The sequence below is a fragment of the Treponema denticola genome, from assembly GCF_024181605.1.
GTDB classification, from domain to species: Bacteria; Spirochaetota; Spirochaetia; order Treponematales; family Treponemataceae; genus Treponema_B; species Treponema_B denticola_B.
Map to the genome: position 1 here is coordinate 2,710,558 of NZ_CP054477.1, position 49,213 is coordinate 2,759,770.

Annotated in this window: 41 protein-coding genes, 1 tRNA gene and 1 pseudogene (1 of these 43 cut by a window edge); 22 read left to right on the forward strand and 21 right to left on the reverse strand. The window is 38.8% G+C overall.

Annotated features, from left to right (window positions below; translation table 11 throughout):
- The 3 genes from E4N80_RS12685 to E4N80_RS12695 form a co-directional block, all read right to left on the reverse strand.
- Window positions 1-1,487, reverse strand: partial view of a tetratricopeptide repeat protein gene (locus E4N80_RS12685; RefSeq protein ID WP_253699524.1) — the 5' portion only. 397 nt of this gene lie to the left of the window's left edge; only the first 1,487 of its 1,884 coding nucleotides appear in the window; its start codon is at window positions 1,485-1,487; its stop codon lies beyond the left edge, outside the window.
- Window positions 1,488-1,491: 4 nt separating this feature from the next.
- Entirely contained in the window at window positions 1,492-2,499 is a 1,008-nt protein-coding gene (gene pta / locus E4N80_RS12690; protein WP_253699525.1) for a phosphate acetyltransferase, read from the reverse strand.
- A 121-nt stretch (window positions 2,500-2,620) separates the two neighbouring features.
- The gene (locus E4N80_RS12695; RefSeq protein WP_253699526.1) at window positions 2,621-3,700 is read right to left on the reverse strand and encodes a biotin--[acetyl-CoA-carboxylase] ligase; all 1,080 of its coding nucleotides are present in this window, start codon (window positions 3,698-3,700) and stop codon (window positions 2,621-2,623) included.
- A gap of 177 nt (window positions 3,701-3,877) precedes the next feature.
- Between E4N80_RS12695 and E4N80_RS12700 the strand changes: the two genes are divergently transcribed.
- Both E4N80_RS12700 and fabF read left to right on the forward strand, forming a co-directional pair.
- Window positions 3,878-5,530 carry an AMP-binding protein gene (locus tag E4N80_RS12700; protein WP_253699527.1) on the forward strand — a complete coding sequence of 551 codons (1,653 nt, stop codon included), beginning with the start codon at window positions 3,878-3,880 and terminating at the stop codon, window positions 5,528-5,530.
- 164 nt (window positions 5,531-5,694) lie between these two features.
- Window positions 5,695-6,930: a beta-ketoacyl-ACP synthase II gene (gene fabF, locus E4N80_RS12705; protein WP_253699528.1), complete on the forward strand. Its 1,236-nt coding sequence runs from the start codon at window positions 5,695-5,697 to the stop codon at window positions 6,928-6,930.
- A 114-nt stretch (window positions 6,931-7,044) separates the two neighbouring features.
- On the opposite strand, the gene E4N80_RS12710 is transcribed toward fabF, so the two are convergent.
- Window positions 7,045-7,272, reverse strand: a complete 228-nt coding sequence (locus tag E4N80_RS12710) for a hypothetical protein (RefSeq protein ID WP_253699529.1) — start codon at window positions 7,270-7,272, stop codon at window positions 7,045-7,047.
- 271 nt (window positions 7,273-7,543) lie between these two features.
- On the opposite strand from E4N80_RS12710, the gene E4N80_RS12715 reads away from it, so the two are divergent.
- From E4N80_RS12715 to E4N80_RS12740, 6 genes are all read left to right on the forward strand, one after another.
- On the forward strand, window positions 7,544-7,969 hold the full coding sequence (locus E4N80_RS12715) for an HIT family protein (RefSeq protein ID WP_002666879.1): 426 nt from the start codon (window positions 7,544-7,546) through the stop codon (window positions 7,967-7,969).
- Window positions 7,970-8,035: 66 nt separating this feature from the next.
- Window positions 8,036-8,872: a PD-(D/E)XK nuclease family protein gene (locus E4N80_RS12720; protein WP_002676311.1), complete on the forward strand. Its 837-nt coding sequence runs from the start codon at window positions 8,036-8,038 to the stop codon at window positions 8,870-8,872.
- Window positions 8,873-8,972: 100 nt separating this feature from the next.
- A complete protein-coding gene (locus E4N80_RS12725; RefSeq protein ID WP_253699530.1) occupies window positions 8,973-9,707 on the forward strand; it encodes a hypothetical protein in 735 nt (244 codons plus the stop codon).
- Window positions 9,708-9,723: 16 nt separating this feature from the next.
- Window positions 9,724-10,443 (forward strand): response regulator transcription factor AtcR, encoded by a 720-nt coding sequence (gene atcR, locus E4N80_RS12730; RefSeq protein ID WP_253699531.1) that lies wholly within the window; start codon window positions 9,724-9,726, stop codon window positions 10,441-10,443.
- On the forward strand, window positions 10,443-11,183 hold the full coding sequence (gene atcS / locus E4N80_RS12735; protein ID WP_253699532.1) for a histidine kinase AtcS: 741 nt from the start codon (window positions 10,443-10,445) through the stop codon (window positions 11,181-11,183). The genes atcR and atcS overlap by 1 nt, the downstream gene beginning before the upstream one ends.
- A gap of 173 nt (window positions 11,184-11,356) precedes the next feature.
- Window positions 11,357-11,632: a hypothetical protein gene (locus E4N80_RS12740; protein WP_253699533.1), complete on the forward strand. Its 276-nt coding sequence runs from the start codon at window positions 11,357-11,359 to the stop codon at window positions 11,630-11,632.
- 4 nt (window positions 11,633-11,636) lie between these two features.
- Here E4N80_RS12740 and E4N80_RS12745 read toward each other — a convergent pair whose 3' ends face one another.
- Together E4N80_RS12745 and E4N80_RS12750 are read right to left on the reverse strand one after the other, a co-directional pair.
- Window positions 11,637-12,401 carry an Rpn family recombination-promoting nuclease/putative transposase gene (locus E4N80_RS12745; protein ID WP_253699534.1) on the reverse strand — a complete coding sequence of 255 codons (765 nt, stop codon included), beginning with the start codon at window positions 12,399-12,401 and terminating at the stop codon, window positions 11,637-11,639.
- Between the two features lie 256 nt (window positions 12,402-12,657).
- The gene (locus tag E4N80_RS12750) at window positions 12,658-12,834 is read right to left on the reverse strand and encodes a hypothetical protein (RefSeq protein ID WP_253699535.1); all 177 of its coding nucleotides are present in this window, start codon (window positions 12,832-12,834) and stop codon (window positions 12,658-12,660) included.
- A gap of 55 nt (window positions 12,835-12,889) precedes the next feature.
- Here E4N80_RS12750 and E4N80_RS12755 point away from each other — a divergent pair, with 55 nt between their 5' ends.
- The 4 genes from E4N80_RS12755 to E4N80_RS12770 all read left to right on the forward strand — a co-directional run bounded on the left by E4N80_RS12755 (window position 12,890) and on the right by E4N80_RS12770 (window position 18,786).
- Window positions 12,890-14,668 (forward strand): ABC transporter ATP-binding protein, encoded by a 1,779-nt coding sequence (locus tag E4N80_RS12755; protein ID WP_253699536.1) that lies wholly within the window; start codon window positions 12,890-12,892, stop codon window positions 14,666-14,668.
- Between the two features lie 13 nt (window positions 14,669-14,681).
- Entirely contained in the window at window positions 14,682-16,556 is a 1,875-nt protein-coding gene (locus tag E4N80_RS12760) for an ABC transporter ATP-binding protein (protein ID WP_253699537.1), read from the forward strand.
- Between the two features lie 69 nt (window positions 16,557-16,625).
- Window positions 16,626-17,609, forward strand: a complete 984-nt coding sequence (locus E4N80_RS12765; RefSeq protein WP_253699538.1) for a DHH family phosphoesterase — start codon at window positions 16,626-16,628, stop codon at window positions 17,607-17,609.
- Window positions 17,596-18,786, forward strand: a complete 1,191-nt coding sequence (locus E4N80_RS12770; protein WP_253699539.1) for a TraB/GumN family protein — start codon at window positions 17,596-17,598, stop codon at window positions 18,784-18,786. Before E4N80_RS12765 ends, E4N80_RS12770 begins: the two co-directional genes overlap by 14 nt.
- A 98-nt stretch (window positions 18,787-18,884) precedes the next feature.
- Here E4N80_RS12770 and E4N80_RS12775 read toward each other — a convergent pair.
- Window positions 18,885-18,956 (reverse strand) — tRNA-Cys (locus E4N80_RS12775).
- Between the two features lie 83 nt (window positions 18,957-19,039).
- Between E4N80_RS12775 and E4N80_RS12780 the strand changes: the two genes are divergently transcribed.
- The 3 genes from E4N80_RS12780 to E4N80_RS12790 are packed head-to-tail and all read left to right on the forward strand — an operon-like array spanning window position 19,040 to window position 22,072.
- A complete protein-coding gene (locus tag E4N80_RS12780) occupies window positions 19,040-19,498 on the forward strand; it encodes a hypothetical protein (protein WP_253699540.1) in 459 nt (152 codons plus the stop codon).
- A gap of 7 nt (window positions 19,499-19,505) precedes the next feature.
- Window positions 19,506-21,176: a glycoside hydrolase family 3 protein gene (locus tag E4N80_RS12785; RefSeq protein WP_253699541.1), complete on the forward strand. Its 1,671-nt coding sequence runs from the start codon at window positions 19,506-19,508 to the stop codon at window positions 21,174-21,176.
- On the forward strand, window positions 21,176-22,072 hold the full coding sequence (locus tag E4N80_RS12790) for a GNAT family N-acetyltransferase (protein ID WP_253699542.1): 897 nt from the start codon (window positions 21,176-21,178) through the stop codon (window positions 22,070-22,072). Before E4N80_RS12785 ends, E4N80_RS12790 begins: the two co-directional genes overlap by 1 nt.
- Window positions 22,073-22,103: 31 nt before the next feature.
- Here the strand turns inward: E4N80_RS12790 and E4N80_RS12795 are convergent, their stop codons facing one another.
- From E4N80_RS12795 to E4N80_RS12805, 3 genes are read right to left on the reverse strand one after another with little or no spacing between them, the layout of a single operon-like run.
- Window positions 22,104-22,673: a hypothetical protein gene (locus E4N80_RS12795; protein ID WP_253699543.1), complete on the reverse strand. Its 570-nt coding sequence runs from the start codon at window positions 22,671-22,673 to the stop codon at window positions 22,104-22,106.
- A 55-nt stretch (window positions 22,674-22,728) separates the two neighbouring features.
- A complete protein-coding gene (locus E4N80_RS12800) occupies window positions 22,729-23,730 on the reverse strand; it encodes a CDP-alcohol phosphatidyltransferase family protein (protein WP_253699544.1) in 1,002 nt (333 codons plus the stop codon).
- A gap of 12 nt (window positions 23,731-23,742) precedes the next feature.
- Window positions 23,743-25,098 (reverse strand): glycine--tRNA ligase, encoded by a 1,356-nt coding sequence (locus tag E4N80_RS12805; RefSeq protein ID WP_253699545.1) that lies wholly within the window; start codon window positions 25,096-25,098, stop codon window positions 23,743-23,745.
- A gap of 166 nt (window positions 25,099-25,264) precedes the next feature.
- Here E4N80_RS12805 and E4N80_RS12810 point away from each other — a divergent pair, with 166 nt between their 5' ends.
- The 3 genes from E4N80_RS12810 to E4N80_RS12820 all read left to right on the forward strand — a co-directional run bounded on the left by E4N80_RS12810 (window position 25,265) and on the right by E4N80_RS12820 (window position 28,644).
- Window positions 25,265-26,929 (forward strand): formate--tetrahydrofolate ligase, encoded by a 1,665-nt coding sequence (locus E4N80_RS12810; RefSeq protein ID WP_253699546.1) that lies wholly within the window; start codon window positions 25,265-25,267, stop codon window positions 26,927-26,929.
- A gap of 113 nt (window positions 26,930-27,042) precedes the next feature.
- Entirely contained in the window at window positions 27,043-27,531 is a 489-nt protein-coding gene (locus E4N80_RS12815; protein WP_253699547.1) for a LysM peptidoglycan-binding domain-containing protein, read from the forward strand.
- Window positions 27,532-27,615: 84 nt separating this feature from the next.
- Window positions 27,616-28,644, forward strand: a complete 1,029-nt coding sequence (locus E4N80_RS12820; RefSeq protein WP_253699548.1) for a M42 family metallopeptidase — start codon at window positions 27,616-27,618, stop codon at window positions 28,642-28,644.
- A gap of 81 nt (window positions 28,645-28,725) precedes the next feature.
- On the opposite strand, the pseudogene E4N80_RS12825 reads toward E4N80_RS12820, so the two are convergent.
- From E4N80_RS12825 to E4N80_RS12835, 3 genes and pseudogenes are all read right to left on the reverse strand, one after another.
- Window positions 28,726-30,048, reverse strand: a pseudogene (locus E4N80_RS12825) (AAA family ATPase); the annotation flags it as partial.
- Window positions 30,041-31,069, reverse strand: coding sequence for a hypothetical protein (locus tag E4N80_RS12830; RefSeq protein WP_253699549.1), 1,029 nt, complete (start codon window positions 31,067-31,069; stop codon window positions 30,041-30,043). The gene E4N80_RS12830 and the pseudogene E4N80_RS12825, both read right to left, overlap by 8 nt.
- A 17-nt stretch (window positions 31,070-31,086) precedes the next feature.
- On the reverse strand, window positions 31,087-31,704 hold the full coding sequence (locus E4N80_RS12835) for a TP0733 family outer membrane beta-barrel protein (protein WP_253699550.1): 618 nt from the start codon (window positions 31,702-31,704) through the stop codon (window positions 31,087-31,089).
- Window positions 31,705-31,906: 202 nt separating this feature from the next.
- On the opposite strand from E4N80_RS12835, the gene folD reads away from it, so the two are divergent.
- Window positions 31,907-32,788 (forward strand): bifunctional methylenetetrahydrofolate dehydrogenase/methenyltetrahydrofolate cyclohydrolase FolD, encoded by an 882-nt coding sequence (gene folD / locus E4N80_RS12840; protein WP_253699551.1) that lies wholly within the window; start codon window positions 31,907-31,909, stop codon window positions 32,786-32,788.
- 95 nt (window positions 32,789-32,883) lie between these two features.
- On the opposite strand, the gene E4N80_RS12845 is transcribed toward folD, so the two are convergent.
- From E4N80_RS12845 to E4N80_RS12855, 3 genes are all read right to left on the reverse strand, one after another.
- Window positions 32,884-34,338, reverse strand: coding sequence for a carbon starvation CstA family protein (locus tag E4N80_RS12845; RefSeq protein WP_253699552.1), 1,455 nt, complete (start codon window positions 34,336-34,338; stop codon window positions 32,884-32,886).
- Window positions 34,339-34,455: 117 nt separating this feature from the next.
- Complete coding sequence (locus E4N80_RS12850) at window positions 34,456-35,103, reverse strand: peroxiredoxin (RefSeq protein WP_253683264.1); 648 nt, start codon at window positions 35,101-35,103, stop codon at window positions 34,456-34,458.
- A gap of 261 nt (window positions 35,104-35,364) precedes the next feature.
- Window positions 35,365-35,931, reverse strand: coding sequence for an NUDIX hydrolase (locus E4N80_RS12855; protein ID WP_253699553.1), 567 nt, complete (start codon window positions 35,929-35,931; stop codon window positions 35,365-35,367).
- Window positions 35,932-36,016: 85 nt separating this feature from the next.
- Here E4N80_RS12855 and E4N80_RS12860 point away from each other — a divergent pair, with 85 nt between their 5' ends.
- A complete protein-coding gene (locus E4N80_RS12860) occupies window positions 36,017-36,838 on the forward strand; it encodes a cytidylate kinase family protein (RefSeq protein ID WP_253699554.1) in 822 nt (273 codons plus the stop codon).
- 60 nt (window positions 36,839-36,898) lie between these two features.
- On the opposite strand, the gene E4N80_RS12865 is transcribed toward E4N80_RS12860, so the two are convergent.
- Together E4N80_RS12865 and E4N80_RS12870 are read right to left on the reverse strand one after the other, a co-directional pair.
- A complete protein-coding gene (locus E4N80_RS12865; protein ID WP_253699555.1) occupies window positions 36,899-39,529 on the reverse strand; it encodes a heavy metal translocating P-type ATPase in 2,631 nt (876 codons plus the stop codon).
- A gap of 131 nt (window positions 39,530-39,660) precedes the next feature.
- Window positions 39,661-40,563 (reverse strand): Rpn family recombination-promoting nuclease/putative transposase, encoded by a 903-nt coding sequence (locus E4N80_RS12870; RefSeq protein ID WP_253699556.1) that lies wholly within the window; start codon window positions 40,561-40,563, stop codon window positions 39,661-39,663.
- A 298-nt stretch (window positions 40,564-40,861) separates the two neighbouring features.
- On the opposite strand from E4N80_RS12870, the gene E4N80_RS12875 reads away from it, so the two are divergent.
- Entirely contained in the window at window positions 40,862-44,446 is a 3,585-nt protein-coding gene (locus E4N80_RS12875) for a DEAD/DEAH box helicase (RefSeq protein ID WP_253699557.1), read from the forward strand.
- 57 nt (window positions 44,447-44,503) lie between these two features.
- Window positions 44,504-45,553 carry a threonine aldolase family protein gene (locus E4N80_RS12880; protein ID WP_253699558.1) on the forward strand — a complete coding sequence of 350 codons (1,050 nt, stop codon included), beginning with the start codon at window positions 44,504-44,506 and terminating at the stop codon, window positions 45,551-45,553.
- A gap of 24 nt (window positions 45,554-45,577) precedes the next feature.
- On the opposite strand, the gene E4N80_RS12885 is transcribed toward E4N80_RS12880, so the two are convergent.
- The 3 genes from E4N80_RS12885 to gyrB all read right to left on the reverse strand — a co-directional run bounded on the left by E4N80_RS12885 (window position 45,578) and on the right by gyrB (window position 49,105).
- A complete protein-coding gene (locus E4N80_RS12885) occupies window positions 45,578-46,252 on the reverse strand; it encodes a hypothetical protein (protein WP_253699559.1) in 675 nt (224 codons plus the stop codon).
- Window positions 46,253-46,292: 40 nt separating this feature from the next.
- Entirely contained in the window at window positions 46,293-47,012 is a 720-nt protein-coding gene (locus E4N80_RS12890; RefSeq protein WP_253699560.1) for a DUF5058 family protein, read from the reverse strand.
- Between the two features lie 176 nt (window positions 47,013-47,188).
- Window positions 47,189-49,105, reverse strand: a complete 1,917-nt coding sequence (gene gyrB, locus E4N80_RS12895; RefSeq protein ID WP_253699561.1) for a DNA topoisomerase (ATP-hydrolyzing) subunit B — start codon at window positions 49,103-49,105, stop codon at window positions 47,189-47,191.
- Window positions 49,106-49,213: the final 108 nt, after the last annotated feature.

Below are 49,213 nucleotides of genomic sequence, written 5' to 3' on the forward strand. Positions count from 1 at the left end.
CAACGCTCGCATTTTTCCAAAAATAGCACATAGTCCCGCCTTATGTAGATATTCTTTCCCCATTCATTTAGATATGAGTTATATGCTTCATCAGCTTCCTTATGTAACTGTAAATTTTCGTAAGAGGCGATAATTCCTATTTTAGCTTCTTCATCTTTTTCGTTGATGCTCAAAGCTCTTTCATACCAGTTTAGGGCAAGGTCGGGCATGTTCAGTTTTATGTAGCAGCAGCCCATCGCATTAAAAATAGCCGAATCGGCTCTTCCGTTTTGAATAAGAGCTTGAAGATGAGGCAATACCTCTTCGGGCGGATTATCGATATGAGCAGCGGTAATTATTTTATAATAATAAATATCGTCCGTATCGCAGACGCCGCTTGCTTCGGCCCGCAGGATTGCGGCACTAAGTTCCTCCCATCGGTATGCTTCTTGAAGGGCGAGCATTATGCCGTAATGCGGATAAGGATTTTCGGGCTCGTGCTCAAGAGCGCACTTATAATGACCCAAGGCTGTGTTGGTATTGCCCATAGAACGCTGAGCTTCGGCTGCGAGGAGGCGTATTTCGGCATCGCTTCCAAAGGTTTTAATAAAGATGCGGGCAGCAACGGCGGCTCTTGAGTAATCGCCCCGCTCCATATGTTTTTTGATAACGCCCATTGCAAAAAAGCGATCCGAAACTCCGTCATCGGGAATCTCAATACCAAGCTTTGCAAAATCTTCGGCCGCTCCGGCAGCATCGCCCAGCTGCATCTTAATCATTGCAGGATACCACTTTAGGGCGGGATCATCGGGCTCGAATTCGCAAGCCACTTCGTATTGGCCTAGAGCCTCCGGAAGATAGCCCTCCATTTTTAGGGCATGAGCAAGATAGAGGCGCGGAGCAACTCCGTCTATGCCGTTTTTTATTGCAAAGCTGAACATTTGGCGAGCCATATCTGCGTTGCCGTTTCTTAATTCATAAACTCCTTCAACAAAAAGAGAATTTAAATATCCGGCATTCAGCTTTGTATCCGAAGGAGCAAACTTTAGGGCTTCTTCAAAGGTTTCTCTGGCAAGACGCGGCTTTTTCCATTTTAGATAAGCCGAGCCGAGCATTGCCCTTGTTTCAAGAGGATGGGGATTGAGTTTTAAGCTTTTTTCAAGACAATAAACGGCCCTGTCATACTGCCCTGCCGCCAAATAGGAACGGCCCAAAAAAAAGAAGCCCATAGGTAAGTCCGAATTAGCGGAGGCCGAATCCGATGAGCATCTTTTAACATAGGCCTTACCATAGGCTATGGCTCTGCCGTAATTGTTTACGGCAGCCCAAGCCCTTGAAAGGTATAAATATATTTCGGGATTTCCCTTTTTTTCGCCGTAAAAGGGAGAAGATACTTCGGCTAAGCCCTCTGCGGCTAAGTTTTCTAAAATTAAAATTGAAGTCTTATAGTCGCGTTTTTTCCCGGCTTCAATAGCTTCATTTATAAGCGCATTTACAGACTTAGCCATAGGGTTATTTTCTTCCGGCTTGAACCAAGGTTACAGCCGAGGTGGTGATTATGTCGTCTACCGAGCAGCCTCTGGAAAGGTCGGATATGGGCTTTGCAAAGCCCTGGAGGAAGGGGCCGAGGGCTTCTGCACCGGCAATTCTCTGTACCAGCTTATATCCTATGTTTCCGGCTCCGAGGTCGGGGAAAATCAGGGTATTGGCCTGTCCTTTTACGGGAGAATCGGCAGCCTTTTTTTGCATAACTGAAGGAACTATGGCGCAGTCCAACTGGATTTCTCCGTCAAAGACAAAATCGGGTTTTCTTTCCTGTAAGATTTTTACGGCTTCGCGGACGCGTAAAATATTTTCATCCTTGTCCCCGCCCGAACCCTTGGTAGAAAAGGATAGCATTGCAACAATGGGCTCCGTACCGGCAAAGGTTCGGCAGCTCATAGCTGCAGAGCAGGCAATGTCGGCTAACTGTTCAGAGCTGGGAGTCGGAATTACGGCACAGTCCGAAAAGATAAAGACTCCGTTTGCTCCGAGTTTGGGATTTTTTGTGTCCATCAAAAAGCAAGAAGAAGCGGTTTTCATTCCCGGAAGGGTTCCGATAACTTTTAAGCCTGCACGGAGTACATCGGCTGTTGTGTTTAAGGCTCCTGCAACCATTGCATCTGCCTTATCTTGAACCAACATCATCGCTGCAAAGCCCAGCTCTGCACTCATTTCTATTTTAGCCTGTTCAAGGGTCATACCCTTGGCCTTTCTTTTTTCGTAATAGCTTTCGGCAAAGGAATCGAGCCATTCCGATTTTTTCGGATCGATTATCTTGATACCGTCAAGTTTTACCGCTGCCTTAGAAGCCGCTGCAGAAACAGCATCATCGGAACCGATTAAAAAAAGCTCCGATACCAATTTTTCGTCTACGATAGATCGGGCTGCTTTGAGAGTCCTTTCTTCAGTACCTTCAGGCAAAACAAGGCGGTTAGCATACATCTTTGCCTTTCTTTTCATTTCATCTACAAAACTCATAATTTTCTCTCCTTAATCTTTTCCGTATGTTTAAATTAGACTAACAATTTTTATTTGCATCGTATTTTAGCACTTTTCAATATTTATGTCTAGCAAAGCATCTGTTCAAAGATGAGCTTTTTTAAGGTTCAAGCTCCAAACTAACCTCGCCCGAAATTAACTCATCTTTTTTGCCGTCATCGGTTTCTATGATAAGATGCCCTAAATCGCTGATTCCCAAAACCAAGGCTTGATATGGAGAACCGGCAAAGGGCAGAACTCTTACCTTTTTTCCCGTAAGGAGGGAGAGGTTTTTATATTCTTCCATTAAGTTTTCTTGAGAATGTATACCGTAAAGGGCTTCAATCAAGCTCGATATAATAGAAGAAGCTAAAACATTCCGGTTGAGGGAAGGAGCTTCGGCTTCACTAAAAAATGAGCCGATTTCGGTAAAAAGTTTGTCGGCTTCGGCAAAGAGCGAGCCGGCCTTGTTTTTAAGTTCGGGAGGAAAATTAGACTCTTTTACATTGAGGCCTATACCTATAATTACAGCCTGCACTGAGGAAGTTTCCATATCGATAATTCCCTCACTTAAAATGCCGCAGATTTTTTTTCCGTTAAGATAAATATCGTTTACCCACTTTATTTGCGGAGCAAAGCCCAGAGCCTTTAAGCAGCGGCAGATAACCGTTGCCGAAATTGCCGTGTAAAGAGCGGAAGAGGGCACTTCCTTTTCTGCTCTTGTCGGAATTGAGGGGCAAAAAATCATACTAAAATATAAGCCCGCTCCTCTCGGCGAATAAAAACTGCGTGAAAAGCGGCCTCTCCCGGCGCTTTGATGCTCGGCAAAAAGAACCGTTCCGTGAAGGGACTCGGCTCTGCTTGAAGAAGTTAAACGCCTTTTTGCCTCAGTATTAGTGGAATCTATTGTCTTAAAAACTTCAATCTTCCTCTGACAGACAGATTGAGCAAAGGCAGATAAGTTCTTTTCAATTGAAAAAGCGTTCAGCACATCGGAAGATGACTTTAGAATATAGCCCTTGTTCTTTCCGCCTTCAATTTCATAACCTTCATCCCTTAGCTTTTGCACGGCCTTCCATACGGAAACCCTTGAAAGTCCTAAGCGCAAAGCCGCTTCTTCGCCCGAAAGAGGGCTTCCGTTTTGTTCTATAAGCATATCCAAAAGGATATCGCTCGTTGTCCTTGATATAAGTTCTTCCATATAATAACGCGAGTTTGCTTTATGCAAACTCGACAGCGTTTTTCAGCCGCGCTATTTTAGCGGCTGAAAATAAGCCCCCCTTTAAATTCATCAAATGGAATTCTAGCATATTTTTCATTTTTTTTCTATTGCAACCTTTTCGGAAAAGCCTTGTCTATAGTCTTATAAGGTGAAACTATGTTTTATAAAGAATATATAAACTATATTGAAAGCGATGATTGGGAAACCGTACATAATTCTTTTTCAGTCAAAGCTCCCGAGAATTTTAATTTTGCTTATGACATAATAGATAGAATAGCGAAGGAATACCCCGAAAAGGAGGCTCTCGTCTGGTGCGATGAAACCGAAGAAAGGATTTTTTCGTTCGGAGAATTGACAAAGCAGATAAATAAAACAGCCAATTTCTTTAAGGCGATGGGAATAGGAAGAGGCGACACGGTTTTGCTTTTTTTGCGAAGAAGATACGAGTTTTGGTTTGTTCTTCCCGCCCTGCATAAAATAGGCGCTATAGCCGTTCCTGCAACTGTCCAGCTCGCAGCCCATGACATTGAATACCGTATTCAATCCGCCAATATAAAAATGATAATGGCCGTACAAGAAAAGAATTTGCAAGAAGAAATTCAAAAAGCTGCCGAATCCGCTTATAATAAGCCCCTCCTCGTCTGGGTGCATGACGAAATGGAGGGGTGGATTTCCTTTGATAAACTCGTAAAAAATATGAGTGAAGATTTTACACGGCCCCAAGGAGAAGCCTACCCTTGCGGAAAGGACACCGCTCTTTTGTACTTTACCTCAGGCACTTCGGGTAATCCCAAAATGGTGGAGCATAATTTTTTATATCCTCTAGGGCACATTGCAACCGCAAAATTTTGGCAAAACGTCAAGGAAGGCGGAAGGCACTTAAGCGTTGCCGAAACAGGCTGGGCAAAGGCCATGTGGGGAAAGATTTACGGTCAATGGCTTTGCGGCTGTGCCGTCTTTGTATACGACATGAAAATGTTTATCCCTAAAAACATGCTCGAAAAATTATCAAAATACAGGGTAACTTCCTTTTGTGCACCTCCTACCGTTTACAGGTACTTAATCCGCGAAAAAATAGAAGATTACGATTTATCCTCATTGGAAGAATGTACAACGGCAGGTGAAGCCCTTAGCATGGACATCTTCAATACCTTTAAAGAAAAGACCGGAATAGAACTGCGGGAAGGCTACGGGCAAACAGAGCTTACCCTCACAACAGGATCCTTCCCCGGAATGAAAATCAAACCCGGTTCAATGGGAAAGCCCGCCCCCGGCTATGAGATAGATATTATCCGCCCCGACGGATCTTCTTGCAAGGCAGGAGAATCGGGAGAAATCATCTTGCGTTTGGATAAAAAGGTTCCCTTTGGAATGTTCGGCGGTTATCATAAAAATGAAGAAAAAACGGCCGAGGTTTTTAAGGACGGAGTTTACCACACGGGAGACGCCGCCTATAGGGATGAAGACGGTTATTTTTGGTTTGAAAGCCGAACCGATGACCTTATAAAAAGCTCCGGTTTCCGTATAAGCCCCTTTGAGGTGGAGTCGGTTCTTTTACAACATCCGGCAGTCTTTGAATGTGCGGTAACAGGCGTACCCGACCCGAAAAGAGGCCAGGCGGTAAAGGCCTTTGTTGTTTTAAATAAAACCTATCAGCCAAGCCAAGCCTTAGAAAAAGAGCTTATGTTCTTTGCAAAGAAAAATGCGGCCCTCTACAAGGCCCCGCGTTCTCTCGAATTTGTAGAAACTTTGCCTAAAACCCACAATGGCAAGATAAGCCGGGCTGAAATAAGAAGCCGAAAGGCCTGATAAAAAGGCTTACAGATAAAAACCGGCCTTGACAGAGAAGCCGTAAGCAAGTAGACTTTGTTCAGTAAAAGCTGTTATGTAGACAGTCTGACATAAAAAACGTTCTTTAATAAAGAACAATAAAGAGTACAAAAATGCGGAAATTTACGCAAAAAGGAGTTTATATGAGAAGAGTTGTAATTACAGGCCTCGGTGCCGTAACCCCCATAGGAAACACCCTGGATGAAACATGGGAAGGAATCAAAGCCGGTAAATGCGGAATCGGAAACATTACCCAATTTGATTGTTCCGATTTTAAGATTCAGATAGCGGCAGAGGTAAAAAACTTTGACGCTTCACAATTTATGGATAAAAAAGATGCCCGTAAAATGGCGCGGTTCACTCAATTTGCCGTAGCCGCAGCTTCACAGGCAATGAAGGATGCAGGCCTTTCAAAAGAAACCATCGATGCAAACCGCACAGGTATAATACTCGGAAACGGTATAGGCGGTTTTGAAATCTACCAAGAAGCTTTTAAAAAATACTTTCAAGTTGCTCCGGATCGTATTCCGCCGATGACTGTTCCCCTTCTTATTCCGAATGAGGCAGCCGGAAACATAAGTATGCAGTTCGGTATAAAGGGGCCGTCTTGGACCTTGGCCACAGCCTGTGCTTCAGGTACCGATGCTCTCGGAAACGCTTTAGACCTTGTCCGCTCAGGAAGGCTTGATGTATGCGTATCGGGCGGTACGGAATCTACAATTACCGGTTTCGGTATAAGCGGTTTTACGATTTTGCAAACCCTCGCCTCAGGCGATCCTGCCAAGGCTTGCTGTCCCTTCGATAAAAAGCGTTCAGGCTTTGTAATGGGCGAAGGCTCAGGCATTCTCATTCTTGAAGAATATGAACATGCAAAAAAGAGGGGAGCTAAAATATATGCGGAATTTGCAGGCTATGGAGCTTCCTCCGATGCCTACCACTTAACCAGCCCCGACCCCTCAGGTGACGGAGGCGCTTTGGCCATCACCAACGCCCTCGCCGATGCAGGCGTAAAACCTGAAGAAGTTCAATACTATAATGCTCACGGAACCTCGACACCAATCAACGACCCTGCAGAAACGGCCATGATTAAAAAGGCTTTCGGCGACCATGCGTATAAAATGAAGGTTTCTTCAACCAAGTCGATGATAGGCCACTGCTTAGGTGCCGCAGGAGCTCTTGAAGCTATCTTCTGTATAAAGGCAATGGAAGATGGATTTTATCCCCCGACCATCAACCTAACCGAACCCGACCTTGAAGCCGGCTGTGATTTGGACTATGTTCCGAACAAGGGCGTCAAAGGCGAAATAAACTGTGCCGCCTCAGGCTCTCTCGGCTTCGGAGGCCATAACGGCGTTGCCATCTTTAAAAAGATAAAGTAAGGGCTTTTTAAAAAGCAGTAAACGGATGAGCTAAAACCGTTCAGAATGTATGGACTTCCAACATTTTGAACGGTTTTTTGTTGGTTGAAAAAGACATGGCCTTGGAAATATTTTTTAATCATCAGTATCGTGTATATTAGTTTTCATAATAGCTATTGTCTCTTCTAATGTGGATAATCTTATTTTATTGTCTTTTTCTAGTGCGTATTGCGGATAACCTACACAAGCCCCCTCTTGTGCTTTTAGCCATACTAAATATACTTTATAGCCTTTCCAATCGGGCTTGGCTCTATATTTGTCGAAATCTGTGTTATGAGTTTTAATAAAATCTTGAATTGTCATTTGACCTCTCCCATTATTTGTCCTCTTAAAGATTAGTTTAGTCCGATTCAGTATAATCATTGTTCAGCTATCATTTTATCATTTATCTGCCATACTGCATAGCCATGCTGAGTTAGATCTTTGCTATGGCTTTTACTCTGTAACTATGGGTACATTCTCTGGCTTGTAGACACAAATGCTTTTTTCTTACTTGAAAAAAATAAGGTATTGATGTAGGATTAAGGATGAAGAAGTTTTGTTAAGAATATAATCTAAATAGGAGACAGCAAAAATGGATAATTGTATATTTTGTAAAATTATTAAAGGCGAAATACCCGCAAGTAAGATTTATGAAGATGATGATTGCTTAGCATTTTTGGATATTCAGCCTGTAAACGCAGGCCATGTATTAATAATTCCCAAAATACACGAACAATACATATATAAAATCGATGACAAGATAACATCTAAAATGTTTATGGTAACAAATAAAATTAACAAAGCAATACGTCAGTCTAAAATAAAATGTGAGGGTATTAACTATTTTTTAGCAGATGGAGAAGCTGCCTTTCAAGAAGTGAGCCATGCTCATATACACTGTTTCCCAAGATATAAAGATGACGGATTTAAACTACAGTTTTCTGGAAGGTACTATAATCACAAGCCGAATAGAGAAGAATTAGAAAGAGTAGCTAAGGAAATACGAGAAAATTTGTAAAGTAAAACAGTATACCTTTATAATTTTTTGTGTGTGCTATAGCAATACTTTAAACATGGAGAAAAAATGGAAAAAATAAAATCATTGTTTGATTTATACAATCGTAAAGAAACCGGCTTATCAAGAACTTTGGCTTGCTTATTTTATTCTGACTATAGGGTAATTCGAGAAATTATAAAAGGCGAAAACTTTAAATTTAAAAAGGAAGATGTTAAGACACTAGAAGTTTATTATGAGCCCAGTTTTGGTTCTGCACGTTTTGATATCCTTTGTTTAAGCAAGAATTATGCAATAGTTATAGAAACTAAAATAGGGCTAAGCACTGTTGGACAAGATCAAATGAATAGGTATTTAAAAATTCTTGAAAATTACAGTCAGCCGAAAAAGATTCTTATATTGCTAACACAGTATAATAATCAAATTGAATTTTCAGCAAACACTAATGTAAAGATTCTGTATAAAGAATGGAAAGAAATATATGAAGTAATCAAAAAATACAACATAACTATAAATATCGCAGATGAATTTGATAGTTATCTTACAGGGAGTCAAAATATGAAAATATCGGATATAGACATATGGGCGGTTGTCATCAATAAAGATGCTGAGATCAAAAGAATAGAGGAAGACCTTGTTTATAGAAATGACAATTATCACCAGCCAATATTTATCGGGATTCGTGAATGGGATACAGATGCAAAAAAAGTATTGATAAAAAAATTATATCCCGTAAAAGAAATTATACCGCCTAAAACCCCTCGTTCTCGTATTTATAATTCTGATGATGATAAAGCATACATCTATGTTTTGGATAATCCGCTAATATTGGAAAAACCAATATATAAAAAATTCAATCAAAATTCAGCTATAAGCGTAAGTTTTTCTGATCTAGAATTTGCATAATATACACTTCCCGATAATAATTTATTATTTTATCGTCATCTTGTACTTCTTGCTCAAAAGATATACAATAATGTTAATATAATAACACAGGAGTTATAAAATGAAAAAAATATCGTTTGAATTAATCAAAAAAATTGATTTTGTATTAATTTTTATTTTCTTGATTTTGGGAATTATTACATGGGCTATTGTTATGATAGATGCATTTGGTCCATTTAGCCGCCATACCGTATCAAATGAAGTAGCAATTGTTGAAGACGATACAAAAGAGGAGATACGGGAATATATAGAATTCAATGAAAAGCTAAAAGATGTTTTTATTTTTAATCTTAAAAGTTCAAAAATAAAAGCCGATGGATTGTATGATGATATATCTGCATCCTGCTTTAAATCGGATTCAAGTTTTTTAGGAAAATCATATAACGAAGGAATTACCAACTTTATCTTTATAAAAGATACAAGTTATGAAGAGTATAAATTATTTGACTCAAATATTTTTATATATAAATATAGATTTGCTGAAGAAAAAACCAGAAATGATATTTATTGCGATAAAAATATTTATGCTGTTGTAAATGAAGATACAAATGATGATAAGACTCTAAATTCGGAAGATAATATAGCCTTATATATTTCCGACTATGACGGTAAAAATTTAATTAAAATTTCAAACTCAGTATATAAAGCTAGAATTACAGACAATAACCAACTTTTATTTACTCAATATGATGGAAACCTTTTGACATTCTTTTTGTATGATCTTAATTTAAATAAAAAAACTAAATTAAAGTCAGCCGAACAAGAAGCTCCGGAGAAATATATTTCTTTCTATTGATAAGATTAGCAAAACCATGCTTAAAATAGCCGTCATCGAAGATAATGAAGTTCAATCCCGCCTCTTAAAAGACTATGCAAACGAATGGGCAAATAAAAATACTCTTTTGCCGGAAATTAAACTTTTTTCTTCAGGCGAACAGTTTTGGTTTGAATTTGAAGAGCTTTCCGATATAGATATAATCTTATTGGATATACAGATGTCTAGGATAAGCGGCATAGAGCTTGCCAAAAAAATAAGAAAAACAAAAAGCAATGCAGTTATCATCTTTATAACAGGTATACCCGACTATATGCAGGAAGGGTATGATGTTGAAGCTTTACACTATCTTTTAAAACCTGTAAAAAAAGAAAAGCTCTTTGATTGCTTGGATAGAGCCTTAAAAAAACAGGATAAAGTTAAAGAAGAAAATTTTGTATTTTCCTGCGAAGGCCGTCTTACAACATTAAAGCAATCTGAAATTGTTTTTATAGAATCTATTTCGCATAATCTAAAAATAAAAACTTTAAAAACCGAATACATAACAAGGATGAATTTATCGGAGGCGGAAGAAAAGTTAAATTCCAAACTATTTGTAAAAACTCACAGAGCCTTTATCGCAAACCTGATGCACATAAGGCAGCTTCAAAAAGACAAGGCCGTCCTTGCAGATAATACTTTAATTCCTATAAGCCGCAGGGAATATAAAAATGTCAACACCCTCTTTATCAGCTTTTTTACCCAAGGAGAAAACTGATGTTCATTTTTATACTTGTTTTAAGCTCAATCCTCTTGCTGTTTATACTTCTGTACTTTTTAATTAAAAGAGCCGTCAATAAGCGTTTTGATGATTTTGAAAATGGCCTTATCAATAAATACTACGAAGATGTAGATTCCATCTATAAAAAAATGCGCGGCTGGCGGCACGACTTTCATAATCATATTCAGGTTATGAAGGCTTATCTTGAATTTAAAAACTATGATGAACTTGAAAGCTATTTAAACAATCTAACCGAAGACTTGATTAAGGTAGACAGTGTAATCAAAACCGGAAACCTGATGAGCGATGCAATCTTAAATACGAAGGCAGCTATAGCTCTTTCCCATGATATAAAACTAAACATAAAAGCCTCCATTCCTGAAAACATAGCCTTAAGCGACCTTGAACTTTGCGTAATAATAGGAAATCTTTTTGATAATGCCATTGAGGGTGCTTTAAGTCTAAAAGAAAAAGAGAAAAGATTTATAAGGGTGTACATAAGAAAATTAAACGACAACCTCTATATCTCGTTTACAAATTCTTGCGAGGGCCGCCGCAAAAAGACTCAAGGAAAATTTCTTACAACAAAAGAAGGTAAAGATCACGGCTTCGGCTCAGGCCGCATCGATGCAATAGTAAAAAAATATTCCGCCTTTATAAACCGCCAAAGCGAAGAAGGCGCCTTCGCCGTAGAACTCATGTTTCCGCTTGTTTTGAGCAGCAACCCGCAGTTTTGAAAATAGGCGGAGCAGAGTCAAGGAGTCAGGCAAAAAAGTACCACAGGCACGACCAAGAATTAGTTTCTCTGGAACTAACAGATTATAAAAAAGAAACTTGGCTTTTAAATAATAATATTCATTACCTGTGCTTTGAGACCCCAAAAGAGGTAGTAATCCTAAGAAAAAGGGCAATGTTACATTTTGCAAAACAGTGCATAATAGCGGATTATGGAAGCGGACGGGATTTTTTTGCGACATCTACGCATTTAAAATATAATACGAAATTAAAAGATTTGTCAATTCAGAATTTAAAGCATTTTAGGCCTATGTTTGTACCGGAACAGTATAAAAGCCTTATTAAAGAGTATGTGGAGTGTCATTGTTCTAAAAAACAAGGCTGCATCGCTAGTGTTAAAATCAGCTTTTTAAAAATATGCGATTTAATCGAATTCTACCAATTAAAATAGAGAATTACAGCTTTTTAATTTCGGATTCGGGAAGGCCTGTGATCTTTTTAATTAAAGATATATCCAGCTTTTCCAGTTTCATAAGTTTTGCTGTTTCTATGCTTTTGTCATAAGCCCCTTTCTCCCTAGCGTCCATTTCAAAAGTAGACATTAACCTGTATTCCTGCCTTGCCTGTTCATTTTGTTTTATTGCTTGTATCATAGTTTCTATCTCCCTTGTAAATTCATTTGTCGCTTTCCCTGTTTTAAGGTATTCTAAAAATTCTTTTAATTCTTTGTCTTCGACATTTTCAAAAGCTTCTGCATTTATTATAACCTTTCGTGTGCCGTCTTGTAAAGGGGTGTTTTTGTCTTCTATACAAAGATTTTCAAAAGTATAAATAGGCCTATTTTTACCTATTGCATCAAAGGTACAGATAAAAATTATAAAACTGTCGTTTAAGCTATTATAGGAATTCCCCTTATCCAAAAAAGAAATATCTATTGCAGCTTGATAAAACCGCATTCGTTTCGGGATATTGCGTTCATTACTTACCTGCATTTCCACATCGTATAATTTACCGTTTTCTGCCTGTACAAAAACATCAAATCTTACGGATTTTGCCTGTTCATAGGTGTTAATATTATGCTGTATCGAAATATATGTAATTTTACCTATTTTATCGGACAATATCATTTCGATAAGTTTTTTACATAAGTCAGGATTTTGCATAGCTTTACAAAACATAAAGTCATCTGTAAATGTTAAATCTTCAAATCTTTTTACCATTTGTGTTCTCCTATTATTTTTTAATTTTTGCCCTCCCCATTATATTTATAGTTATTATTTGAAAAAAATAGTATATTTTAAAGAAAATTAAAAAAAATCCTTTGCGCTCTTAGCATCTTTGCGGTTATATAGTATGAGCCTTTTTGAAAATAGGCGAGGTAAGTACAAGGAGTTTAACAAAAGCGAAGCGGAGGCGTACTTACTGTACGTTGAGCATTCGCTTTTGTGTAACGACGCAGTAATTGCCCGCATATTTTCAAAAACCGTTTGCGTCAAATCTGATACCTTCTACGCCATTCTCTCCCAAAACCTTAGTTTTTATTGTATAATAAGGCTCATTAAAACAAAGAAGGTAAATATCACGAGCTCTGGAATGCCCAAGCTCAATATTATAAGGAAGAAGAAATTGAAAAGCTGTTAAAATAAATAACATCTTTTAAAAGCTCATAAGGATTTTTAACTATATAAAATATTCGGAGGAATTTAAAATGAAAAAACGAGGTGTTTTACGGAATTGGGGCTATCTACTAAAAAACATGGCCGAAACCGACAAGCTATTATTTTTACTTATATTTGCCTGTGTACCGATTGCAATACTTATGCCTTACCTGCAAGCTTTTTTACCGAGGGCTGTAATTGAGGGTTTACAAAATAAAACGGAGCTTCAATCCTATCTGCTAAAAATTCTTTTAATAGCAATGGCTCTTGCCGTTACAGTGCTTTTAGAACAAACCGTAAAATGGCTGCTCGAAATGAAGGGGCAAGACCAAAGAGGAAGGTTCTCAAAAGAACTCCGTAAACACGCAATAAAGGTTGACTATGAAAAAATGGCAGCAGTTTCCTTTGCTCAAAGCTTCGACCTTTCAATCGGAGCAATTGCCGGAGATATAGCTATTACAGGACAGTCTGCAAATATAACAGCAAATTTTTTAACAAGTCTTTTGGGTATAATTGCATTTGCCCCATTAATCATCAATATCCAACCTATTTTAATTTTAATCATCTTTATTTCATTTTTGACAAATTATTTTTATGGAATTTTTCTAACAAATTATGATGAAAAGATAACCGAACAAAATAAGGGCGTAAACCGTAAGCTGCACTACATTGCTTATAAGAGTATTAATTATAAATATGCAAAAGATATAAGACTATATAAAATGTCCGATTGGTTTTTTAAAAGCTATCAAACCTACAACAACGAAAGAAGAAGATGGGAGCGGAAATTAAGCGGCAAGCGTTTTCTAGGCGATTTAATCGCAGGACTTTTTGTATTTGTCAGAGACGGTCTTGCATACTTTTATCTTATTACTCAAATATTTACAGGAAAAATCGGAATAGCTCAATTTGTCTTCTTGTTCCCTATTATTACAAGTTTTTCGGATTGGCTTATTTCCCTTTCTAGTCAAATAACCGAATTGCGTACAGGCAGTTTAAAACTGGATTATCTTCGCAATTTTTTTGACACATGTAATGATAACCGTAAAAGCAAGGGCGCCCCACTGCCGGTTTCTTTTAATATAGAATTAAAAAATGTTTCTTATAGATATCCCGAATCGGATAAGCTTATTTTAAAAGATATTAACTTGAATATTAAACAAAATGAGAAAATTGCCATAGTCGGAGTAAACGGAGCCGGAAAAACAACCCTCATCAATTTAATTATGAATTTATTTTTCCCGACTCAAGGAGATGTTTTTATAGGAGGAAAAAACACAAAGGACTATTCCCAAGATGAACTCCTTCCGATTTTTGGAGCGGTGTTTCAAGAAACATTTATACCCCCTGAAACAATTAAGAATATCATATGTGCGTCTTCCGATTCGTACGATGAAACGAAGCTTCAAAAAGCAGTAAAAGACTCCGGTTTTGAAAAAACTATTTTAGAACTTCCTCAAAAAGAAAATACTTATTTGGTAAAAAGCACAAGAAAAGAAGCCGTCGATTTATCGGGGGGACAAAACCAGCAGTTAATGCTTGCAAGAGTTTTATATAGAGATGCCCCAATCCTTATTTTGGATGAGCCTACTGCAGCCCTAGACCCGATAGCCGAAAGTGAAATATACGAGCATTACAATAAAATGACTCAAAACAAAACTTCAATCTTTATTTCGCACAGACTGGCTTCCACAAGATTTTGTGATAGGATTATTTTAATAGAAGACGGAAAGATTATTGAAGAGGGAACCCATGAGAGCCTTATGGCTAAGGACGGCAAGTATGCCGAAATGTTTAATATACAGTCAACATATTATACGGAAAAATAATAGGGAGGAAACAATGTTATTAGAAAAAAAAGGGCACACAACAAAAGAAATTATTTCTACATTTTTTAAGTCGATTAAGTTTTTAAATACTTTGGATAAGGGGCTTTGCTTTAATTATGGATTGATAGGTATTGTAACAGGCTTGCGTCCCTTTGTGAATATCTACATGCTTAAAAAGATTATAAACGCTCTCTCACAGGGTTTACCTAAAGAGCACTTATTTTTGCTTGCAGGGATAAGCATTGCAATAAATTTATTATTATTTTTATGCGAAAAATTTATAGGGCACAATTCCTATTTTAGAATGGAAAATTTAACGCAGCTTCGAAATATGGAAATAGCAAAAAAGAATACCACAATGGATTATGAATTTATCGAAGATGCCGAACTCCAAATCGAAATGGAAAAAATGTATAATATGGATTATAACGGAGGCTTCGGCTTATTTTCACAGCTTATGAATATTCATAATCTTAGCCAAAATATTGTGTTGTTTATCATCGGCTTAATTCTTTCAATTCCAATGTATACATCTTATGCTCCGGTTTTAGGAATACCTTTATGGATTCAAAACAGTATTTTCACTTTCTTTATTATTTTGATATCCGTTTTAAGTATAAGAATAAATAAAAGAGCTTTGGAAAAAAGAGATGCATTTATGAAAAACAATCTCTTTGAAGAAATGAGACCTTACAGCTATGCCGTAAGTCTTGCTCCGGAATATAAAATAGGAAAAGATATACGGCTGTACAACAAAAAATTATATAATGAATATTTTACAGGCTCAAGCGATTTTAAAATAAAAATAGTAAACGCATTTTTAAGATTCAGTCTTTTTCCGCAGCTCGCTCAAATCTTTTTTAACATGTTTAGCTTAGGTTTAATCTATATCTTTGTGGGAATAAAGGCCTATTACGGAGCCATTCAGATAGGAGATATAATTCAATATTCGGGAGCCGTTACTCAATTTGTTTTTGCGGTTGCAGGTCTTACAAGAGCTTATAATCAAATTGCAGCAAACTGTGATTTCTTCGATCTTTGTTTAGGCTATATCAACTTAAAAGAAACAAAATACAAGGGAAGTCTTCCTATCGAAAAAAGAGATGACAACGAATACGATTTTGAATTTAAAAATGTAAGTTTTAAATATCCTCAAAGCGAAAAATATGCATTAAAAAATGTCAATCTAAAATTCAAGATAGGAAAAAAGCTTGCCATAGTCGGCATGAACGGAAGCGGTAAAACAACTCTGGTAAAATTATTAACCCGCCTCTATGATCCGAGCGAGGGCGAGATTTTACTTAACGGTATCGATATTAAAAAATTCGATTACGATGAGTATCTGGATATTTTTTCGGTTGTCTTCCAAGATTTTAACCTTTTTGCTTTAAACATTGCCCAAAATGTAGCCTCTTCAACAGACTACGATAAAGCAAAAGTAGAAGAAGCCTTAAACCTTTCAGGCTTTTCCGATTCGCTTAAAAAAATGCCTAAGGGCATCGAAACATACCTCTACAATGATTTTGAAAATGGAGGCGTTGAAATATCGGGCGGCGAAGCTCAAAAGATTGCGATGGCAAGGGCTATTTACAAGGACTCTTCTTTTATAATACTCGATGAGCCTACCGCAGCCCTTGACCCTATTTCCGAATTTGAAATTTATTCAAAGTTTGATACAATTATAGGGAATAAAACAGCCGTTTACATTTCGCACCGGCTTTCTTCATGTAAATTCTGCGATGAGATTGCCGTCTTTGATGAGGGCAAGTTAGTACAGCACGGTTCCCACGATGCTCTTCTTCAAAACAAAGAAGGTAAATACCATGAACTCTGGAATGCACAAGCTCAATATTATAAGGAAGAAGAAATTGAAAAGCTTTTAAGATAAAAATACCGGCCGATTGAAAAACACTTTTTTTTATGTTATATTATTCCTTAGTTTACTTTAGGATTAATTATGGAAGAAAAATTATCTACGCTTTGTTCGGTGTTAAGTAAAGACCAATCGGTACTTGTACAAACTCATGATTTTCCGGATCATGATGCCCTGGGTGCAGCTTATGCTCTTTTAAAACTTTTAGAAACTTACGGCTACAAAGTAGAGATTGCTTACGGCGGTCATATTCAAAGTCTATCTTTAATAGAATTTGTAGAATATTTAGGCTACCCGCTTTTAAAACTTGATGAAATCGATGATCTAAAAAAATACCAAGTTGTAATTGTAGACGGCTCTCCTTTTAAGGGAACCGTAAAAGATGTAGGCGGTATCTTAAAAGCCGTAATAGACCATCATCCGGCAAGGATGCAGTCTACGGCAGCTTATACGGATATAAGAGTTGGTACCGGAGCCTGTTCTTCCATTATTTGGTCTTATTGGAAAGAATCCGGAAAAGAATATGATGAAATAACTGCGACAGCAATGATTGCGGGTATACAGCTGGATACGGCTTTTTTATCCAGAAGTGTAAGTAAACTTGATCTGGATGCTTATTATGAACTCTACTTTAAATCGGATGTGCAGAAGACATATCAAATGATTAAAACGACCATAAACATCGACGACCTCGAAGAAATAGGACAGGCCTTTACAAACTATTTACGTATAGATAATTTCTTAATTGTAGAATTAAGTGAAGACTACTCAAGAGCCATTTTGTCGGTTGTAGCCGATTTTTTAATTTGGATAAAAGATATTTCTTTTGTTATTGTACTGGAAACAGACGGACCAGAATACAAACTCTCCGCACGAAGCCGTGATAAAAATCTTGATGCGGGCTGGCTCATTCAAGAAGCAGTAAAAGACATGGGTTCGGGAGGAGGCCATGCACACATGGCCGGAGGAGCAATAGATGCAGAAAGATACTGCGGCAAAACCGTATTTTTAAACTCTATCATTAAGTTAGCTAATTCTGAACAAGGAAACAACTATGGACGAAAATAACGAAAAAACTTTAAAGCGTATTCTTTTAAAAGACCGCGAAATTATTCTTTTAGGAACGGCTCACGTTTCTAAAGAAAGTATCAAGGATGTTGAATCTACAATTAGGGAAGAAAACCCCGATTGTGTATGTGTAGAATTGGACGAAGTAAGATATAAGTCCTTAACCTCAAAAGATACTTGGCAGCAAATCAATATTTCCCAAGTATTAAGGGAAGGAAAGGGATTTTTACTCCTTGCAAATTTGGTTCTTGCTTCTTTTCAAAAAAAACTGGGAAGCGACCTCGGCGTAAAACCCGGCGATGAGATGAAGGCCGCAATTGAAGTTTCTCAAGAGCTAAACATAAAAACCGAAATGGTTGACCGCCCGATTCATACGACCTTAAAACGAGCTTGGGCAAAAAACCGCGGCTGGGGAAGGTCAAAGCTTTTAGCGACCCTTTTAAGTGCCGCATTTTCAAACGAAAAACTTGAAGAAGCTGAAATCGAAAAATTAAAAAATCAAAGTGCAATGGATAACATGATGCAGGAAATGGCCGAGTACCTTCCAAACATAAAAGGTGTCTTAATAGACGAGCGGGACCGCTATCTTGCATCAAAAATTTGGGAAAGCAGCGGTAAAAAAATTGTAGCTGTCTTAGGTGCAGGCCATCTTCCGGGTACGGAACGCTTTATAAAAGAACTGGAAGCAGGTACAAAAACAACAGACGTATCCGACATTGAAGTAATTCCGCCGAAAAGCACAGTAAGCAAAATTGCTTCTTGGATATTTCCTATAATTATAATAGGTTTAATTGTTCTAGGCTTTTTTAAGGGAGGCGGCATAAAAACCGGCCAAATGCTCTTATCCTTTGTTCTCTGGAACGGAGGTCTTGCAGCGATAGGAAGCATTATTGCACTCGGCCATCCCCTCGCTATTCTGGCCTCATTTTTAGGAGCCCCTTTTACAACGATAAATCCGTTTTTGGGTATAGGAATGGTTTCGGGTCTTGTACAAGCTTGGGCAAAAAAACCTCAGGTAAGAGATATGGAAAACCTTACAAATGATGCAGGCACATTTTCAGGCTGGTATAAAAACAGAATAACAAAGGTTCTCCTCGTTTTTATTCTTTCTTCGCTTGGAAGCTCGATAGGAACATTTATGACAGTGCCGGCTCTTATTGCTAATCTGATTAAATAAAAAAAAGCCTGACAAAAAACTTCTGTAAGGGCTATAAAAAAGGAGGGGAACCTCTTTGAGGAGGTTCCCGTTATGAAAAAAAACTAAAAAATGGAAAAAGGCGCCGATCAGAATCGAACTGATGAATAAAGGTTTTGCAGACCTGTCCCTTACCACTTGGGTACGGCGCCAAAGTGCTGATAGTATATCAAAAAATACAAAGTTTGACAAGACCTTATAGCAATTTTAATCAAAAAATAGTATAATGTTAAATATGTTTGAAATGAAACCTGTAATTATAAAGAAGATATTTAAAAATCAGCCTCACTATATTCTTACATGGTCGCCTCTTAAGAAGGCTGATAAGTATCAGATTAACCGCGCTGTACCTGCTATGTCAGGTGTTTATGAACTTTATAAAATGGATAAAGAAAAACATCTCAATCTTTTATCGGTAACCCATGCATGGTACGGCGGTTTAAGAAGCAATATTCGGGAAGCTATAGATCCGGATACAAAAATAGATCCTGAAAGAAGAAAAATATTGGAAGACGACGATATAGAGCTTTATTACAGGTATTCATGCTCCGACTCTTTTGGTGACCTATTGGATGTTGTCTGGTTTTTACATTCAACATATTTTCCTGATGATATTCGTGTAGAATCATCAAACCGATATGAAAATTTTTTCCTTACAGAAAGAGCTCCCGATAAGGTTTACTGGCTGGAATAAATAACTTATGAAACCCGAATTCTCACTTACAAAAAAGAGCATATTTTTTTTATGTATTTTTTTATTAACGGTTAATTTACACTCTAATTATGACGCAAAAAAATTACCTAACTTTTACGATAATGTGCCGAATGAAAAACTGGCCGCCGAAATAGTCGAAAACATGACTGATGAAGAACTTTTAGCTCAAACCTTTATGTTTGGTTGGGCAGGCCAAGATCCGGGAGACTTACTTTTGTCATGGATTCAAGATTCCGGATTGGGCAGTATCAAAGTTTTCGGCTGGAATACCGGCGATTCTCGCAAACTTGCAAAATCCATTTCCATTTTACAAAAAAAATCTCTTGAAGGAAGATTCGGTATTCCGCTTTTTGTTGCAACCGATCAAGAAGGAGGCTGGGTTCGGCATGTAAAGGGGCTGACCTCTGAAACTCCCGGCAATCTTGCAATAGGAGCGTCAGGCATACCTCAAGATTCTTACTATTCAGGCTATTATATTTCAAGAGAAATAAGGGCTCTCGGCATAAATTTAAATTTTGCACCGACAGTAGACCTTTTAACGGACCATGATTCGTCAATAATAGGCCCCCGTTCTTTTGGAGATTCTCCTCATGCTGCAGGAATATTGGGAGCCGCTTTTGTACGGGGAAGCAGGGCAGCAGGCGTTCTTACAACAGCAAAGCATTTTCCGGGTCATGGAGATACCAGTATCGACAGTCACGGCCGTCTTCCTAAAATCGACATATCCGAGGAAACTTTCCGCAACAGGGAATTGATTCCTTTTAAATATCTGATAGATGCCGGTGTACCTGCAATTATGACAGGACACTTAAACTTTTCATCAATCTTACCTAATGGAGAACCTGCAACATTTTCCAAATATCTTTTAACGGATATATTGCGCGGAGAACTGGGCTTTAAAGGACTTATAATTACCGATGATATGATGATGCACGGGGCAATGAATTTTGCGGGCGGCATTGCAAAGGCTGTTAAAATGGCCTTAGAAGCCGGAAACGATATAATCGAATCCTCCACAACGCCTCGGCACTACCAAGCTTTTTGGAAAGAAAATATTAAGGCAATGAAGGAGGAACCTCAATTTAAAGAAAGAGTAAAGGAGGCGGCCTTTAGAATTTTACTTGAAAAATTGAAGTATTTTAAAAGTGATAACCATGTTCCCATTTTGCCCGATATGGAAAAATTGGACGAAAGAATTCCCGATAAGGAAGGCCAAAAATTCTTTTTAAGTTTGGCAGGCCGCTCGACTACGATAGTGCGTGATGCCGATATACCTTTTAAGCCTGAAGAAAATGAAGACATCCTCCTTGTATCTGCCTATAAAGATTTTTTTAAATACGGCTTAAAGCGTTTTCCCAAGGCAAAAATAATAGAAGTAGATTCAGCCTATTACCATGTACGCCGATTTGATACAATTATCTTTTGTCTTTCCGATAAATATTCTTTAAACATTTTACAAAAAATAATGTACTCCTATCCCAAGAAAAAATACATAGTTATCTCGGTTTTATCTCCTGCTTTTTTGGCAAAGGTTCCTAAAGCCGAAACGGCTATTGCCATTTACAGTTATTCTCCGGCTTCCTTTACTGCTGCCTTCGGCGCCCTTTGCGGCGACTTCACTCCCAACGGGAAACTTCCTATTTCAGGAATAGAGTAATGAAATGCTCGGTTTTTCATCTTACAAATAAAAATATAAATCTCTTTATAGATAATATTCTTCCTTACGAGTACCTCTGCATAAATCTAGCTGAATGTCTAAAAAAACAAAAAAGATTTTTTGATGCAGGTCAAGAGCTTTTTACCTTTATAAAGGCTGATGCTTTTTTTTCATTGGATAAAGAATTTATAGGTATTTTGTTTTTAGCAGCCCACGGTGTTTTACTCCATTGTTTTACTAAAGAAATTACTGACGATATTTCAGAATATATAAAAAGAGATTTTTTAAAACACACAAGCCCTCTTTCCGTGATGGGAGAAAAAAACACATCCATTTATTTGGAACAATTAATAAATGAAAGCCTATCGCTTGTTCCGGCTCGTTTTGAAAACTATAAACTTCTTACGCTCAAAACAAAACCTTCTGCACCAAACCTTTTTTGCAAAAGGGCATCCGATAATCTGAATGCCAGATTGGAATTTATAAAACCGCCGATTGAGGATGCAGAGCTTCTCTGCCCGATGGAAATAGAATACAATGAATCGGAAGTTTTGGCTCCCGGAGTAAAAGCCTCTCACGAATCCTGCCTAAGGCTTCTAAAAAAAAGAATAAACAATCATGCCCTATATGCAGTAAAAAAGGAAGGTAAGTATATTGCAAAGGCCGGAATAAACGGCTTAGGTTTTAGATGGAATCAAATAGGCGGAGTATTTACAATTCCTCAATATAGAAATAAAGGTGTGGGAGCGGCAAATATGATGATACTGATAAATGACTGTTTTCAATATAAAAAAAAGTGTGCCCTTTTTGTAAAAATTAAAAATCCGGCAGCGAGGCAAATGTATAAAAAAATAGGATTTACAGAATCCTGTGATTTTAGAATTTCATATTTTTAGATTTGTAATCTAATTTTTAAAAGAGTTTATCTTAAAAATTTGCTAAAAAGAACATTGCAAGCAAAGAAGCATATCTGGCCTTTTCTTCAGATATAATTTCAACCTTTGAAAGCCGAATAACATAATACCAAAAAAATCCGAAGTCTGGGTCAATGCGGAAGGCATACTCCACAAAAGAATCGGTCTTTACCAAATCCCCAAAAAGAAGGGACACAACATCGTGTAGAATTGCAAAACAATCTTCAAATGATTCCTTATATGCGGCAGAATGTTCCGAGTTTATCAGTTTTTCACATAAAGAATTTATCCTGTACAAAGTGTCTTCTTTACATTCTTCGTCATCTTTTTCAACCCAAGTTTTTTGTACAAGAAGCTGAATATTTTTCCTAAAACTTTCTATCAAGTTTTTTTCGGCATCTACATTAGTTTTATCCGTATAAATTTCAAAAGAGGCTCCTCGGCCGAATGTTTTTGATATTTTTAAAGCTGATGAGACCAGTTCGTCATCTGCAGCATCTATAAATTTAGGAATTTCAATAACTGCTATCTCTTTTGTTTCAGGGGATATCAAAAAATCATTACTAAATATCGGATCAACCATGGCTATACCTTGCTATTTTATCAAGATTTTGTCAATACCTTAAAAGCATTTTTATTTACTTTTTTGCAGGAATTGGATTTTTCCAGTACCAGCAATGTTTATATTTTTTAAAAAACATAAAAAATCTTATTATTATCCTTATTAAAAGATATAAACATTGGACTATTCCGATAATAATAAAATATTCGGAAAAAACAAAATAGAGTAAGCTGCTTAAAGGAACTAAAAAATCAGGTAAAGACTCCTTAAGTTTTTCCGCTGTAGCCGATAAAACCGATTGAATAAACAGAACATTATAGAATGTAATAATCAAAGTTTGCATAAATATCGGAGCTTGAACTTTCCAAACTAAAACTGCACCTATAAAGGCAGAAAAGAAAAGATGTAAAACTAAACGGATACTTATTTTTTTTGTTTTAAAAATGGCTATAAGACCTGTAAGCCAAGCCGCCCCAAAAGCAATAAACATAATTATATACGGAATACTAAACGTAAAAAAAACATTTTTTAAACTGATCTCTCTCATAAAGGAAAAAGAAGCAAGAGCTGCCATAATTGCAATGGCCATAGTTCCTTCACTTGTACTAAAGGTAGAAAAGTTCATGACCCCGTTTTTAAAGCGGCCCCAAAAAGTTCCTATCTGTCCGACATATAAAAACTGATATACACAAAAAAGCAAAATCGGATTTGTAACTCTAAAACAGAACATTAAAATGCCGGTAAGAAGGCCCGTAACAAAACCGTCCAGAAAATGATCAAAGTATTCGCCAAGCGGAGAACCGGTTTTTGTTCGTCTTGCCTGTATTCCATCCGAACAGTCCCCTATAATATAAATCCAGCAAAAAATAGGAATCAACCATAAAAATCTATAAGTGTCATAAATATAATTTAGATAAGCGGCAACGAATGAAAGCACTACAAAGCTATTGGAGAATATCGTTATTATATTTGCCGGAATTGATTCAGGTAAAATTCTTACAAGCGGAAACACAAAATACTTGTAAAGCATAGGAGTAAGCAATGACTTATCCTCTGCACTGTAGGAGTAATTTTCCATTTTCAGTTCTTTTTAGTGTACCCTTTTATAGTTTTTAATTTCGGTTTTTATTCGTGAAATTAACTCCGTTCTGGGAATTCGAACTTGCTCCATCGAATCCCTAAAACGCAAGGTAACCGTATTATCTTCTTTGGAGTCATAATCTACGGTTACGCAAAAAGGTGTTCCGACCTCATCTTGACGGCGGTATCTTTTTCCGATAGCACCGGATTGGTCATAATCGGTTTTAAATTCCTCTTTAAGCTCATTTCGAATTTCTTCGGCCAATTCTGCAAGCCCGTCTTTTTTCATCAAGGGAAGAACAGCAACGGTTATAGGAGCAATATTCGGATGGAAGCGTAATACGGTTCTCCAATCATCATCATTTCCCTTATCGGCAACCTTTTCTTCATCATAGGCATCGCAAATAAACATAAGAACATTTCGAGTTAAGCCGGCTGAGGTTTCAATTATGTACGGAATATATTTTTCGTTTCCGTTATCTTGATCGATGTATTGCATATCCTTGCCTGAATACTCGGTATGACGTGTAAGGTCATAGTTAGTTCGGTTGTGTACTCCTTCAAGTTCCTTAAAGCCCATCGGGAATTCGTATTCGATATCATAAGCATCTTTTGCATAATGAGCAAGTTCGTCCTTACCGTGCTGATGCCACTGAAGTTTATTTGTTCTTACTCCATATTTTTCATAGAATGCCCAGCGCTGTTTTTTCCAATAGTCGAACCATTCGTCATCAGTTCCGGGCTTTACAAAAAACTGCATCTCCATCTGTTCAAATTCGCAGGTTCTAAAAATAAAGTTTTTTGTAACAATTTCGTTTCTAAAAGCCTTTCCGATTTGAGCAATACCGAAGGGAATCTTCATTCTATTTGATTGAATAATATTTTTATAGTTTACATAAATACCTTGGGCAGTTTCGGGGCGAAGATAGATAACGCTTGAATTATCGTCTGTGGGACCGATGTGAGTTTTAAACATTAGATTGAATTTTCTGGTGTCGGTAAGCTCGCCGCCGCAATCGGGACAAAGTTTTTTTTCAAGATTTTCAGGAAGTAAATGGTCTGCTCTAAAACGCGACTTACATTTTTTACAGTCGACTAAAGGATCGGTAAAATTTTCAACATGACCTGAAGCCTCCCATGTACGGGGGTGCATCAAAATTGCAGCATCAAGCCCTACGATATTATCATGGAGTTGGGTCATCTCCTTCCACCAAGATCTGGAAACATTATTTTTTAGCTCTATACCTAGAGGGCCGTAATCCCATGCCCCATTTTGTCCTCCGTAAATTTCCGATGACTGAAAAACGAAACCTCTTCTTTTACAAAGGCTTACAATTTTTTCCATTGAAATCTTATGATCTTCCATAAAGTCTCTCCCTCTTACAAAGTAACAATTTCGGAATTATAATGTTTTTTTAATCTTTATACAAGTACCCGCATCCTCACGTTAAATCTTATAAATTGTAAGAGGTATTGCCCAAAAAAAACATTTTACAGTTGCAAATATAGTTTTTTTATGTCATAATACTTACATGAAAACTGATATAGAAATAGCTAGAGAAGCGAAGCTAAACAAAATCGCTGAAATTGCAGACGGTTTAGGGATTCATGATGATAATGTCATTCCCTATGGAAAGTATATAGCCAAGGTTCCCTATAGCGTTATAGATGATGCAAAGGTAAAAAAGAATAATTTAATTCTTGTTACCGCCATCACACCTACAAAGGCAGGGATCGGAAAGACAACCGTTTCTATCGGTCTTGCCTTAGGCTTAAACAAGATCGGAAAAAAGGCTGTTGCAGCCTTGAGAGAACCTTCTTTGGGCCCCTGTTTCGGTATGAAGGGCGGGGCAGCAGGAGGCGGTTACGCCCAAGTTTTACCGATGGAAGATATAAACCTCCACTTTACGGGAGACTTTCATGCAATAACTTCGGCACATAACATGATAAGCGCTCTTTTTGACAATTATATTTTTAGAAATCAAGGAACGCCTAAAGCCATTAAAACCGTACTTTGGAAAAGAGTTTTGGATGTTAACGACAGAAACTTGCGCCAAGTTGTTACCGGATTAGGAGACGGTAACGGTGTAGTAATGGAATCGGGATTTGATATTACCCCGGCTTCCGAAATTATGGCTATTTTCTGCCTTGCAAAAGACATTGAAGATTTACGCCGAAGAATCGAAAATATCATATTGGGTTATGATACCGAAAATAATGCCGTAAAGGTAAAAGATTTAGGAATTGCAGGTTCAATAGTAGTTCTTTTAAAGAATGCCATTAACCCCAACCTTGTACAAACAACGGAAAATACTCCGGCCTTTATTCACGGCGGCCCCTTTGCAAATATTGCTCATGGATGTAACTCGGTAATAGCTACAAAAACAGCTCTTACTTACGGAGAGTATGTAATTACCGAAGCAGGCTTCGCCGCAGACCTCGGCGCCGAAAAATTCTTCGATATCAAGTGCCGAAAAGCCGGTTTAAATCCTAAGTTGACAATAATCGCGGCTACTACAGGCGGGTTGAAAATGCACGGAGATGTTCCCGAAAAGGAAATATCCAAACCCAATGCAGAAGCCCTCAAAAAAGGCTTGATCAACCTTGATAAGCACATTGAAAACATGAAAAAATTCGGACAGACTGTAGTTGTAGCCCTTAACAGATATGGATACGACATTGACTCCGAATTGGATCTGGTTAAAAAGCACTGTGAAGCCCAAGGTGTAGGCTTTGCCGTAAACAATGCCTTTGTTGAAGGCGGAAAGGGTGCTGTTGCACTTGCCGAGCTCGTTGTAAAGACTATCGAAACAAATCCGTCAAAACCTTTAAAATTTGTTTACGAAGATAAAGACCCCATAAAAACAAAGATAGAAAAAATCTGTAAAGAAATCTACGGTGCTGCTGATGTTACATATTCGGGTGCAGCCGACAAGATGATCAAAAAGATTGAAGAAGCCGGAATGGCAGATTTCCCTGTTTGTGTCGCTAAAACACAGTACTCGTTCTCGTCGGATCCTAAACTTTACGGAGTTCCAACTGGCTTTGAAATGAATGTCAGGGACATCGTTTTAAACTCAGGTTCCGAAATGATTGTAGCTATTATGGGAGATATGATGAGAATGCCGGGTCTTCCGAAAGATCCGCAGGCTATCAGAATTGACCTTGTAAACGGAAATATTGAAGGTTTGTCATAAAATTTGCGATTTTATTTGATTTTTTTGGAATAATATTGTATAATATTAGAATAGCTATATGTATAAACTTGCCGAAAAGCGAGTATATAAATTATTTATTTAAGGAGTAAAAAATGAAAAACATTTTGAAAATTTTGACCTTATTGGCTGTTTTTTCTTTTATCTTTACGAGCTGTGGAACTCCCCCCACGCCTCCTCCCGAAGAAAAACCCGCACCCGTTGTTGTAGAAGAGCCTACACCGGCGCCGGAATCTGCTTCCGAGCCAAACCCGGTTGTTGAAGAACCTCGGGATGTTCCTGTAAAGGAATATATCGTAGTGCAAGGAGACACTCTGTCCGAAATTGCTTTGAAATTTTACGGCACAAGAGAAAAAGCTTACTACTTCCCCATAATTATGGCAATTAACCCCGGCATGGTTAAGCATCCGGATAAGCTTACACCGAAACTTAGGCTTTTAATCCCTGATTTTGAACTTTTTATGCAACATTCAGCTTCAAAGGAAAAGTCAAAACCTGAGTTTGAAAAATGTATAAAAATTTATGAGGATGAAGCTAGAACAGGAGTAGCTGAGTCCTTAAGAAGAAGGCTTAAAGAACTTTAATCTTACCAAACTTCCTCCCTAAAAGGGGAGGAAGTTTTTTTATTTCTGCAAAGTAATTTATAAACAATCAGGAGAATCCAATTTATGAATATAAGATATGCTGTGGAACTTTCAAAAGAACTTTTACAAATACACAGTCCCGGAGGCTATACAAAGAATGCTATAGATCGAATAAAAAAAGAATTCGATTCATTAGGCATAAAATATACCGAAACGAATAAGGGTGCTATTTATGGAACCATTGAGGGAAAAAACACGGCTAAACACAGAGTTGTTTCAGCCCACGCAGATACCCTCGGTGCTATGGTACGCCAAATAAAACCTAACGGCTGCTTAAAACTTGCTGCCATCGGGGGTATAGCATTTAACAGCATCGAAGGAGAAAATCTTTATATCATCACAAGAACGGGAAAGGTTATCACAGGTACCGGCCTTCCCGAAAAAGCCTCTGTTCATATTTTTGAAGCTATCGAAAAAGAAGAGCGAAACTTGGAAACCTTTGAAGTGCGCCTTGATGCGGAAACTCACTCAAAGGAAGAAACTCTGGCTCTTGGTGTGAATATAGGAGATTTTGTCGCCTTTGAGCCCCGGACAATCGAAACCGAGGACGGCTACATAAAATCCCGTCATTTGGATGATAAGGCCTGTGTTGGTATGCTTTTTGCTGCTTGTAAGGCCCTTAAAGAAAAGGGAGAAAACCCGGCTTATACTACCCACTTTTTTATAAGCAATTATGAAGAAATAGGGCACGGTTTTTACGGTATTCCTAAAGAGTGTTTTGAAGTCTTAGCTCTGGATATCGGAACAGTCGGAGGTGAGCAAAATTCGGATGAGCATGCAGTCACAATCATCGCTAAGGATTCACGCACACCCTACGATTTCGGCTTTAGACATAGGCTTGAAAACCTTGCTATTCAAAATAAAATCAATTATAGAACCGATGTTATGTTTAGGTACGGCTCGGATGCAAGTATGTATGTATTGCAGGGATTCGATATCAACTTTGCCTGTATGGGCCCGGGAGTAAGTGCAACTCACCACTATGAGCGAACTCATATCGACTCCTACAAAGAGACCATAAACCTCTTATACGCTTATTTAATGAGCGAATAGGTTTTTAGGATTGAATTTAGTTTAATATTATAAAAGCGATAATGTTTAAAAGCGGTAAACCTATAAGGCTGTAAGTCTTTAGCTTTGCCGCTTTTTTAAAATTTCAGGCCTTATCTTGCCTTCATATCCCTGATCGCTCGGCTCATAAAAATGAGTCCCTTCAAGTCCATCCGGAAGATATTGCTGCTTAACCCAATGACCTTCAAAGGCATGAGGATACAAATAGCCTTTACCATGACCTAAAGCTTCTCCGTCACGATTTGAATCCTTTAAGTGGTTAGGTACTTCTTTATTTTCCTTTTGAACACACTCTAGGGCTTTGAAAAAGGCTTCGGCACTATTTGATTTAGGGCAGGTAGCCAAATAGAGGGCAGCATGAGCTAGATGATACCTGCCTTCAGGCATACCGACTCTGTCAAAGGCTTCGGCAGCACCTGAAACAACACTTACTGCCCCCGGAGAAGCAAGTCCTATATCTTCGCAGGCGGAAATTAACATTCGCCGGAATATAAAGCGCGGGTCTTCTCCTGCCGCTACCATTCTGGCAAGCCAGTACACGGCGGCATCGGGATCGCTTCCCCTGATAGATTTTATAAATGCGCTTATAACATCATAATGATAGTCACCGTCCCGATCATACAAGACAACCTTCTTCTGGATGCTTTCTTCGGCTGCCTTTAGACTAATCGTAATTTTAAAATTTTCTTCAGGAGGCCAGTGTTCTGTGCTAGTTTCAACGGCAAGTTCAAGGGCATTTAAAAGACTTCGCGCATCACCGGATGCCGTATCTATAAGATGCTCCAAGGCACCGGACTCAAATTCTATTTTCCAATTACCGTAACCTCTTTCTTTATTTGTCAGAGCAAATTGTGCAACTTTTTTTAGGTCATCATCGGTTAAAGGTTTTAATTCAAAAACTCGGCTGCGGCTTACAAGAGCCTTGTTTACCTCAAAATAAGGATTTTCCGTTGTAGCACCGATTAAAATTATCGTTCCGTTTTCAACCCATGGCAGGAGAGCATCCTGTTGCGATTTATTCCAGCGGTGAACTTCGTCCACAAAAAGAATAGTCTTGCGGTTATATAGCTTTTTGTTTTCCTCAGCATTGGTTACAGCCTCCCTTATCTGTTGTACACCGGCTAAAACGGCATTTAAACTTAAAAAATTGCTTTTAGTGGTATTTGCGATAACTCTGGCAAGGGTGGTTTTTCCCGTGCCGGGAGGGCCGAAAAAAATAAGTGAAGAAAGTCTATCAGCTTGGATTGCCCGCCTTAAAAGGCAGTCTTTTCCGATTATATGTTCTTGGCCTATATATTCGTCCAAGCTGATAGGCCTCATGCGGGAAGCAAGAGGTTCATTTTGTTTAGAACTTGAAGCCGCAGCTTCAAAAAGATCTTTACTCACGGTTCCATTTACTGTTTTTATCGCTATAAAAGCCCCATAGCCCCGTGTTTCTTTTAATTGTGCCTGAATTAATACCCATGAATACGGCATACTCATTGCCTCCCCTGGAAACACCCAGCATAGGCTTCGTATAATAATTTCCAAGAGTAGTTTGGTATTGAGAATAGGAGCCGGGGGGCGTTGTAGAACCGGAATCGCCGGGGTTAAGCGGTTTTGCATTTGAAAGATTTATTGGTGGTGTAGTATTCACTTTTACCTCAGTATATCCTTTGGTGCATCCTAACAATATGGTTTCTCGTTCTTTAAAATAAGAAATACTTACAGGGCTTCCGGATATTGATTTTTTATTGTTCCAATTATCATCAGGTGAAGAACCATAATAATAAACTGTTGATCCGGCCAATATAAAAATTTTATCGTCAGCTCCGGCAGGACAAATCGCTGCCGATCCGCTCGGCAAACCTGAAACTGCTACAGGAACACCATTCTTATATAGTTTTGCCGAGTCTTTTGACTTTACCAAAACATAGTTTCCTGCTGCAGATAGAGAATGTACTTCACCTGTATCTATAGGACTACTAATGCCTCCGGCTTCCACTTTATATACTTTTTTTTGGCTCGAATCATATCCGAAAACAATTTTATTACCGGCAATAATGCGTATATTTTCGGAACCGGGAACGGTTTTCCAGCTTCCGCTTTCATAATATTTCATACTTCCTGAAGCAAAACAAGCAAAAACAACATTATTTCCGTCACTTGCAAGCTGTTGGGTACCTTCGGCACTTAAAATTTTTGACCAAGAGCCGTCATCGCTTTTTTCTTTTGAGTAAACTCCTGCCAGATTTGAGGCATAAACATTGTTACCTGCTTCCAGCAAGCTTAAGATATTCCCTTCAACCGAAAATTCTTTTAAATTAATCTCTTGTTCAATGGCTGCAAATATCGGCTTATTATAGCAAGCCGTAAAGCCTATAAAAACAAACGGTATTAAAATAAAAATATATCTTCTAAATTTCATACTGAATTCTCCCATAATTAAAGATGATATCTGGCAGCAAAGGTGATGCCTAAAAAATTTCCCGTTCGGTTATTTGTTTTATCTTTGAACCACTGGGGGACTACATTCCAAGATACATCGCCTCCGAATGACCATTCGGGAGAATACTGATAGTAAGTTCCTGCATCAAATCTAAAAATCATCCCGAAGTATTGGGCCCCGTTTCCGCTGTAAGACTGAATAGCTAATCCTATACCTCCTCCAAGAGGAATACGCCATTTTCCGGCAGCAAAGGTATAGCCCATATCAAATGTTATAGGAACAGCAAAGTAAAGATTTTTCGCCAATGTAGGATAAAACTGGAAACCTATACTTCCTCCTAAAGAAAAACCGTCTAAAATATAGTAACCGAAAGCTGCATTGATGGTGCCGCCCGGCCAAATATTCGGCTTAATAGCAAATTTCTCGATTGAAGTATTAAAAAGAGGTACTCCTAAGGATAAACCTACTTTTATGAATTTATCGCCTTGCCTGACAGGCCGGAACACTGCAGTTCCGTCTATTTTACTATTTGAAGGAGCTTCAGCCTCTTCTTGTGCAAAAATCGGAATCAAAAAAACGCTGATAATCAAACAACAAGAAATAAATCTCTTCACTTTTTATTCACCTCTAACTTAATAAAAATAGTATATCTTATTTTTTACAAGAATGTCTATATGTAAGTCTTGCACAAAAACCTATTATGTTATAACATAGTAGATATGAGATAACGTAAAGATTCTTGTCTTGTTTAAACTAACACAAGTTTAGAACAAACCGGAATAAGAATAGTTACTTGTACAAGTAAATGGAGGGAAAATGAGCGCTAAAATTATTGACGGCTCCCAGATAGCAGCAGACCTAAGAGCCGATATTGCAAAAGATGTCGAAAAAATAAAGGCAAAGGGAGTTCAGCCCACCTTGGCCGTTATTTTGGTAGGAAATGACCCTGCATCCCAATCCTATGTAAAGGGAAAGACAAATGCTCTTCACGAAGTAGGAATGAATGACAGGACATTCAGGCTTCCTGAGACGACAACTCAGGATGAATTGTTAAAACTTATAAAAGAGCTGAATGCCGACAAACTTATAAACGGTATTTTAGTTCAGCTGCCTTTGCCCAAACAAATCGATCCCGATGCCGTAATTGAAGCTATCAATCCCGAAAAAGATGTAGACGGATTCCATCCTGTAAATGTCGGAAAGCTCCTTTTAGGACACGATACCTTTATTCCCTGTACCCCCCACGGTGTAATTCATCTTCTAAAGAGAACCGGAGTTGAAACAAAAGGTGCAAATGTTGTAATTGTAGGCCGCTCCAATATTGTCGGGAAACCCCTTTCAGTTTTGATGATGAATAAGGATGTAAACGCTACGGTAACAGTTTGCCACAGCGGTACAAAAAATTTAGCGGAAGTAACAAAAGAGGCTGATATACTTGTCGCAGCTATGGGAAAACCCCAATTTATCAAAGCCGATATGATTAAAAAAGGCGCCGTCGTCATAGATGTAGGTGTAAACCGAATTGATGACAGTACTAAAAAGAGCGGCTTTAGGCTTGTAGGCGATGTTGATTTTGAACCCGCCTGTGAAATTGCCTCTGCAATAACACCTGTTCCGAAAGGAGTAGGCCCCATGACCATAGCCATGCTAGTTGCAAATACCCTTATTGCAGCAAAAAGGCAAAACGGTTTGGAATAAACAGAATTGTTATAATCCGGTTAAAATGAGGAAATTATAATAACCGTACTATAAAAAAAAGCCCCGAATTGAGATTTTCAACTCGGGGCTTTTTTTTAAACTGATGGTGCCGGTATGGGCGGCACATCCGTACCGTTTTTCTTTTTTCCCATAATTACAAATATAAAGGCACCCAAACAAATAAGAGCGGCAGCAATTCCTATGGGATAAGAAATCATCTTATCAAGCCTGAATCCTTCAGGAGCCATTAAAATATATGTAACCGAAACAGCAGTCATAAAAGTCGCCGGAACCAAAGCAATGATAAAATTCTTCTTGTTTAAGAATAGATACATCGCTCCTACCCATAATGCGATCATTGCCAACGTTTGATTTGACCATGCAAAATATCTCCAAATAATATTAAAGTTTATTTGGGATAGAAGACCTCCTATAGCTAAAAGAGGGATAGCCAATAAAAGTCTTTTAGCAATCGGTTTTTGATCTACCTTGAACCAGTCGGCAAGAGTTAAACGGGCGCTTCTAAATGCCGTATCTCCCGATGTAATAGGACATGCAATAACGCCCAATACTGCCAAAAACCCGCCAATACCTCCCAATAACTTAAAGGAAATATCGTAAACAACACCTGCAGGGCCGCCCAAGGTTTGAAGAGCTTCTTGTAAACCGCCTGTTCCATAATAGAATGTCATACCGGCAGCTGCCCAAACAAGGGCAATAATTCCTTCGCCTACCATTGCACCATAAAATACCTTGTGTCCGTCAGCTTCGGATTTAATACAACGAGCCATTAAAGGGGACTGGGTTGCATGGAATCCTGAAATAGCACCGCAAGCAATGGTAATAAACAGCAATGGCCAGCGAGGTAAATTAGTAGGGTGAACATTTGCCAATGAAAATTCGGGGATAGTCATTGTTCCTCGGAAAGCATTAAAAAGAATACCGGCGCCGATACCTAAGGCCATGATTATAAGAACAATACCGAAAACGGGATAAATCTTTCCGATGATCTTGTCTACCGGTAAAATTGTAGCAAGGAAATAATAAGCAAGAACAATAATCAGCCAAAAAGTCGATCCGAATTTTTCCGGTGTTAGTTTTGCTAAAAGATCTGCAGGCCCTTTCATAAAAACCGTACCTACAAATATGAGTAAAACAACGGCGAAAATTCTCATAATCAATTTCATAATCGGACCCAGATATACACCTGAAAGCTCTGAAATACTGGCACCGTCATGTCTTTCGGAAATCATGCCCGAAAGGTAATCATGTACGCCGCCCGCAAAAATTGTTCCAAGTCCGATCCAAAAGAAAGCAGAAGCTCCCCAAAGAGCTCCTGAAATCGCTCCAAAAATCGGTCCCAATCCCGCTATATTCAATAATTGAATCAAGAATACGCGGCCTGTCGATAAAGGAACATAGTCAACGCCGTCCTGCTTGGATATTGCAGGTGTAGGTGCAGAAGAAACTCCAAATACTTTTTGGACATATTTTCCATAAACAAAATGTCCTACAATAAGTATTGCCAAACAAATAAAGAATGTAAGCATACTCGCCTCCTTGTAATAGTACGGTAATAGTTTACCATATAATTTAAAAAAAATACACTAAAAAAACAATTTTTATATATAAAAATAGCCGATTATGACTAATCGGCTATTTAAATTTTACAAAGCTTTGTGACAGAACCAGAAATCGTAACCGTCATATTCCTTTAAGCGCTTTTTAGCTTCCGCTTCTGTGGGAGGCGGGGGAATGATGGCTCTGTCCTTGATAAGACCGTTATTAGGCCAATCTGCAGGCAAAGCAACCTTATTCTTATCCGAAGTTTGCAGAGCTTTAACGGCTCTAACAATTTCTTCCATATTTCGGCCGATCTCCTGAGGATAGTAAAGAACAAGCCTTACCTTTCCATTGGGATCAACGATAAATACTGCACGGACAGTGTTAGTGCCTTTTCCGGGGTGTAAGAGTCCGATTTGGTTTGCAATGCTGTCATTTGCAGCAATTACAGGGAAAGTAATCTCAACACCGAGTTTTTCTTTAATCCATTCAATCCATTTTAAATGGCTCTGCATTTGGTCGATTGAAAGACCGATTAGTTTTACACCGAGTTTTTCAAACTCAGGCATGAGCTTTTGAAAAGCTACAAATTCCGTAGTACATACGGGCGTAAAATCGGCGGGGTGGCTAAAAAGCACAAACCAACTGCCTTTAAGATCACATGGAAGCTTCATAGGTCCATGTGTTGTTGAAACCGCTAACTGGGGGAAGTCATCTCCCAAGAGGGGCATATTCATTGTCATTTGTTCCATAATTCTCTCCTTAAAAAATTATTTTAAAGCAAACTTTTTTAAATAACTTTTAGTACTTTTAAAAGATTTTTTAGCATCTTTCAATTATATACAAGCAAATTTCATGCTAAACATAAAAAAATTAAAATAAGATGCATTTTAATAAAAATACAGGGATTTTTTATTAAAATATTTAGAATTTCGATAAAAATAGCGCATTTTAGATAAAATCCACACTGATATATCGGTGCGTTATCACTGATATATAGGTGTACCGATATATCAGTGATAATATTTTTCCTTTAAGTATAGGAAAAGGGCTGCATTCATAATAGCATGAGTGTAGGGCGGATTACCCATGTTTTGAATAACTTTTTTAACGGGGATTTCAAGAATATTTAAAAATTCATCTTCATCAAGGTTTTGCTTTCCTTCTACCTTGTCCAGCTCCGCCAAAAAAACGGTACAAGAGTTTTCCATTATTGCAGGGTTGGGGGACAATACCGACAAGCATTTTATTTTTTTAGGCGTGCGGCCTGTTTCTTCCAAAAGCTCCCGTAAAGCCGCATCTTCTGTCTTTTCTCCCTCATCAACAACACCTCCGGGAAATTCTATGCAGACACTTTCCGAACCGTGTCTCCACTGTTGAACCATAACAAAAATATCTTCGCCTGATGAGTTTCGGTACACGGGAATAACAATAACCCAGCTGGGAGCCTTTAAAGAAATAAAGGTCTTTTTTTCTCCTTCAGGAGAAATACTGTCTTTTTCGCATACGGTAAAGACCCTTGTTTTTAAGATTTCTCTGGAAGCGTCAGGCTTCCATTCAATCCCGTTATTCTTTTCCATAAAAAATCGCAATTCTCCATTTGACATATCAAGAATTTCGGGTTATTCTATTATAAAGCGAATTTAATTGCAATAGGAGGTTTTTATGGCAATTATAACTATTTCACGCAAAATCGCTTCCTTTGGTGACGAAACAGCGATTGAGCTGGCCAAGCTTTTAAATTACAACTTTGTTGACCGTAAGTCGTTGGAAAAAGATTTGCTTGCAAAAGGAATTTCGGAAGTACAGTTAAAAAAATATGATGAGCGCAAGCCTAGCTTTTGGGCATCCCTTTCGAGGGAAAGAGATTCCTACTTTGATTATCTGCGCGAAGCAGTATATGAGCATGCTTCTTCAGGTAACAGCATTTTTATAGGCAGGGGAGGGTTCGCAATCTTGAGACATGTGCCGGGCCTTTATTCGGTACGCTTGGTTGCTGCCGACGATATAAGAATTTCAAGATTGATGAAGGAATTCAATTATTCTGAAAAAGATGCACGCGCACTGATGGAAGAAAGCGATAATAATAGGGACGGATTCCATAAGAATTTTTTTAATACGGTTAATGAGGACTCGTCCGAATATAATTTAGTTATAAATACGGGGCATATAACGCCTCTTCAGGCCGCCGAGATAATCAAATACGGGTTTGAAAAAACCGTAAGCAAAGAAGAGGCTGCCTCAGGTGATAAAAGATTAAAAGAGCTTTTATTGGCTCAAAGAATCGTCAATCATATTTCTTTTGATTTGAAACTTCAAATATATTTTCTTGAAGCCGATATTTCGAAAGATGAGATTATTTTACATGGTGTCGCCGACAACGCAGGCCTTATTCAAAAAGCCATAGATGTTGCTCAAGAAATGTCGGAAGGCCGCAAGGTTTCTTCAGCGATAAGCATGGTAAACGAATATAAGCCCTTTCCGTAGGAACTAAAAAAATCGGCCGAAGTCAATTCCGGCCGATTTTTTCTTTTTAATAAAACAAGTCTATTCTACGGTGTAACCCGCATCTTCAATAGCTTTTTTTAGGTCTGCAACTGCAACACTTTCAGGATGAGTGATAGTTGCGGTTTTTGCACCTAAATCTATTTCGGCTGAAACGCCCGAAATCTTTGTTAAAGCTTCCTTAACATGGGAAACACAATGTTGGCACTGCATGCCGTTTACCTTTAATACAGTATTCATAAGTTCTTTCTCCTTGATTTTATTTTTATCCGTCAGGCAAGATTCTGTAGAGCCTGCATCACGGTTTATTTTATATTTTCTTTTGGGCTTAAAATAATTTAAACGCAAGGCATTGCTTACAACAGACACCGAGCTTAGACTCATAGCAGCTGCTGCAATCATTGGGCTTAAAACAATTCCGAAGAGGGGGTAAAAAGCTCCTGCCGCCAAGGGTATACATAGAGAATTATAAAAGAGAGCCCAAAAAAGATTTTCTTTTATATTCCGCATAACGGCACGGCTTAACTGAATAGAATCTACAGCCGTTTGTAAATTATCGTTCATCAAAATAATATCGGCACTTTCGATAGCTATATCGGTTCCGTTTCCTATGGCTATGCCTACATCGGCTGTCATAAGGGCAGGGGCATCGTTTATTCCGTCGCCTATCATAGCCGTTTTAAGACCGGCTTGGTGCAATTTTTCGATTTCGTTCTTTTTGTTTTGAGGTAAGAGTTCGGCAGTGAAATCATCCACTCCGGTTTGAGCCTTTATAGCATTTGCCGTTTTTTTATTGTCGCCCGTAAGCATTATGGTCTTTATGCCCATCGCCTTAAATTCGGCTATTGACTCAATACTGCCTTCCTTAATTTTGTCGGCAACAGCTATAATTCCTATGAGCTTTGCACCCGTATTGGTTTCCAAAGAACTTCCGCCTGTACCGCCGCTTACGCCAATCAAAAGAGGTGTTGCTCCCTTTTCCGCAAGGGCATCAATTTCGGCCTTGGCATGGGAAATTTCAATATTGTTTTTTTGGAAGAGCTTTTCATTTCCTGCAAAGATTTTTAGGCCCGAAGCTTCTTCCATACCCGAAATCCCGAAACCGTGTTCAGCCTTAAAGTCCTTAATTTTCAAAGCCTCTAAGTTTTTTTCTTTTGCCCGTTTTATAACGGCATTTGCGAGGGGGTGCTCGGAAAGCACTTCAAGACTATAGGCAAAGCTTAAGACTTCGTCCTCGCTAAAGTTTTCGTTTTTTTTAATATCGATTACGTCGGGGCGGCCTTGGGTTATTGTACCGGTCTTATCCAAGACTACGGTGTTTGTTTTATGAGCCGTTTCAAGAGCTTCTGCAGAGCGGATTAAGATACCCAGCCGAGCACCCTTGCCTGTTCCGGCCATAATGGCTGTAGGCGTTGCAAGGCCTAGGGCACAGGGGCAGGAAATTACAAGTACCGAAATCGCTCTGGAAAGAGCAAATTCAAAGCCTTCGCCTGCAATCAGCCAGATAAAAAGCGTAATCACCGCAATAGCTATGACCGCAGGCACAAAGTAGTTGCTTATCTTATCTGCGAGTTTAGAAACGGGAGCCTTCGAGGCCGAGGCTTCTTCCACAAGGGCAATTATTTGGGAAAGGGTTGTATCATCACCAACCCTTTCAGCCTTAAAGGTAAAGGTTCCCGATAAGTTTATGGAAGCGCTTACTACCTTGTCTCCTGCGGTTTTTTCGACAGGGAGGCTCTCGCCCGTAATTGCAGCCTCATCTACTGAAGAATTCCCTTCGACTATGATACCGTCAACGGGAATGGAAAAACCGGGCTTGATTAAAATCAAATCTCCCTTTACAATTTCTTCAACCGGAATTTCCTCTTCATTACCCTTCCTTATAACAAGGGCGGTTTTGGGCCTAAGATTCATCAGCTTTGTAATTGCCTGAGAAGTTTTTCCTTTTGCATTGGCTTCAAGGAATTTCCCCAAGGTTACGAGGGTTAAAATCATCGCAGCCGATTCAAAATAAAGATCTCCGGCAAAAAGCCTTACCGTTTCCATATCTCCGTGCCCCATTCCGTAGGCCATCTTATAAATAGCAAAGATGCCGTAAATAAGGGCCGCGCCGGAACCGACCGCAACGAGGGAGTCCATATTGGGAGCCTTGTTTAAAAAAGCCTTAAAGCCCCCCGTAAAGAATTTTTTATTTATAATCAGCACGGGAAGAGCAAGCAGAAATTGAGTAAAACTAAAAATAAGAGCATTTTCTATTCCGTGCAAAAAATGAGGAATCGGAAGAGAAGCCATGTGTCCCATCGATACATAAAAAAGAGGAATCATAAAGACTAAAGACAAGATTAGCCTTTTTTTTATTCTATCTCTTTCAAGTTTGGCGGCATCGTTTTGAAATGAGCGGGTACCGGAAGTCTTACCGTCAGCCGAGTTTTTATTTGAAGAAGAGTTTTTTAAACCCTCGGCAAGCGAGGCTCCGTATCCGGCTTTTTCGACAGCATCTATAATCTTATCTGTACCAAGGATAGCCTCATCGTAATTGACGCTCATGCTGTTGGTTAAAAGATTTACCTGTACCTCGGCGGCTCCTTCAAGTTTTTCGACAGCCCTTTGAACATGGGAAGAACAAGCCGAGCAAGTCATTCCCGTAATATTGAACTTTATTTTTTTACTCATGTTACTAATATACAACTTTTTAGCGGAAAGGTCTAGGATTTTTTAAGGGGCTGTAATAAAAAACTCCGAAAGGAATTGGAGCATTCCAGACGGAAAAAACAAAAATACTTTTTAAAAGATGATAAAGTTAATTATAAGCTTTCGATTTCTTCAACAGAAAGGCCGGATATTGTGCAAATATCACTAATCGGATAATTCATCTTTTTCATCAGCTTTGCCGTTTCGAGTTTATTTTGGTAAGAGCCATTAGCAAAGCCTTGTTGTATCCCTTTTATTTCTCCCTGCAATATTCCTTCTTCAATGCCTTTTCGATAACCTTCGCTTATACATGAAGCCCTGTCATGTTCATATTTCATACGGGAATCATAAAGCCATTTATCTCTAGGACTCATTTCCATTACAGAAATAGCGGCATTTGCTTTTTTCATCGTCGGAGATTCTTGTTCTAACATTTTTCTTACCTCCCTGTCATCAGTTTCTATAAATTTAAGCCAATTTAATAAGCGTTTAGCTTTATTATCTTTACATTGTCCTTCTTTTAAGAGCCTTGCCTTTTCAAGGTTTAATATATGAATCTCAAGTTTTGAAGCTAAAGGCTCTTTTGTATCTTTTTCCAGAACAAGATATTTGTTGTGCAAACGCTTATTTTTATCAAAGCCTTTTCCTATCAAATTTATTGTAATACATTTTGGGAGATTTGTATAGTCTTGACCTTGTTTTATGGCTTCATTGTACATTTTAGACCAATAATATAAGGTTCTTTCAGGAAAATCAAAATGCCAACTGTTTTGAATTTCAATGTCGACAAAGGTTCCGTCTTTTAGCCTTAACTTGATATCCAAGATACCTAGCTTTTCACTTAAAAGTTCTTTATGAAACTCCTTATCCAGAAGTTCCAAACCTGCGATATTCTCAGGCGGAATATCCAGTATACATTCCAGTAAGTCCTGTAGTACGTCTTTGTTTTCTTCCGCTCCGAAGACTCGCTTAAAGGCGTAGTCGTTGCGGAGAGTGATTTTAAATAGTTTTTGCATAATTAAGCCTCGTTAATAATTTTTTTTAAGAAGAAAAATTTTTCCCCTTTCATAATTATTATAGAAATTGTTTGCAATAAATAGTAAAATTCTATTGATTTCAAACTCAATTAAAGAATTGACTAAAACCTTGGTAACAATACGGGTTCTTAGGGCAGAGCCCTAAGCGGAATTTTGGCGAAAGGAGGGGTCATAGGGGAGGAAGATACCTTTCTCCGAAAAAGGGGTTTTCCTCCCCTAAACCATTTTGCTTGATACGCAATTGTAAATCCTCCCCTCTTTTGCTATACTCTTCCTTATGGCAAGACAGACTTACGGGACAACACCTTGGGGTGCATGGTTTTTGGAGATGCTGAAGGCCTATGATGATTCAGGCCGATTGTCCAGAGGAAAAACTTATGCAAACACAGGGAAGGTAAATTCTCTTGTGGTAAACGGGCAAACGGCGGGAGCAAAGGTTAAGGGGAACTATTCTCCTTGGTACCATGTGTATTTTAAATTTCCGCCTCTTTCAAAAACAAATGAAACCGCAATCCGCTCAATCTTAGAAAAACATCCGATTGAACTTGCAGGTCTTAGGGCGGGAATTATGAGCCCCGCCCTCATCGAGGCCTTAAAGAAAAAAAAGGTAAGGCTCATTCCAGCCCGCTGGAATTTAATCGAAAGGGACTGCACCTGCCCCGATTCGGGAGACCCTTGCAAGCACATGGCGGCCGTTCTTTTTTTACTTGCCAAAGAAATAGACCATGACCCGCGCCTCTTGTTTAAGCTTGCGGACTTTGACATCGATTCTATAAATGTACTGGAAACCGAAGTCTTCGAAAAAGGCGGAACACAAAAACTTGGGCTTCTCCAAGAGCAGCCCGTTCCGTTAAGCCTCCGTAAAAATGAAACCTTAAATGAGGCAGCAAACTTGTCTTCAGACTCATCAGTCAATGAGGCCGTTCATAATTCTTGTGAATTACGGAGCCCTTTAAAGTTTTCCCTTGGGGAATCCTATCTTCCGCTGATAACAAATATTCTTCCTCCTGAACCTAATTTTACATCAAGCGATTTTATAATCAAGCTGACGGAATTTTATCATAAGGCGGTTTTAAATTACGGACTCAACTTTTACAGTCAAGAAAAGCAAAACGAAAAACAAGAAGAAAAATCGGTAAACCCTTTTTTGTTTGCGAGGGTAAAAATAAATATCGACAATATCCGAAAACAAAAAAGAGCTTTCCCCCTTGAGCCTAAAAGCCCTCTAACGATAAACATAAAATTAAACGAAACCAGCGAAATAAATCAAACTCTTCTGCAAGCTCAAAGTTTTTATAAAACAAGAAACAGCTTAAATGAGATGAGCCCCTCGGTTAAAATTCTTTTTTCTCTCTTTGCCCTTGCAGGAAAACTGATTCAAAGCTCTGCATTTATACCTGCCGTATTTACCGAAAACAAAAAGCTTTTTATCTTTTGGAAAAGCCTTTCGGCTTCTTCCGAAATAAAGGCCGACATTCTTAAATTTGCAGCTTCCCTCACAAAGGACTTTTTTCTTCCGGTTGAAAAATGGGGAAGGCTCTACTGTGCAGAACTTTTGCTTACAGCTCTTTTAACCGAATATGCGGCATCTTTAAAATTCTTTCCTAACAAGTCCTATACTAAAGATAAAGAAATAGACAAGCTCTTTTTTTCAAATGAAGAAATCGACATAAGTGTTCCCGGCAAGCGGAATTTGGATACGGTAATTTATTCTTGGCTTTCGGTTTTAAATTACAGTAATTGCGGATATGAATACCGTTTAACCTTGGAGGCCTTAAAAGATGACGAATTCTTTTTGCTTTCCGCCCTTGTCCGCAAGGCTAAAGAAAAGCAAATAGAGGCAAGCGATGACTCCTTTGCTCTTGAAGCAGAGGCACCCTTTGCCGAATTAAATATTGCGGCAAAGAGGAGTAAAAACCCTGACGATATTTTGCGGTTTCCTGCAACCCTTGCGGCTTACTTACCGGCTCTTTCGATTCTTGCAATTAAAAAAAATGTGATGCTTTCGCGGGAAGAAACGGGGCTCTTTTTACAAAAGTCGGCAAAGCTTTTACAGCGTTTCGGTATCGATATAGTTTTACCTAAAAGCCTAAAAAACGTTTTGACTCCCAAACCTGTTATAAGCGTAAAATCCGTAAAGGGAGCAGGAAATGTAGTTTCGTTTTTAAACCTTGATGATGTTCTTTCTTATGACCGAGCCCTAATGTTGGGAGATACCCTAATAGATATAGACGAATTTAAAAAGCTCTTTTTAAATAAATCGGGCTTGGTAAAATTTAACGATCAATTTCTTTTACTTGATCCCGAAGAAGTTGCCAAGATGTTAAAGGCTCTTGAAAAACCGGCAGATACAAAAGAGGTTTTACAAGCGGTTCTTTCGGGAAACGCAGTTTGTTCCAAACCCGCCTCAGAAATTATCAAGAATATTTTCAGGCAAGAAGAGGTTCCCATTCCTCAAAATCTAAATGCGGAATTAAGGCCTTATCAAGAACAGGGCTACCGCTGGCTTTATGCAAATATCAAAAGCGGCTTCGGCTGTCTTTTGGCCGACGACATGGGCTTGGGAAAAACCGTACAGATTATAAGTCTAATGCTTAGCTTTAAAAATTCAAAAGAAGCGGAATCACCTTTTTTGGTTATAGCCCCTGCAAGCCTTCTTTCAAACTGGGAACACGAAATAGCAAAATTCGCTCCTTCTCTTAAAACCGCCGTTTATCATGGGGTAGGGCGTAAGTTCAATATCGAAGCCGACGTAATAATAAGCACATATCAAACTATGCAAAAAGATATAGAAAAATTAAAGGACAAAAAAGTTTTTTGCATTATTTTAGATGAAGCTCAGGCTATAAAAAATTCCGGAACAAAAAAGGCTCATGCGGTAAAGGCAATTCAGGCGAGGGGCAGAATTGCTCTTACAGGGACACCGGTTGAAAACAACCTTGAAGACATGCGTTCCATATTCGACTTTTTTCTTCCCGGTTATTTAGGTACGGCCGACGAGTTTAGAAAAAAATGGCGTATTCCGATTGAGCTTCATAATTCGGAACCCGAAGCGGATGATCTAAAAAAAATTACTTCACCCTTTTTGCTCCGCCGTCTAAAGACCGATCCCAAGGTTATCTCGGATTTGCCGGATAAGATAATTACAAATCAATATTGCAATCTGACACCTGAGCAGCTGGCAATTTATGAAAACCTTGTAGAAACGGAATTGCACAAGGTGATGGGAGCCGAAACTAAGATTGAAAGGCAGGCCTATGTTCTAAAACTTTTAACGGCATTAAAACAGGTGTGCAACCATCCTAGAGCCTATGACAAGGAAACTCCCGTCGAAATGAAATACTCAGGCAAGGCCGCTGTCCTCATCGAGCTTTTAAACGAAATAATTTCTTCGGGAGAAAAGGCAATTATTTTCAGCCAATATGTAGGCACCCTCGACATTTTAAAAAACATCATTCAAAAAGAATTGGGAACCGAACCCCTTTTACTCCACGGTCAAATGCCCGCCTCAAAAAGAAAAAAGGCTGTAGATGTTTTTCAAACGGATCCTGCTTACCGCATCTTTTTAATTTCGCTTAAGGCGGGAGGTACCGGCCTTAACTTGACGGCAGCTAACAGGGTAATTCACTTTGACCTTTGGTATAATCCCGCAGTTGAAGATCAGGCCACAGACAGGGCATTTAGAATAGGACAGACAAAAAACGTCTTCGTGCACCGCCTTATCTGCTCCGGTACCTTTGAAGAAAAAATTGATGAGATGATTCAAAAAAAGCGGGAAATAAGCGGCATGAGCATTTCTTCAGGTGAAACATGGATTTCAAAATTGAGCAATGAAGAATTGGCCGGTCTTTTTAAGAGTTAATTCAAACATTGATAAACCTCTTTTTTTATGATATAATCTAAACTTAGGAGGCTTGGTATGTATTTTTTTATAAATGATTACAGCGAAGGTTGCCACCCAAAAATTCTTAAAACATTGACGGAAACAAATGAAGAACAAACCGTCGGTTACGGCTGTGACGAATATTGTGCAGAAGCTGCAGACCTTATCTTAAAAGAACTGGATGCACCTCAAAGTAAGGTTTATTTTTTTTCGGGGGGAACACAAACCAACCTGACCATGATAGCCTCAGTACTAAGACCTCATCAGGGAGTTATCGCTGCCGATACAGGGCATATAAACGTACATGAGTCGGGAGCTATCGAAGCTTGCGGACACAAGGTTCTAACCATCGAATCGGCAAACGGAAAAATAACGGCGGAGCAGGCTGAAGCTCTTATAAGGGCACATTACGATGATCCCACAGCCGAGCACATGGTTCAGCCCGGAATGATTTATATTTCAAATCCTACGGAACTCGGTACCATTTATTCAAAAAAAGAATTACAGGCTTTAAAGCTGACTGCTCAAAAATATTCCGTACCCCTCTATGTTGACGGTGCGCGGCTAGGCACAGCCCTCACAGCTGACAATAACGATTTAAGCCTTGCAGATATGGCAAGATATACGGACGCCTTTTATATAGGCGGAACAAAGATGGGAGCTCTTTTCGGTGAAGCTCTTATAATAAACAATCAGGATCTTCAAAAAGACTTTAGATATATACAAAAACAAAAAGGCGGCCTTTTTGCAAAGGGCAGACTTTTAGGCCTTCAGTTTAAAACTCTTTTTACGGATAAGCTTTACTTCGAAATAGGAAGAACAATGAACGAAACGGCAAAGATGATCCGTAAAGGTTTTTCCGATATGGGCTTTTCTTTTTTTATGGAAAGCGAAACAAATCAGAGCTTCCCAATAATCGAAAACAGCCTTTTAGCTAAAATAGAAAAAGAATTTAAATGCGAATTTTGGGCAAAAATTTCAGAAAACCAAACAGCTGTGCGCTTTTGTACCTCATGGGCAACAACAAAAGAGGCGGTAAAAAAACTTTTTGAATACGTGGACGAGATAAAAAGCAAAACTGATTAAAAGATAATAAGGGATTCGGTTATTTTAGATTTTTCCCTTTTTATACATTATCCTTGTGTAGATGATTGTAATTGCGGCCCCGACGGGAATGAGCATACTTATGGCCTTTCCAAGCTGCGGCATTGCAATAAAAAGAATCAGCATAAAGGCAAAGGGGACTGCGGCAATCTTAGGATTTTTTGCAACAAAGACTACCAGAAGGCCGCCGAAAAGGGCCGGCAAGATATTTTTAAAGGCCGGTGCCATGATGGGAGATTCCAATATTGGTGTTAACTGAGTCAATAAAAGCATTCCCAAAACCAAGATAAGGGTTGTAGTAATGGAAGAAACCGCGACGGCGATTGTGGTAACCACATCGCCTTCTTCGGTATTGGCTTCAACCTTTGCCGTCTCCAAGGCTAAGACTCCGCAGGGCACTTTTAGGTTTGTCAAGTTTCCTGTGATAAAGCCTACATAGGTTCCGCCCGCACCGAGCATGGGGGCAAAGGTAAAGGCTTCAATAATTCCTACCGGCCAAAAAACAACGGCAACACCGAAAAGCCCCCTTAAAAGAAGCCAAAAATTAGGCCAAGTATTATAGTAAATACAGGTAAAAAGAGGATAAGAAAGAAACATTATAATAGCTATTATCATCCATGTTCTTCCCCACCTATGTATGCTCTTTTCATATGAGCCGAATTCAATTTGTGTATCTTGCATAAAACCCTCCTATAAGAAGTCCCATAAAAACTTAAATGATTTAAGCTATCAACATGGTAATCGGAATGGAAAAAGCCATTCCTCCCAAAAGGCTTATCGGCATAGCATAGCTTTCAAGCCACTTAGCCCTTGTCTTTTTTACGATTAAACCGCAGACAAGCATTAAAAAGGCCGAAAAGAACATTACAAAAACCGGAATCCAGCCCTTAAGACCCAGCCGAATTTCCGAAAATATCATTCCTAAAAAGGCGGAAATCATTCCCATAAAAAGAGCATCGATGAGGAGCTTACTCCATTTTTCATCCTTGGACTTCATCTTAATAAGATTTTTTTGCATCTTTGGCAGAAAAAGAGCAATCACGACAATCCCCGAAATTATTCCGAGGGCCATAACCCAAGAAATAGTCGTATAGGCTGTTGCATTTGCAATCGGCTCATCCAAGGGAATGTCTAAAACGGAAGCTGCCGTGCTTGCCGCAGTAAGCTCATAGGTTAAGGCTCCCAGTACCGAAAGGCGGAGCCAAGGCAGGGGAAGCCCTAAAAATTTGGAAAGGCTTATCATGCCGAGAATGATTGAAATGGCGGGGGCAACCGTAAAAACCGCTGCTCCGGAGATAATTTGCTTTATCTTTTTTTGGGACATATTGAGCTCTTTCGCCCGCCTCAAAGCCTTTATCAAAAAGAAGACGGACTGAACTAAAACAAAGAGTATCACAATACCTGCAAACCAAAAGAGCACAGAACTATTAACATCAAACATACATACTCCCATAAAAACTTTTTGCAGGGATTATCAAATCCTGAAAAAAGTTTTTTCACGCAGTTTGTTTACAAACTGCATACAATAATGCGATGTTTTGTACCAAAGGTACAAAACTCGGCAGATAAACAGTGAGGCTGAATTTCTGCCGAACTGTTTATCGTAACTCCCTAATATTACACATCCAGATTTGCATAGACGGCGTTTTCTTCGATGAACTTTCGGCGAGGCTCGACTTCTTCACCCATCAGCGTACTGAAAATTCTGTCGGCTTCGACGGCGTCCGGAAGGGTAACCCTCATCATTTTCCGCCTTGCCGGATCCATAGTTGTTTCCCAAAGCTGGGTTCCGTCCATTTCGCCCAAGCCCTTGTACCGCTGAACGGCTGCATTGTTTCCGCGTCCTATTTGATCCAAAACGGAATCTCTTTCATCATCATTGTAAACATACCATTCTTTTTTATTGTGCGAAATTTTATAAAGAGGCGGCATGGCAATATAGACATAGCCCCTTTCGATAACCTGAGGCATGTACCTAAAAAAGAATGTTAAAAGGAGGGTGCGGATATGGGAGCCGTCAACGTCGGCATCGGCCATTATTATAACTTTGTGATAGCGTAATTTTTCTATATTAAAATCCTTGCCTATACCTGTGCCGAGAGTCGCAATAATGGGCTGAAGCTTTTCGTTGTTTACAACCTTGTCTAGGCGGGTTTTTTCGACATTGAGCATTTTTCCCCAGAGGGGCAGGATAGCCTGCGTCTTGCTGTCTCTTCCTTTTTTTGCAGAGCCGCCTGCAGAGTCTCCCTCAACTATGTAAACTTCGCAAGACTCAGGGTCTTTTAAAGAACAGTCTGCAAGTTTTCCGGGAAGACCGAAACTGTCCAAACCGCTTTTTCTTCTGGTAGCTTCCTTTGCTCTTCTAGCGGCAATTCGAGCGGCGGCCTCGGCGACACATTTTTCCAAAACCTTTTCCACCTCGCTCGGGTTTTGCTCAAAAAATAAGGTAAGCTTTTCGTTTACAAAGGAGTCAACTATGCCTCGAACATCGCTGTTACCCAGCTTTGTTTTTGTTTGTCCTTCAAACTGAGGTTCGGGAACCTTAACTGAAACAATGGCTGTAAGACCTGCGCGGACATCTTCTCCCGTAAGCTTTTCTTCCTTATCCATCTTTTTTACAAGCTTAGGATATTTCTTTAAAAATTCGTTCATCACACGGGTAAGGGCTGTCTTAAAACCTTCAAGGTGAGAGCCCCCTTCGCGGGTGTTTATATCGTTTACAAAGGAAAGGAGGTTCTCATTATAGCCGTCATTGTACTGAATGGCAACCTCACAGATAATATCGTTTTTTTCGCCTTCGATAAAAACGGGGCTTTTCGGAAAAACTTGTTTTGATTCGTTTAAATAAGAAACAAACTGCGATATTCCGCCCTCAAAGGCGAAGGTAACCTCTTTTGGGGTAGAAAGGCGCTCATCCCTCATCGTAATGGAAATTCGGCTGTTTAAGAAGGCTAATTCCCTTAAACGGGTTGAAAGCACTTCAAAATTGTATACGGTAGTTTCGGTAAAAATAGAAGAATCTACTGCCCACCTGATAACAGTACCGCTTTTTTCGGTTTCGCCTATTTTTTTTACGGGCTCAAGAATGGAGCCTTTTTCAAACTTTGCATAGTGCTCAAAACCGTCCTTGTAGACCTTGGCTTCCATCCAAACGGAAAGAGCGTTTACAACCGAAACCCCTACACCATGCAAACCGCCCGAAACCTTGTAAGAACCCTTGTCGAACTTACCGCCGGCATGAAGGCGGGTTAAAACAAGCTCCAAGGCACTTATTTTTTCGGTAGGGTGAATATCTACCGGGATTCCTCGGCCATTGTCTTCTACACGGACAATATCGTTCGGCTCAAGCACCACCAAAATTTTATCGCAAAAACCGGCCATAGCCTCGTCTATACAGTTATCTACAACCTCATAAACAAGATGGTGAAGACCGTCCGGTCCGGTTGAACCTATATACATACCCGGTCTTTTTCTAACCGCTTCCAAACCTTTTAAAACCGTAATATTATTTGCCGAATAATTTGACTTTGTCATTTTTTTTCCTTAAAAACTTATAAATTTCCATAAAATTTGACAATAAATGCCTTTTTTCATTCTATCATTATTGCAAAAAAAAGTAAAGAAGTAGTATAATGGCGAACT

What these genes read in the sequence shown, in the direction of transcription:
- pta (WP_253699525.1), bottom strand. Translation starts at nt 2,499, where the DNA reads ATGAGTTTTGTAGATGAAATGAAAAGAAAGGCAAAGATGTATGCTAAC.
- E4N80_RS12695 (WP_253699526.1), bottom strand. Translation starts at nt 3,700, where the DNA reads ATGGAAGAACTTATATCAAGGACAACGAGCGATATCCTTTTGGATATG.
- E4N80_RS12700 (WP_253699527.1), top strand. Translation starts at nt 3,878, where the DNA reads ATGTTTTATAAAGAATATATAAACTATATTGAAAGCGATGATTGGGAA.
- fabF (WP_253699528.1), top strand. Translation starts at nt 5,695, where the DNA reads ATGAGAAGAGTTGTAATTACAGGCCTCGGTGCCGTAACCCCCATAGGA.
- E4N80_RS12710 (WP_253699529.1), bottom strand. Translation starts at nt 7,272, where the DNA reads ATGACAATTCAAGATTTTATTAAAACTCATAACACAGATTTCGACAAA.
- E4N80_RS12715 (WP_002666879.1), top strand. Translation starts at nt 7,544, where the DNA reads ATGGATAATTGTATATTTTGTAAAATTATTAAAGGCGAAATACCCGCA.
- E4N80_RS12720 (WP_002676311.1), top strand. Translation starts at nt 8,036, where the DNA reads ATGGAAAAAATAAAATCATTGTTTGATTTATACAATCGTAAAGAAACC.
- E4N80_RS12725 (WP_253699530.1), top strand. Translation starts at nt 8,973, where the DNA reads ATGAAAAAAATATCGTTTGAATTAATCAAAAAAATTGATTTTGTATTA.
- atcR (WP_253699531.1), top strand. Translation starts at nt 9,724, where the DNA reads ATGCTTAAAATAGCCGTCATCGAAGATAATGAAGTTCAATCCCGCCTC.
- atcS (WP_253699532.1), top strand. Translation starts at nt 10,443, where the DNA reads ATGTTCATTTTTATACTTGTTTTAAGCTCAATCCTCTTGCTGTTTATA.
- E4N80_RS12740 (WP_253699533.1), top strand. Translation starts at nt 11,357, where the DNA reads ATGTTACATTTTGCAAAACAGTGCATAATAGCGGATTATGGAAGCGGA.
- E4N80_RS12745 (WP_253699534.1), bottom strand. Translation starts at nt 12,401, where the DNA reads ATGGTAAAAAGATTTGAAGATTTAACATTTACAGATGACTTTATGTTT.
- E4N80_RS12750 (WP_253699535.1), bottom strand. Translation starts at nt 12,834, where the DNA reads ATGTTATTTATTTTAACAGCTTTTCAATTTCTTCTTCCTTATAATATT.
- E4N80_RS12755 (WP_253699536.1), top strand. Translation starts at nt 12,890, where the DNA reads ATGAAAAAACGAGGTGTTTTACGGAATTGGGGCTATCTACTAAAAAAC.
- E4N80_RS12760 (WP_253699537.1), top strand. Translation starts at nt 14,682, where the DNA reads ATGTTATTAGAAAAAAAAGGGCACACAACAAAAGAAATTATTTCTACA.
- E4N80_RS12765 (WP_253699538.1), top strand. Translation starts at nt 16,626, where the DNA reads ATGGAAGAAAAATTATCTACGCTTTGTTCGGTGTTAAGTAAAGACCAA.
- E4N80_RS12770 (WP_253699539.1), top strand. Translation starts at nt 17,596, where the DNA reads ATGGACGAAAATAACGAAAAAACTTTAAAGCGTATTCTTTTAAAAGAC.
- E4N80_RS12780 (WP_253699540.1), top strand. Translation starts at nt 19,040, where the DNA reads ATGTTTGAAATGAAACCTGTAATTATAAAGAAGATATTTAAAAATCAG.
- E4N80_RS12785 (WP_253699541.1), top strand. Translation starts at nt 19,506, where the DNA reads ATGAAACCCGAATTCTCACTTACAAAAAAGAGCATATTTTTTTTATGT.
- E4N80_RS12790 (WP_253699542.1), top strand. Translation starts at nt 21,176, where the DNA reads ATGAAATGCTCGGTTTTTCATCTTACAAATAAAAATATAAATCTCTTT.
- E4N80_RS12795 (WP_253699543.1), bottom strand. Translation starts at nt 22,673, where the DNA reads ATGGTTGATCCGATATTTAGTAATGATTTTTTGATATCCCCTGAAACA.
- E4N80_RS12800 (WP_253699544.1), bottom strand. Translation starts at nt 23,730, where the DNA reads ATGGAAAATTACTCCTACAGTGCAGAGGATAAGTCATTGCTTACTCCT.
- E4N80_RS12805 (WP_253699545.1), bottom strand. Translation starts at nt 25,098, where the DNA reads ATGGAAGATCATAAGATTTCAATGGAAAAAATTGTAAGCCTTTGTAAA.
- E4N80_RS12810 (WP_253699546.1), top strand. Translation starts at nt 25,265, where the DNA reads ATGAAAACTGATATAGAAATAGCTAGAGAAGCGAAGCTAAACAAAATC.
- E4N80_RS12815 (WP_253699547.1), top strand. Translation starts at nt 27,043, where the DNA reads ATGAAAAACATTTTGAAAATTTTGACCTTATTGGCTGTTTTTTCTTTT.
- E4N80_RS12820 (WP_253699548.1), top strand. Translation starts at nt 27,616, where the DNA reads ATGAATATAAGATATGCTGTGGAACTTTCAAAAGAACTTTTACAAATA.
- E4N80_RS12830 (WP_253699549.1), bottom strand. Translation starts at nt 31,069, where the DNA reads ATGAAATTTAGAAGATATATTTTTATTTTAATACCGTTTGTTTTTATA.
- folD (WP_253699551.1), top strand. Translation starts at nt 31,907, where the DNA reads ATGAGCGCTAAAATTATTGACGGCTCCCAGATAGCAGCAGACCTAAGA.
- E4N80_RS12845 (WP_253699552.1), bottom strand. Translation starts at nt 34,338, where the DNA reads ATGCTTACATTCTTTATTTGTTTGGCAATACTTATTGTAGGACATTTT.
- E4N80_RS12850 (WP_253683264.1), bottom strand. Translation starts at nt 35,103, where the DNA reads ATGGAACAAATGACAATGAATATGCCCCTCTTGGGAGATGACTTCCCC.
- E4N80_RS12855 (WP_253699553.1), bottom strand. Translation starts at nt 35,931, where the DNA reads ATGGAAAAGAATAACGGGATTGAATGGAAGCCTGACGCTTCCAGAGAA.
- E4N80_RS12860 (WP_253699554.1), top strand. Translation starts at nt 36,017, where the DNA reads ATGGCAATTATAACTATTTCACGCAAAATCGCTTCCTTTGGTGACGAA.
- E4N80_RS12865 (WP_253699555.1), bottom strand. Translation starts at nt 39,529, where the DNA reads ATGAGTAAAAAAATAAAGTTCAATATTACGGGAATGACTTGCTCGGCT.
- E4N80_RS12870 (WP_253699556.1), bottom strand. Translation starts at nt 40,563, where the DNA reads ATGCAAAAACTATTTAAAATCACTCTCCGCAACGACTACGCCTTTAAG.
- E4N80_RS12875 (WP_253699557.1), top strand. Translation starts at nt 40,862, where the DNA reads ATGGCAAGACAGACTTACGGGACAACACCTTGGGGTGCATGGTTTTTG.
- E4N80_RS12880 (WP_253699558.1), top strand. Translation starts at nt 44,504, where the DNA reads ATGTATTTTTTTATAAATGATTACAGCGAAGGTTGCCACCCAAAAATT.
- E4N80_RS12885 (WP_253699559.1), bottom strand. Translation starts at nt 46,252, where the DNA reads ATGCAAGATACACAAATTGAATTCGGCTCATATGAAAAGAGCATACAT.
- E4N80_RS12890 (WP_253699560.1), bottom strand. Translation starts at nt 47,012, where the DNA reads ATGTTTGATGTTAATAGTTCTGTGCTCTTTTGGTTTGCAGGTATTGTG.
- gyrB (WP_253699561.1), bottom strand. Translation starts at nt 49,105, where the DNA reads ATGACAAAGTCAAATTATTCGGCAAATAATATTACGGTTTTAAAAGGT.